Genomic DNA, 57,671 nt, shown 5'->3' on the forward strand with positions numbered 1-57,671 from the left:
AAACAGGTGAAGGTTGTTGAAAGCAACTGTATAAATAAATTTGTCTCGGTGTAGAATTTAAAATATCTGCTCCTCGCACCACATGATTAACGCCTTGTGCAATATCATCAACCACTACCGCTAGTTGGTAAGCAAAAATTTTATCCCGCCGTTTTATCACAAAATCTTGAGTATCTGCTGGACTGGCAAAGTGGCATTTCCCTCTAATTTCATCATAAAACGACTCAAAACCCGATTCAAATTTTATGCGAACAGCAAAACCATTGCTATTAGGATTATCTATCGAGAGAATACGATTTCGGCAATAACCATCATAAAATCCCCGATTACGTCGCTTAATTTGTTGACGACTGCATCGGCAGCAGAAAAGTCGCTGCTGCCGCATTAACTGAGTTAAAGCTTGCTGATAAAGTTGGGTGCGCTGACTTTGATAAACAATCTCACTATCCCATTCAAACCCAAACATTTCGAGAGTGTGGATAATCTGCTGAGTTGCACCACCAACTACTCTAGGCGTATCAAGATCTTCGATACGAAGTAGCCATTGGCCATTTTGTGAACGGGTTATTAAATAACTACCTAAAGCAGCAACTAAAGAACCGAAATGTAGCGGTCCCGATGGTGTTGGAGCGAACCGACCGACCCAGTTTGAACTTTTCATTTATCAAAAAATAAGGCAAGTTATGCATCCATAACCTGCCTTTGAATTGATCAATCAGATTGTCTGTTCAGTGTTCGGATCGGACTTAGCGATTAACATGCTTTTCTTTGATTTCATCCAAAGTTTTGCAGTCAATGCATAACGTCGCAGTGGGTCTTGCTTCAAGTCGTCGAATACCAATTTCAACACCGCAAGACTCACAATATCCATAATCTTCTTCATCAATTGCAGTAATTGATTTACCGATTTTTTTGAGCAATTTGCGCTCTCTATCGCGCGTTCTGAGCTCAATGCTAAACTCTTCTTCCTGACTAGCACGGTCAACCGGATCGGGAAAATTGGCGGCTTCATCTTTCATATGAGTCACCGTTCGATCGACCTCTTCCATTAACTGCTTTTTCCAAGCCTCTAAAATTGCCCGAAAGTGAGCAACTTGAGACTCATTCATATATTCTTCACCATCCTCTTCCTTGTAAGGAGCAATTCCCAAGGCTCCTAGCGTAGTGGCGGTAGCTACTTTTGCCGTTTCTTTATTTGGCATTCAATTCTCCGAAGATTAACTGCTTGAAAACTAAACAGTTTTCCAAAACTCACGTATAAACCCGAGCCAATCTAACGACTAAATATAGATAGACTTTTTATTTAGGCGCGGATATATATCACATAGCATTGTCAAAAACAATAATATTTTTAAGTTTTTAACTATTTTTTATAATTGATTCATTTGCTCAAATGGCAATGAATTTCTTAAAGCTTGCTGGATTTTGACAACTTCTGATTGTTGATATTCCTGCATGGGATATTTACCCCAAATCGGCGCTGGCCAGCAAATATCCGTTGTATATCTTACAACATGGTGTATATGGAGTTGGGGAACCACATTTCCAAGTGCTGCAATATTTAATTTATCACCTTGAAATAACTGCATTATTGCGAGTGATAAAAGATTTGATTCTTGCCAGCATAACTGTTGGATATCGGCTGGTAATTGATAAACTTCACTAATTTCTGTGATACGTGGCACTAAAACAAACCAGGGAAACTGGGTATCATTCATCAGTAACAAACGACATAATTTTAAGTCACCCAACCAATAACTATCGTCTTGTAACTGAAGATGTAACTTAAATGTTTGTTGGCCTTGAGACATATCATTCACAAATTTTAATTCCTTCAGGTAAGTGTTCTGGAAAAAATGGCAGTAACTTCTTATTTTTACAACTGGTGAACCGAGAGAAAAAACCTTCGGGCCGATAGCCCCACACCAATCCGTCAGGTAAAGTCAGGTCAACCGCAGGCTCGTTTAATCCAATAAATAAATCTCGCCATATTCTCAGCGCACCAGTCGCTCCGGTCAATTGAGTCGGCTGATTATCATCTCGTCCAACCCAAACCACTGCGAGCTTATTTCCACCAAATCCAGCATACCAGCTATCACGCAAATCATTCGTTGTGCCTGTTTTACCGGCAAATTGTGTACTGCCGAAAGTTTGGCCAATTGTTTTTGCAGTTCCACGATTAACCACCTCGGTTAACAAATACTTCACCAAGAAGATACTTTCTGGTTCAAATTTTGATGAAATCTGTCGTGGATAACGCTGTAATAAACGCCCTTGATGGTCTTGTACTGCAATTAAACCTGCGCTGCGAATACTGCGTCCCTCATTGGCTAATACTTGATACAGCCGCAATACTTCGAGCGGAGACATCTCTTTTGCACCTAATGTAATTGAAGGGTATGCGGGCAACTCACGCTCAAATCCAGCATTAGTAATAGTATCGGCGACATACTCAACACCTATCGACAGCGCCAGCCTGGCGGTGGCCAAATTGTAAGAATTAATCAACCCTTCTTTTAAAGCAATCTGCCCATGAGTTTCATTATTGTAATTTTTAGGTGTCCAAACACTGCCATCACTTCCATCAAGAGAAAAGGGTTCATCCAGTAATGGGGTTAACATATGATACCGGGCTTGTCGCTCGAATGCGGTAAGATAGACAAAAGGTTTAATAACAGAGCCCGTTTGTCGATAAGCATCTATTGCCCGATTAAATCCGTTATATTCCGGATTACGGTCACCGACCATAGCCAGAATATCACCACTTTGAATATCGCTAATAATGACCGCGCCTTGCAAGTCCGTGGGTGGTGTCTTACCCGACTTTTCAATTTGCAATAAACGTTTACTCAATGCTTTTTCTGCACGCTGCTGAACGAGTGGATCAAGACTAGTAAATAAACGTAGTCCTTGACTGTTGAGGTCAGCCGCAGAATATTCACGATGCAATTCACGTTTAATAAATCCCATAAAAGCAGGTACTTTACCTGTTTTGGCTTTAGGTTTGGCAACGACCATTAGTTGTCGAGATTGCGCATCTTGATAATCTTCATCTGTAATCAGACCATGCTCACGCATTTGTGACAACACCAAATCTCTGCGTTGACGCGCAACTTCAGGATTACGCCTTGGATTATAGTAAGAGGGACCTTTTACCATGCCGACTAATAAAGCAACCTGTGCCAAATGAAGTTTTTCGAGTGGTTTATCAAAATAAAATTCACTCGCCCGACCAAATCCATAAATCCCGGTATTATCATCTTGTCCCAGATAAACTTCATTCAAATAAGCCTGTAAAATAACATCTTTTGAATAGTGCACTTCAGTAAGTACCGCCATAATGGCTTCACGAAATTTTCGCCATAAAGTTCGCTCATTACTCAAAAAGTGATTTTTCATTAACTGTTGCGTTAGCGTACTTCCTCCCTGACTCACTTTGCCTTGCGATAGGTTACTCCACAGAGCTCGAGCAATACCTTTCATCGATAGCCCCCAATGTTGATAAAACTCTCGATCTTCCATGACCAATAGCGACGCTATCAGATTGTCGGGTAATTGCGCCAGAGTGACCAACTGTCGATCTTCGGTATTGCCCGTTTGAATACTACCCAGAGACAAAGGATCCAGTCGTAAAAAGCTCACATCTTTTTGGGAAGCAAAGTCTTTAAGCTGTGTAATCCGATTATTTTCAATTGTTATTTCAAGCGTCTGCTCGGGTTGAACGCCATCCCAAAACTGAAAACGCCGAGTATTAATAACCAGTGAATTATCATATTGTTCATATTCTCCTTGGTTGATTGCCTTAATTTTTGGGCGATAACCAAGCAATTGCAGTTCTTGTTTGAGATCTTTAAGCGACAGTAATTGTCCCAGTGAAAAAGACAACGGGCGGGCAAAGACTTTGGCCGGAATACTCCAGGCTCGCTGATTAAACTCATCTTTAACCATCGAATCGAGATAGATTCCCATAAATAAAACGAACAAAAAGGCAATGAGAAATAAGCGTAAAACAATACGTTTACTTCGTTGCCAAATAGAAACTCGACTCATAAAGTAGACAACTAAATTTATTTAACTTAAATTAATTCAACGGAATTTTGACTAAATAGGAATGATATTCAACGACAATATGTTGTTTGGAAATATCTCGTAATATCAGGTTAGGTGCAATGACCTGGTTCACTTTATAAAAAGCCCCATCGAGAATAACAAAGCTATCTTTCACATTTTCGGCAACCACATATGAATTGATTTGGATATTGGGAAATTCACTTTGTAGTGAGTCTGGCAACTCATTTTTTGTAACAACCGCAGTGCCAGGCTTGGGCGCAGGTGTCGCAGTCTGGCTATTGGCCAAACTTGAATTATTCAAACTTTTTGCAGTCACATCAGATTGTCGTTCAACTTCAGGCTGCATTTGATTATCGGCAACACGACTACTTCGATTTTCGGGCTTAACGGCTGGCTTAGTGTGCTTTTTGGGTTTATAAACTGAACGACCGGCTTCACTTTCGTCACTTAACTCAGGTTGCACTGATGTGATTTGTTGTGTCGAAGCAGCTTGATTTTGTACAGGCTCAGTTTGCTGTGTGGGATTAATTGCCTGACTTAGTATTGCCTTGTTTGGTAGTATAGAAGTCTGTTCTGGTACTTGCACCGTCGACTGTTGCAAAGGTGAAGGGGTTATTGAACCACTCAAATAAATCCAACACCAACTGGCAACCAACATAATCCCTAATGTATAAGTTAATAATTGCCAGATTTTTAAACGCTTTAATAAACGTTCATCACCAAGTAACTCATCATCAAAATGGGTCGAATGGATATCAGGAATTTTATCGTTATCCAATCCATTTTGCGCATCATTTTTCTGAGTAAGTGATTCTAATAAAATCGACAAAATAAATAACCTATTGAGTTGCGGCCAATTGCGGACTATTCACTAAAAGAGGAATACCGATTAACAATTCAGCATTAATTTTTAATATGGTTTGCATACCGGCAATGCCATCAGCGTTAATACCCCGTTGCTTTTGAAATTCTATTAATTGGAGTCTCAGTTCTGAACCAAAGCGATTTTGCGGAGAATTATCACTTTGATTAATCCGATTAAGCATTTGCGATAACCAAGCAACAACATCACCGCTATCCCCCATTTTTATATCGCCATAATATCCTTCTGGCGCTTGCCATAAAAATAAATACTCACCGGTCCAGATACTCGAAATTTCTTCAAGTTTTAAACGACTTTCTTTATCGCCAAGAACAATGGTTGCTTCAAGCCCTTGAATAGACTTGATGACTCCCCAAAAATTCCCTTGAAGCCCAGCATTAAATTTAAGCAACGCGGGTCGATTAAAGTTACGTAAATCCTGCCAGTTACCTTTGCCTCGATGGCATTTCAATCCATATGAAGCAGCATATGAACAACCATCGCCATCTTTAAGTGGAGAATACTCTAATTGCCAAAATGCCAGTAGATTCTTAAATGACAAGCGACCATTATAATCCCATCGCTCCGCCCCCATAATCCGTTCTAATAAATTGTTATTAAACTCATCCGTTGCCGTTTGGGTCACCTGAACATCGTCACTGGTTGCTACGGGCAGATTAATTTGCTCTGGCAGGTTGTCTGATTTGCCGCGTCCACCAAGCCAGAATGAAATTGCTGCAACAATTAAAAAGGCAGTAGCGGCGATGGCCGGTTTCACCCATCTGGGTAGATTTTTTTGTGGCGTATCAATGGTTGCTTGTTTTTCACCCAAAACTTCTTTAACCGCCTGCATCATGATTGGTTTATCAACACGCGCTTTACGTCTTGCAGCCGCGGCAAATAGTGCACGATCACAAATGGTATTAATCAAGCGAGGAATACCATGTGTTTTTGCATGCAAATATTCAACGGAGTTCAACGAAAATAATGAACGATTGCAGCCCGCAATTCGCATGCGATGAATGATATAAGCGATAGTTTCTTTTAGCTTTAATGGCTGTAAATGATATCTTGCCGTCACTCGCTGAGCGAGTTGACGTAATTCACGTTTTGCCAGTTTTTCCTGTAGCTCAGGTTGTCCTACCAGTATAATTTGCAGTAGTTTTTTTTGATTAGTTTCAAGGTTAGTCAATAATCGAATTTGCTCTAGCACATCGGTTTGCAGATTTTGAGCCTCATCAATCATCACAACAACATGCAAACCTTTTTTATAACAGTCAAGCAAGTGCTCACTTAGTTTATCAGTCAATATTTTCAAACTATCACAGTTTTCTGGATAGCTGACTTTTAACTCATCACAGATAGTGGCCAGTAGCTCAAGACTGCTCAATTTAGGATTTAATACAAATGCCAGGCAAGTATTTTCAGGCAACTGCTGCAACAGACAACGGCATACGGTAGTTTTTCCTGTGCCGACTTCACCGGTTAGCAATACAAACCCGCCACCATCTTGAACACCATAGGTTAAATGTGCCAAAGCCTCCCGATAACGACTGCTCATAAAGAGAAATCGAGGGTCGGGTGAAATGGAAAAAGGTCGCTCTTTTAGCGAAAACTGTTCTAGATACATATTAAAATCAGTGGATCTTGCCTGGGCAAACTCATGAATATTCCATGAAATCAAACGTTAAACAAGTGAAAATTACTACTTTAAGTTTGGTCAATCGTAACAAAAAAGGTTATATTGGCCTTTCATTATTAGCGACATTTTAATGAGGATTTATGATGAGTGACAACCCATATTCAAGTCAAGAAGAAACCTCTTTGAACGGAGATCAAAAACACTCATTGAGTAGCGATGAAAAAAACATGGCTATGTTTTGCCATTTAGGCGCTTTTGCTGGGTTTATTTTCCCGTTTGGCGGTATTATTGTGCCTTTCGTTATTTGGATAATGAAGCGAGATGATTCGGAATTTGTTAATTACCATGGCAAAGAATCGCTGAATTTTCAGATAACCATGGCTATCGCATTTATAATTAGTTTGATACTGACAGTCATTTTAATTGGATTTGTGTTACTCGCTGGATTAGCTATTTTTGAACTAGTAGTAGTTATTGTAGCTTCTATTAAAGCCAGTGAAGGCAACACATATATTTATCCATTCAGTATCCGTTTTATCAAATAAGCCGTAAAACCCTCAAAAGTTAACACGTTGTCATTCATTTAATTATGCAAATATATTTAGTTGGAGGCGCTGTCAGAGACAAACTGCTGGGCCGCCCAATCATCGAAAAAGACTGGGTTGTAGTCGGAGCAACACCTGCAGACTTACAAGCTAAAGGCTTCAAGCAGGTTGGCAAAGACTTTCCGGTATTTTTACATCCTGAAACAGGCGAAGAATATGCACTGGCCCGAACCGAACGAAAAACCGGTTTGGGCTATCATGGCTTTGCTGTTCACAGTTCATCTGATGTTACTCTCGAAGAAGATCTTATTCGGCGAGATTTAACGGTCAATGCTATGGCAATGGATGAAAGTGGTCATATTTACGATCCGTTTAATGGACAAAGTGACCTTAAAGCACGCCAACTGCGGCATATCTCACCTGCCTTTGCGGAAGATCCTTTAAGGGTATTAAGAGTTGCCCGATTCGCAGCGCGTTATGCTCATCTGGGTTTTTCTATTGCCGGCGATACTTTTAAACTCATGAAGCAAATTACCGAGTCTGGTGAGTTAAAAACACTTTCGGCTGAACGGGTGTGGAAAGAAACCTATCGGGCCCTAGAGGAAAATTCACCACATATATATTTTGAAGTGCTTAAGGCCTGTGGTGGTCTATCTGACTGGTTTCCTGAACTTGAAGTATTATGGGGTGTTCCCAATCCTCCCAAATGGCACCCTGAAGTTGATACGGGAATTCACACCATGATGGTGCTGGAACAAGCGGCGATAATGACTAACGCTCCTGTCACTCGGTTTGCCGCACTTTGCCACGATTTAGGCAAAGGCATTACCCCCGAGGAAAATTTACCAGGTCATCCCGGTCATGAAAAGTCTGGCGTACCACTGGTCAAGCAGTTCTGTCGTCGCTTGAAAACCCCAACCCAATATGAAGATTTGGCCAAAATCGCTTGTGAATTTCATTTGCACTTACATCGGGTAGAAACGCTTACACCCAATACGATGGTGAAATTATTAGAAAAAACTGACGCTTTTAGAAAACCAGAGCGATTTGAGCAATTTTTACTAGTTTGCGAATCCGACTTTAAAGGTCGTATTGGTTTTGAAAATAAGCAATATCCACAAGGCCAAATTATGCGCAACGCACTCAATGAGTGCCTCAATGTTGATGTTCAAGCACTCATTGCAAAAGGATTTCAAGGAAAAAAATTAGGTGATATGATTCATCAAGCCCGTGTCACTAAATTACGCGAATTATTAAATACTGACGGTTAATTGGCAAACCTACTGACCTAGTCGGAGAATTACAGACTGGCGCGAATAACTTGTAGTTTTTCTTTGAGAACCTCTGTATCGCGCATCGCTTTATATTCAGGCAATTGATCATCGCATAATGCATGAAAACGATTAAGCTGCTCATCCAACTCTCTGAGATTGACTTTTAATCGCTTGAATAACTCTAAATCTAATTGCTCAATTTTTTGTAAAGCATCTTGCGCTTTGACCAACAGTTCAGGCATGACAGTTAAAACTGTTTGCTCTTCACTCTCATCGCTTAATTGTTCTGACAAAGCTTTTCTCTCTTTAAACCAAAGTTGCAGTTGTTTGTTTTCTAACTGTGTCAAACAAGCACGAACATGCGGTGGTATGACACTGGCAGTCGCATCAAAACGCACAATAACTTGCTCACGCACCGATTGTCCTTTATTAATGACGATACGTCGTACACACTCTATTTGATTTTCATTGGTTCTAAATTCCATGACAAACCTCCGGTTGGTTGTAAATTTATCGAGACTATCAACAACCAGTGACAAGCATAAAAGATGCCAGATAAGTATTTTTAATCAAATAGGCTTGGCAAAATACTTATTGCAGGAGCATTTTTTAATGTCGCGAAATGGCGTATTTTTTTATTCGATAGCGCAAGGTTTGTCGAGTTGTTTTAAGTAGCCTTGCCGCTTCACTGACATTAAAACCCGTTTTATCTAATACCTCTTCGATAATAAATTTTTCGAGATCGGCTAACCCTACACTGCCATCTAAAGGAAAAGAAACATAATCACTGGCGCGCACTAATGATGATTCATTAATGGTCGCGGCAATACGTTCCTTTAACTGTAACCATTCACCAGGCAACTCTTTATCTTTTGAAAATAATACACAGCGTTCAAGCACATTGCGCAACTCTCTTACATTTCCGGGCCAGTCATAACCCAATAACTGTTGCCAGATTTCATCACTGATAAAGTTAACATTTTTATTCGCTTTTACATTGTATTCAGCAATTATTTTTGGAGCCAGTTCATATAAGTCTTCTTTACGATCTCTGAGTGGTGGAAGTTCAATACTAAATGTGCTGAGTCGATGAAATAAATCATCTCTAAAATTTCCTTCTACCACCGCTTGCTGTAAATCAATTCCTGTTGCAGCAATAATTTGGACATCAACCGAAATAACTTTTTCACTACCAAGCCGTCTGATCTTTTGCTCTTCTATTGCCTTTAATAATTTAGCCTGTAATTCAATATCCATATCACCAATTTCATCTAAAAATAAAGTACCACCATCGGCTTGTTCAAATAACCCCTTTAGCCTGGTACTCGCGCCGGTAAAAGCGCCAGCCTCGTGCCCAAAAAGCTGTGACTCAAGTAAATCTTTAGGTAACGCAGCACAGTTTAACTCAATAAACGGTGCACCTTTCCGCTGCCCTGTATGATGAATAATGCCTGCGGTTAATCCTTTCCCAGTGCCCGTTTCTCCGGTGATAGTCAAACTGGTAAATGGTACACCACTTAATTCTTGTAGCATTTTTTTTAACTGCACAACCGCCGGACTTTTTCCGGTATAGGAATCAATATTAAAGCGATTAAAATCGACTTGAGAGTAATATTCAAGTCGGCGTTTAATTTGAGTACTTCGCGCAGCTTTTGATATCAACCGCTTTAACTTATCATCATCGACAGGCCAATTAACACTATCGAAAAGCCAAGGTTCTATGTCTTTAAAACCCGTTGGATTTTTTCCAGTTAACACCCAAACCCATTCTATTGGTGGCAGTGATTGAATTAATTTGACCCAAAACGTAGACGCTATCACTTTTCCAATATCAAAATAAATAATGACCTCGGGTTCAAAATCTTCAGTATTAATATAGTCTGCTATTTTTTCAATATTATCGATTTGTTGAATTTGCCAATCACCCGTTAACTCAGCCATTAACTGTTTTAATTGCAACTGGCTGGCACCAGCTACCAAAATATTTTTTGCCATATTAAAAACCTTCCATATTTGTTGTATGACTATTTCGCGCGCTAGTCACTTAATTTATCTGTCTGCTCTCTTTCAATCGTTAAATTTACTATACGCAAAAATGGCTTAATTGGTTCATTTAACCCAAGACGATGGTTTAAATCGACCAGATGAATTGAGTCAAATCGCAAATTTTCCTTATTTTTCTGCTTTTACGAGTTGGCATCAGGTTTGCTTGATTAGATATGAAATTCAATCAAACAAGTAGGAGACATTATGCCAAGCGTTATGAGAACCATATTGAATTCACAAACCGAAGAGTCATCTTTAAATAATGGCGTTGTCAGAAATGATAGAAAGGCTTTGTCAGTAAAATTATCGGAGGCATTAGCCGATAGTTACAAGCTGCATTTGAAAACGCTCAATGTTCACTGGAATATTTCAGGTCCATTATTTTACGCCGTACACCAAATTACCGAACAGCAATATGAAAGTATTGCCCTAGCGGTAGATGAAATTGCAGAGCGAATACGAGCCATTGGGTTTTCAGCGCCTGGTACTCAACAAGAGCTAAATCACTATTGCTCACTTAAAGATATTGCTCCCAATATGGGTGCCATTGACATGGTACGTGATTTAATCGCAGCTAATGAAACCTGTGCCAAAAATATGCGCAATGTTGTTGAAGAAGCAGAAAATTGTCGGGATGTGAAATCGGCTGATTTAATTACCAGTCAAATTGGATTGTATGAAAAAAATGCGTGGATGCTACGCGCTTTAATTTCTTAGGTCTTGTCCTTAACTTACTGGCAGTCCATATCGGCTGCCAGTATAGTCAGTATAAATAATCACCCTTGTTTGATTATCCAGATGAGTACAACACCAAGTAATAAACGATAATAGATAAATGGCTTAAAACCGACTCTATCAAGCAAAATTAAAAAATAGTGGATACAGGTTAATGCCGCAATTGCAGATACACCGGCGCCTAAAGCTATCAATCCCCAATCCACAGGCATGCCGCTAGTTGCCAATTCATAAGATTTCAATCCGCCAGGCAGGACAATCGCAGGAATTGACAATAGAAATGAAAAACGCGCTGCCGCTGTTCGGGTCAATCCCATCATCAGCGCTGCGGTCATAGTAATTCCCGAACGCGAAGTCCCGGGAATTAAAGCCAGTGCCTGCGCGCAGCCGATAAATATAATGTCCTTCACTTTTATACTATGCTCATCACGCTGCTGTTTAGCCTGACTATCAGCCCACCAAAGTACCAACGCAAATAGTATTGTGGTCGCAGCAATGACTTCAGTTGTTCTTAGGTAATTATCAACAATTTTAAAGTAGCTAAAAACTATACCAACCAATCCAACAGGAATCGTTCCCCAGAGTACCGCCCAGGCCAATCGGCCATTGGCTGACTTTTCACCTTTAAATACCCAACTAAACCAAGCAGCAATCATATCGGCAACTTCGCGTCGAAAATATATCAAAACCGCAGCCAGCGACCCAACATGAACCGCGACATCAAACGCCAGCCCTTGTTCAACCCAGCCTAATATTTGCGAGGGCAAAATGAGATGTGCAGAACTTGAAATCGGTAAAAACTCTGTCAGCCCTTGTAAAATGGCTAAGAGTACAGCTTGTAACCAATCCATCTTTTGTTATTTTCCTACTATTTTGTAAAGTAATAAATTATTGCTAGCACTGTTACTTGCGCAAAAGTGAACACCCAAAAATATAATCCAATCAGTAACAACCTGGGCACTAACGCCTCTACTTTTTTATTACGATAAGTCAACGCAATACCGGCCACCAGCGCAACCCCCATCATAATCAATAAATAACTGATCCATGGGGTGTCGTCTGCCGCCAAGGCGTAAGGACTTGCCAGAATTAATCCACCACCTAAAAGCCACTGTTTTAAATATCGATTCATTGTAATCCAGCCTGTTAGTCTCCGTTTGGCAGAGTATTGTAAAGCAGTCAAAGAAAAAGTCTATTTACAATCGACCTAATTGATCTTGAAACACAAACCCTTTATGACTTAAGGGATTTGACTCATGGTGGTATTGATTGATATTTTTGTCGAGTCGAATAACCTTAACAATTTCGCCCATTTGTCCTGGAGCGATCAGCTTTTGAATTTGTTGGCTCATTTGAATATCTTCAACGCGACGACCGCCAGAATGCCACTCCAGAATCCCGGACTCCAGTAAAAAGCCGCTTTGTGTGGTAAATCCGCTAACGTCAAACCCGACACTCACGGCATCAAATGCCAACTGAGAAAAGTCCACATGCGCGGTAATATCTTGCAACCCAGCCAAAGCCAGTAAGTTGTTATGTTCCTGATGTCGCGAAAAACATTTTGCCGTCCCATTAATCCGTTGAGGATGATAATACTCAGTTGCCGGATAGCCATAATCGAACAAATAAACACTCCCTTGTTGCATACCGGCATATAATCCAGCCAACCACCCTTTGACAGTAGGCCGAATTTCGGTTGTGTACCCATTGGGGAATTGCTGTGTATCACGCAAGATATCCGGTAAAAGACGTAATTCGACCGGTTCGCCAAGTGTCCAATCAAATAGCGCACGCGCCGCCTCGGTATGCAGGGAACAACTTGTGTTTTTTTGCGATACCTGAGTGACTAGCCAATAATGCCAAACACCATCAACCAAGCAAATGCGCTCAAACGGCATTGCATCAACTACTTCATTAGCCAGTATCACTCCACTAAATTCCGTTGGAAATCGCTCTAGCCAATGTACCTGAGTAGCTATTGCCGTTGTCGATTCATCTTGTTGACTTAACCGCTCTAAACGATGCGCTTGCAAACTTTGTAAACTCGGACTGGTTTCCAAAATATAATAATCAGCCAGTGGCACATGTAAATCTGTTAAATGAGTCATTAAATCTGCCGCCAACTTGCCACTTCCTGCACCCAACTCAAAAATAGCAGGTGATACATTGCTTAGAGTTTTCGTGAGATTAAAATTATCAGCCAATACTGTCGAAATACATCGTGCAAACAGATTTCCCATTTCAGGTGCAGTAATAAAGTCACCTTTGTCACCTAATTTGAAAAGTGAGTTTTGATAATAACCAAGTGCTGGTGTATATAACGCTAACTGCATAAATTCAGAAAAGCGTATTCCTGACTGAGAAGATTCAATCTTTTGTTCAATCAACTGACTTATCTGTTGATGAATAGACATCGCTTGCGCCGATACCTTAACAGTATGACGGGCAGTATTTTCTGGAAGGATCGTTTGGCTTGACACGGTCTGGTTCACTATTTTATTAATTTTTATTTTATCTGCGCTATTTTTTTACTATTGATGTGTTATTTGCAATCCAATATTGCAAAACAGTCTATCTTTTCAATCCATTTGTCTTTTAAACCCATTTGTTTTTTAAACTGATTTGTCTTTTAAATGATACGATGCTAACACTTCTCAATCCTGACTGAACAGTTTACTGGCGTATATTTACAATGGATAAGGCTCACAGCCCCCCACTTAAAGCCTTGCAAAGACGCCTATTCATTAATAACGATTATGATATAAACAAGTATCACTATCTAATTAAATTTAAGTTACACTAGCACAATTCAGGTAAACCTACCCTAAAGATGACAACAACGATATTAATTACCGGCACTGCAAAACGAATTGGCAAAGCCATCGCACACACATTTGCCCGTCACGGATGCAATATCGCTATTCACTATCTTCATTCAAAACGAGAAGCTTTAAGTTTGCAACAAGAAGTTCAGCAAAACTACACCGTAGAGAGTGAGATTTTTTCTGCTGATTTACTGCAATTATCAGATATTAATCACTTAGTCGACGATACGCTCTATCGTTTTGGTCGGCTTGACCATTTAGTCAATAATGCCTCTATTTTTTATCCAACCCCCATTGAACAACTTAGCGAAAATGACTTACAAAATTTTTTAATGGTAAATTATCGCGCCCCGCAAAACCTGATGCGTCAGGCAGCCCCTCATTTAGCCAGACACAAAGGCTCAATTATTAATCTGATCGATATTTATGCCAACGCAGGACTTTCCGAACACACTGCCTATGTCAGCTCAAAAGCGGCCCTTTTTGCACAAACACAAGCCATGGCCAGAGAGCTCGCTCCAAGCGTCAGAGTCAATGGTATTTCACCCGGCGCTATTTTATGGCCAGATCTCTCCGATACTCAACCAACAACAGCTCAATCAGCAATCGAGAATACTGAGCAAGATGCGAAAGCAAAAGAAAAGCGTGAACAGATTATCCAAAACAGTGCTTTAAAAAAATTAGGTAGTGCAGAAAATATTGCTGCAACAGCATTGTTTTTAGCATTTGATGCCGATTATATTACCGGACAAACAATCCGAGTTGATGGTGGTCGTCGAGATTATATTTGAAGTTTTATTCCACAAGACGGATCAATTTTTGGCGAGATTGATCGAAAGTATCCCACAGTTGAGCATAAGTTAAGCTTCCGCCGGGTTCTACCAAATCTGGCGCCAGCTCAGCTAAAGGACATAGCACATAAGCATTTTCATGGATTTCAGGTCGCGGTAACACGATAGGTTCTTCACTGACTAGCTCCCCATACAACAAAATATCAATATCGATATGTCGCGAAGAAAACTTTTTTCCTCCACGCACCCGTCCCAATTGATCTTCAATTTGTTTCAATCTGGTAGATAGCGCTTCCAGTGACAGTTGGGTCTCAATTTTGGCAACTAGATTGTGGAAATCATCTCCCGCAAATCCAACCGCCTGACTGATATAGGTTGCTGAAAAACAAACCGCTTGAAAACTATTTTCAAGCACCGATTTTGCCTGTGATATTTTTAATGCGGGTTCAATATTACTGCCAATCCCCAAGTACACTATCAAAGTCGATTTCCCCGTTCAATTTTAACTCCCACACTGCGTGCCACACTAACTGCACCAGGCTTATCAAGCCGTAAAGATAACCAGCTAACCGGAAAATCCCGTAAAATCATTTCTGCAACTTTTTCTGCGACCGTTTCAACCAGCTGGTACTCGCTTTGTTCAACAAAATCATATACAGCATGGGATACGGCTTTATAATCCAGCGTGTCATCCAACTGATCCGTTTTTGCAGACTGCTGGATATCAGTGCCCAATTCAAGATTAAAAATCAGTTTTTGCTTGATTTCACGTTCCCAGTCAAACACGCCAATCACGGTACACACTTCCAAATCGTTAATAAAGACGATATCCATTAAATAATTTTCCCACAGAATATGAATAGTTGGATTTTATTTGTATATCTAATCATTTACAATCAACTCACGACAAGATTACTCAAATAATCACGGTCAATGGATTTAACCTACATCTCATTATTCACATTTGCTTATCTGAGTGGTTCTATCTCAACAGCCATTGTTGTCTGTCGTATTCTCACTTTACCGGATCCAAGAATAGTGGGCTCTCATAATCCTGGTGCTACCAACGTTCATCGAATTGGTGGGACAAAGGCCGCCATTCTCACTTTATTTGGCGACATGCTAAAGACAGTATTTCCTTTAGTGGCTGCTATTTATCTGGGGTACAGCACTGCTTTCGAATTAATCTGGCTAGGAGTGAGTGGATTATTAGGACACTGTTTCCCCGTATTTTTTCGCTTTAAAGGCGGTAAAGGTGTCGCTAGTTTGTTTGCCATATTAATTATAACCGTTCCTGATTTATCACTCATTGCATTAACCTGCTGGCTAATCATTGTCTGGTCATTTAGACGCTCATCAATAGCTTCAATTGCAACGGCAATAATTATTCCCATATTTGCCTATCAGTTTCATTCAGTTTTATTTATACCGTTATTATTTTTATCTGCCGTTGTTGTTTTACGCCACAAACGTAACATTGCCAATATAATTCAAGGAAAAGAGCCAATAGTTGGTCATAAATCTTAAGTAAACTGTTATGATGCTAGTCGGCTATATCAGGCTCAAATGCTTGAAATTACCGTTTATTTTTTATTATTCAGTTTAAGTATTGTTGAATTTAAATCATGCTTGAGCCTACTTCCTCTGGAAATTACCAATGAGCAAAAACTCAATTTTCGCCAATTCAATTACCGTCATCATATTTTTAACATTATTTGCTAACAGTTCATACTCATCTGCACAAACCTCAGTATGGCAGGTCAGCAAAAATAATCAGCAAATTTATCTTGGTGGGACCATTCATGTTTTACGTCCACAAGATTACCCACTACCCAAGGCATTTAAAACCGCTTTTAAGCAATCTCAGATATTAACTTTTGAAACAGATATTAATGCATTTAGTCGGCCTGAATTTATTAAACTCATGCTGCAATCTTTAAGCTATCAAGATGAACGTACGGTTGAGTCTGTCATTAGTAAACCAACATACCAAAAGCTTAAAAATTATGCTGAAAAAAAAGGACTCTCGCTCAATTTTTACCGCAAAGCCAAGCCAGGTATGTTGATGTCTGCACTGCTAATGACCGAGCTTAAACAATTGGGAATTTCTGAGGAAGGGATTGATTTACATTACCTCAAACAAGCCAAAAAATATAACAAGGCTACACAGTTTTTTGAAACACCTGCCGAACAACTGAGCTTTTTGGCCAATATGGGAGAGGGAAATGAAGATAACTTTTATTTAAATTTGCTGACAGACCTCACAAATACTGAGCAAGAATTTGCCCAAATTATCCAGTATTGGCGCACTGGAGACAGTGAAAAATTAGCTCAATTGATGAATGAAAGCATGCAAACTCAATACCCCAAAATGTATCAATACCTGTTGCTTGATAGAAATAACAACTGGCTTCCCAAAATAGAAGATTATTTCAAGACAAGCGAAGTTGAATTTATACTCGTCGGCGCGGCTCACCTAGTGGGTGAAGATGGCATCATTAATCAACTCAAGCGAAAAGGATACCAGGTCAAACAATTGTAATCATGTTTTGAAAGATATCTTTTATACGGTCAGTATCTGCGAATTCAGTGCTGCAATTGCGGCATCAGATAATCACCCAATACAAAAACTATATATCACTGAGCGGCCAACGAGGATAGACTTCAATACTGCTGTCGGCATCAACACCATGCGGGTAATGACAGTAACCCGCATAGGCAATCATCGCGCCATTATCAGTGCAATACTCATGTCTTGGATAGAAAACTTCACCATTTAACTTTTTCATTAATAGCGCCAGTTGATTTCGTAAATGAGTATTAGCGCTGACACCACCGGCAACTACCAGACGTGTATAGCCAGTTTGCTTGAGCGCACGCTTACATTTAATTAATAAGGTATCCACGACCGCATCTTGAAATGCCTGCGCAATATTAGCGCGAACCTGTTGTTTTGCTGCATCAGGCAAATCATCACAAGCATAAATCCGATTCGCCGCAAAAGTTTTAAGGCCGCTAAAACTGAAATCCAAACCGGGCCGGTCAGTCATTGGCCGGGGAAAAGGCTGCTCAGAGCCGTCGCCGTGTTCGGCTAATCTTGCCAATAAAGGGCCCCCAGGATACGCCAATCCCATGATTTTAGCTGTTTTATCAAATGCTTCACCAGCAGCATCATCAATTGACTCACCAATAATCTGATATTCACCCAGACCACTAACACTGACTAACATCGTATGGCCACCAGACACTAGCAGAGCCAAAAAAGGAAATTCTGGTTGTTTGTCTTCCAGCATAGGTGCCAATAGATGTCCTTCGAGATGATGTATACCTATTGCAGGCTTATTCCAGGCCACAGCGAGACTTTTTGCAATTGAGGCACCAACTAATAGTGCCCCAATTAAACCAGGCCCTTGAGTGTATGCGATAGCGTTCAAGCTCTCTGGTTGACAGTTGGCCTGTTTTAATGAAGCTTTAATCAACGGAATAATCTTACGGACATGATCGCGCGATGCCAGTTCGGGCACCACTCCACCATATTCTTGATGCAATTTAACCTGCGAATATAACTGGTGGGCAATAATCCCTTTTTCGCTATCATAAACCGCGATTCCACTCTCATCACAAGAGCTTTCGATACCTAAAATTCTTATATTTGTAGACATTGGCAATTAATAGGCCGCTAATTTCAATTAAGTTACAATGAATATCCTTTGTACAAAGAGCTGTTGTCCATCGACACGAAGAATATCATCAAAAATGACAGTTTGCGCGATCATACCGAAGATTTGATTTAGTTCCAAAAAATATCCGTTTGGCTTTGCAATCCTTACAAAAAAACAGTAGAATTTGCGCCCTCGTCGTTATTGACGAATTTTTAACCGTATTCATTTATTAATTTTTTTGAAAAGATGCCTGTTAGAGGCCAAGCTAGGAACTGATTAAATGCCAGCAGTTAAACTGAAAGAAAACGAACCTTTTGATATTGCTTTACGTCGCTTCAAACGTGCTTGTGAAAAAGCCGGGATTTTATCTGAAGTTCGCCGTAGAGAGCATTATGAAAAGCCAACTTCAGTACGTAAGCGTAAAAAAGCCGCTGCAGTGAAGCGTTCGTTAAAAAAGAACTCTCGCGACCAATTAAAGCGTAAGCGTTTATACTAATTCTAAAGCTAAGTACTATATTATCAAGCACTTAGCTAGTTTCTTAATTGTTAAGTCTTATTAACTATTAGGTTACCCTAATTGTTAAGTCACAACTTAGCTGCATTAGAAGAGTGACATATAAGTTGTCATATACCAGCGGTATATATTACTAAAAAGATGCTGTTTCAGATGTGTCTATCAGACCAAATCAATTAAGCGCACTCACTCTAGAATATTTGACGGAATCAAGTTATGTCTGCATTGCTCGCACAAATAAAAGATGGTATGAAAGATGCCATGCGCGCAAAAGAAAAAGAGCGTTTAACCGCGATTCGTATGCTGCTTGCTCAAATTAAGCAAGTAGAAGTCGACTCAAAGATAGAAGTTCAAGATGCTGATATTATTGCTATTTTAGATAAAATGATTAAACAGCGCCGTGACTCTATCACACAATTTGAGGCTGCTGACCGTCAAGAACTGGCAGATGCAGAAAAACTGGAAATCGAAGCGCTCCAGGTTTTCTTGCCAAAAGCACTAGATGACAATGAAATCGCCCAGTTAATTGACGCCGCAGTTACTGAATCGGGTGCAGAGTCAATGAAAGACATGGGCAAAGTCATGGGTATTTTAAAGCCCCAAATGCAAGGCCGCGCTGATATGGGTAAAGTCAGTGGACTTATCAAAGCCCGCCTTTCTTGATCGGACACTATCAGGTCACTGATTTTTTTAACATTTTCCCTTTGAGTTATATAAGCGGGTAAGTGAGCGACCATTAATTATTGGCAATTGCATTAATTAACGATAAACACTTTTAGATGCCCCTGCTGGTCGTCTCAAACTGACGATTAAAGTACAAATTTCATTGGGCCATATTTCTTTAGAATATATTTTTTAAGACATACTTCTCAAGAACAAAAAACTTCGTTGGCTCATAAGTAATCCTTAAGTGCTATTCACTTTACTCTGCCCTTTGGGCACAATAATGGTACAGATGTAATTAATTCATCAAAGCATGGCAGGTAGAATCCCACAATCATTTATTAACGAGCTGCTCAGTCGAGTGGACCTGGTCGAGATTATTGACAGAAGAGTTAATTTGAAAAAAGCAGGCCGTAATTTTACAGCCTGCTGCCCATTTCATAATGAAAAAACTCCCTCTTTCTCCGTCAATCCAGACAAACAGTTTTATTATTGCTTTGGTTGTGGCGCTACTGGCAATGCGCTGACATTTTTAATGGAATACGAAGGGCAGGAGTTTGTTGCTGCAATTGAAGATCTGGCATCTCAACTGGGCCTGCAAGTTCCTCAAGAGAGCTACTCTCAGGAGCAAAGTCACCAGCACAAAGACTTATTTCCAGTTATGGAAAAAGTATCACAATTTTATCAGCAACAGTTAAGAGTCAATCCTCAAGCTAAACGAGCCATTCAGTATTTAAAAGATCGTGGCCTTAGCGGTGAAATTGCCAAGCAATATGCAATAGGCTATGCCCCTGAACAATGGCATGCATTAATCAAACTGGCAGATCAACCCCATCAGCAAAAACTGGAAAAAGATCTGGTTGAAACCGGCATGCTAATTGAAAAAGAAAATGGACAGACTTACGACCGTTTTCGCGACAGAATTATGTTTCCCATTCGTAATCGGCGTGGACAAGTCATTGGCTTTGGCGGGCGAATTATTGACAAGGGTGAACCTAAATATCTCAATTCACCTGAAACCCCGCTATTCCATAAAAGCAAAGAACTTTATGGTTTGTATGAAATGCGCCATCAACTGCGCAGCATTGACCAGATTATTATTGTCGAAGGCTATATGGATGTGGTCGCACTCGCTCAGTTTGGTATATTTAATGCGGTTGCAACTTTAGGAACAGCGACAACCAGTGACCATTTGCAAACCTTATTTCGGCTGTGCCCTAAAATTATCTTTTGTTTTGATGGTGATCGGGCTGGAAAAGCGGCCGCTCTTCGTGCCCTTAATCATGCCCTTCCACTTATAAAGGACACCCGCGAAATTCGTCTGATGTTTCTACCAGATGGCGAAGATCCGGATAGTCTGGTACGGAAGATCGGTGCAGCAGAGTTTATTCAAAGAAGTGACCAGGCAAAAACCTTATTTGATTACTTGATCGAATATCTTCAATCTCAAGTAGATATGAATACATTTGAAGGACCGGCGCAATTGGTCCATCTGGCGAAACCTTATTTGCAATCAATTCACGATCAAGTACTGAAAGTTCGCTTTGAAGCAAGCCTGGCTAAACTTTCAGGATTAGATCCCGCCCAGCTCAAGCAAATCCTTCAATCGGAGGTAACAGCGACGCCAAGTGCGGCACCTCAGACCGATTTAACTAACAATAGCAGTCGACAACCGGAACCAGTGAGTAGCCAGGTACAAACAACATCCAGGCAATCAACACCGTCACCACAAAAACGCAATTCTCCAAACCAACCTGTGTATCGACGTGCCATCAGCTTGTTACTGCAATATCCGGGAGCAGTTCCTTCCGTTGATGTTGGCTGGTTACAGTCAATGGGAGAGCCTGGTGCCGAACTATTGTTTGAGTTAACCCAACTTATTCAACTTCACAGTGGTATGACCACAGCAATGCTCATTGAAAATTGGCGTGATCGCCCCGAGTTTCCACACTTAGGGAAACTGGCAAATATAGAACTCCATTCCAATGCACAGAATGCACCAGAGGAACTCATTGAAATTTATCAACGTTTAGAAAAACTGTATTTCAGTCAGCAATACGATGCTTTGGTGGCAAAAGGACACTTATCCAATACCGAAAAACAGCAATTAAGCGAGATTCTCAACCGTATTAAGGAGCGTTAAGCAATATTTTTAACGAGGAATATTAATAAATGATAGCTACTTGGCAAAAATTAAATTTCTTTAATTTTTAGATAAATAATCAAAACGAGGCAATTAGTATTCTTGCTGATTAGGGTCTAGACTGTGTATAATTGGCGGTTTCGTGTGCACAGTGTTAGATTTTTACGTGTTCTACCAACGACTGTCCTATTCCAGTCTGATTTAAGGTTAAAATTTAATGGCAGATAATTCTCATTCGACGACTGTATCACAGCAATCTCAGCTGAAATTGTTGATCACTCGAGGTAAAGAACAAGGCTATCTTACCTATGCTGAAGTAAATGATCACTTACCGCCGGACATTGTTGAACCGGACCAGGTAGAAGATATCATAAGTATGATTAACGACATGGGTATTCAGGTATATGAATCAGCACCTGAAGCCGATGCCTTATTAATGAACGAAAATTCCGCTACTGATGAAGATGCAGCGGAAGAAGCAGCAGCGGCACTCGCTAGTGTAGACAGCGAATTTGGCAGAACCACTGACCCAGTGCGTATGTATATGCGTGAAATGGGAACTGTAGAACTGTTGACCCGTGAAGGTGAAATTGAAATCGCCCGGCGCATTGAAGATGGTATTCGTCAGGTATTAGCTTCAATTGCCGAATATCCTGAGACTATTTCGACCTTACTCGATGAGTATGATCGTTTTCAAGCAGGTGAAATTCGTTTAACCGATATTATTACTGGCTTTGCAGACAGTGAAGATGAAGCCGCAATGGCTGCCAGTCATGTTGGCTCAGAAGTCCCCAAAGAAGAGTTGGCCGATGAAGATGCTGATGTCGATATGGTTAGTGGTGACGACGAAGAAGACAGTGCCGGCCCCGATCCTGAAATTGCTGCAGAGTACTTTGGTGAATTACGCAGCCAATATGAGCGCTCAATCAACGCTATTTCAAAGTATGGACGTAACCATAAAACGGCGATTCAACACATTGAGGAAATGAAAGAGTCTTTCCTTAAGTTCCGCTTATTACCAAAAATGTTTGATCGTCTATCAGAGCGTATGCGTCGCCGTATGGCAACACTACGGACTCAAGAACGCTTGATAATGAAGTTAGCAACAGAAACGGCCAAAATGCCGCGTAAAGAGTTTATTCGCAGCTTTCCCGGTAACGAAACCAATACGAAGTGGATTGACTCTATTCTAGCAAGAGACACCGAATATAAAGAGAGACTTGAAGAAGTCGCTGAAGACATTATTCGTAGCCAAAATAAAATTCGCAAAGTTGAGAAAGACAGCAATCTGACAATTGTCGAAGTGAAAGAAACTAACCGTCGAATGTCAATTGGTGAAGCGAAAGCACGCCGTGCCAAAAAAGAAATGGTCGAGGCGAACTTGCGACTGGTTATTTCGATTGCCAAAAAGTACACCAACCGTGGTCTCCAGTTTCTGGACTTAATTCAGGAAGGAAACATCGGATTGATGAAAGCTGTCGACAAATTTGAGTATCGTCGTGGTTATAAATTTTCAACTTATGCCACTTGGTGGATTCGCCAAGCAATTACGCGCTCTATTGCCGATCAGGCAAGAACCATTCGAATTCCAGTTCATATGATTGAGACAATCAACAAATTGAATAGAATTTCACGACAGATGCTTCAGGAAATGGGGCGCGAGCCTCAGCCGGAAGAACTGGCAGAAAGAATGGAAATGCCAGAAGATAAAATTCGTAAAGTGTTAAAAATTGCGAAAGAGCCTATTTCAATGGAAACGCCCATTGGTGATGATGAAGATTCGCATTTAGGTGATTTTATTGAAGATTCCAACCAGGACTCTCCGATTGATTCAGCAACATCGGAAAGTTTACGCGAAGCAACAAAAACCGTACTCGCCGGTTTAACCGCTCGCGAAGCTAAAGTTTTAAGAATGCGATTTGGTATTGATATGAATACTGACCATACATTAGAAGAAGTTGGTAAACAATTTGATGTTACGCGTGAGCGAATTCGTCAAATTGAAGCGAAAGCGTTACGAAAATTAAGACATCCTACACGCTCTGATCGATTACGCAGCTTTTTAGACGAGTAGTTCACAAAAAGAGCCTACGGGCTCTTTTTTTTAATCCTTCCCTGATACAAAATCACGCTACACGCCAAATTGTTCTATACTCTAAAACCAGGCAGCTTCAATCAGGGAGGAAGCTTTGAGTAAATTATCAAGGGCCTATCAAAAGTCGTCATCCAAAGAGGCCATTTGCCCCTCAATATTTGAGAAGCAGCAGTCGCTAGAGGCATTATTAGATTTTGTTATATACATTAATGGACTCGATTGCGTCGAAGATATTATCTGGCACTTAGCCTTACACACAATCAAAGCCCTCAATTTTGAAGACTGCATCATTTATCTGCTCAAAGACGACAAACAAACCCTTTATCAAGCCGCCGCCTATGGCCCAAAAAGTCTTAAGCGTAAAAAGATTAAAGATCCTATTACGATAAAGCTAGGCCAAGGGATTGTTGGCAAAGCAGCGTTAAAAGGAAAAACAATCCTTTTAAACAATACGAGAGAAGATCCAGATTATATTATTGATGATAAATCTCGGCTTTCTGAACTCACTGTTCCAATAATTTTTAAAAAGAAATTGTTAGGTGTCATAGACTCAGAGCATTCACGACTCAACTTTTTTTCTAAAGATCATCAGCGCTATTTAGAAATTCTGGCATCAGTGCTCGCATCAAAATTATCTTTTGAATCTAATATAATTGCACTTGAACAAACAATTCTTGCACTGGAAGAATCGAATAAGTTGACTGAGCTCTATCTTGAAATATCTAACTTAACCTATCATTCTCAATCAGAAAAAGAACTTTACCAACATTTACAGAAAATTATTTCAGAACATATAAAAATTCAGAGTTTTTATGTTGCCATGTATGATTGCCGTAATCAAAATTACACTTTCCCCTATTTTCAAAATCGTGATGGAGAGAGCCAGTTTAATATTTTTTGCCATCAGGAAAAGGTAAAAAACTCTTTAATTGCTCAAGTTATTCAAAGTCAATGTTCAAAAATAGCCAATAAAAAAGAATTAAATACTTTACAAAAAATCAAATTATTAACAGGCTCTAAAAACACACTTTACTCTTGGCTAGCAACACCATTTAAAATTAGTGAAAATATTGCCGGTGCTATCGCATTGCAAAGCTTTAATCCTGCTCGTGAGTTCAATAATCAAGATCGAACATTTCTTCAGTTTTTAAGTCAGCATGTAAGTACAGCTCTAGAGAGAAAATTTAAAGACAGAAAACTACAATTTCAAGCATTACATGATCAGGTTACTGGGCTTGCCAATCGCAATTTATTTTTAGATCGTATTGAACATGCATTCTCGCTTTCAAAGCGTAACTCACTGACCGAACTAGCCGTTCTGTTTATTGATTTTGATGACTTTAAACTGGTAAACGATCATTATGGACATCATGCTGGCGATAAACTACTCCAATTTTCTGCACAACTGATCCAATCTCAACTAAGAGACAGTGATACCTTGGCACGCCTTGGAGGCGATGAATTTGCCGTTTTACTGGAATCATTAGAAAACACACATCAAGCCGAACAAATTGCCAAGCGTATCTTACAAGCATTGCGAAAACCAATGTTAATCGATGGCCAACCCATCAATATTTCCATTAGTATTGGCATCAGCTTTAAAGACAAAAATACGAATAACTCCGAAGATTTACTGCGTAATGCAGATCATGCAATGTATCATGCCAAAAGCCAAGGTAAAAATAATATACAGGTTTATGAAAATACCTTACATCAGGCACTTATTTACGAAAGACAAATTCAAAAAGATTTGGTCGTTGCAATAAAAAATCATCAGTTAAAATTTCATTATCAACCCATTATTGATTTAAAAAGCAAAAATATTATTGGCTTTGAAGCACTAACCCGGTGGCATCACCCTACCAAAGGATTAATTTCACCAAGCGAATTCATTCCAATAGCCGAACAAACTGACGCCATTAAATTATTAGATGAGCAATTACTTGATACCGTCGGCGCGCAGTTGCAACAATGGCATCAATACACCGATAAACCCTACTATATCAGTATAAATATTTCTGCCCATCGCTTTGTTGATTCTAAATTAATTGATGATATTAATCAGGTTATTGAAAAATATCACTTGGAGAAAGGACAAATTGTTGTAGAAGTCACTGAGCACATCTTAATGGAAAATAAAGCCAAAGCTCGACACTTGTTTCATCGTCTTAAACTAGCAGGCATTCGTATTTCTTTAGATGACTTTGGAACAGGATACTCATCATTGAGCTATTTGCATCAATTACCATTTGATATTTTAAAAATTGATCGTTCATTTGTAACCAATATTACCGAACACAACCAGGAAAACCCAATCATTAACATGATTGTCGCATTAGCTAATACCATGAAAATAGACTTGGTTGCCGAAGGCGTAGAAACGCCTCTACAGCTTGAAACGCTTTCTAAAATGCAATGTCAATTTGGACAAGGCTATCATTTTTCAAAACCTTTATCGGCAGAAGACACGTTAAAACTGGTCAAAAACGGTCATTAATAAAATAATCATTAATATACAGCCTTAAACGTGCTTGACAAATTTGACCATTGACAATGTTATATCAATGACACATATTTAAAGGAACCAAAGAAACGATTTCACTCTTACCATTAATTTTTTCCATCAAATAACATTTTCCATCTTTACCTGACTGATACCAACGGCGATATTCATCACTGAGCTCATCAGTTGGAGAATGTGAATTATCATCGTCATATCGGTCATCATCATCTGGCATTGATTCAATACGCGTATAGTGAGATGATGAGTTGTGAGGTGGAGAGTTGTGAGAAGATGAATGCTGTTCTCTTTGATGACTTGCCTCTGTTAGTACATGTCCGATAACACCACCAACAATTAGCGCACCCAACACATCAGAACCTCGCACATGGTGACGACTATGTACCGACACATGTCCATGACCGTGACGATGTCCATGATAACCATGATGACTAGAAACAGAATAGTGGCTAGAACAAGCACTTAAAAAAATGATGATTGGCACAGCAATCAAACTATAAGCAAATTTCATATTAACCTCATCAACCCCAACCGGACACTTACAATGGAATATTGACAGATTAAAGGTTTCAAGATTAACTGAAGCTGAATAGTATAAAAAACTAAAACACGTTCAACCAATAGTAAAATACTCAATATTGATAAATACTACACTTTACCTTGCAATATAGCTGGATCAATATAATTTGACATAATCGACGTGCTCAGTAAATAGCTCATCAATACTACAGCGTTCTTTTCGCCTGATAGATTTAACTTGTGATCATTTTTGTTCAATGGGGTTTAAGTCAGGGCTGTAAGGAGGCAAAAACGCCACCAAGCATTCATGCGCCTGTATTGCTTCAATCATGTCTGTGCGTTTATGAAAACTGGCATTGTCCATTACAATCACAGAGTGAGGTGAAACTTTCGGTAATAAATCTTGCGTCAACCATGCATGAAAAACATCTGAATTAACACTCCCATTGAATAGACTCAGCGTCAAAAAACTCATTCCAATGATTGCACCAATAACATTGAGACGCTCTTTGGCATGCCAATCGTGGTAACCATAGCATCGTGCACCTTTTAAAGTATAACCATGTGTGCGTGGCATAGACTGAGCAAAACCACTTTCATCAAGGTACACAATCGTTTTTCCTTCTTTTTGATAGCCTTCAATTCTCTCAACAAAATCATGGTGAGCTTGTTCGTCAGCTTTCGGATGCTTTAGTATTTTTTTTATAGGTGAAATTCAGTCTTTTCAAGGCGTAATGGATTGCTGGCTGCCCAATGTTTAGTCTTTTCGCACGTTCCCACTGGTAGCCATCAGGAAACTTCTCGATATCTTTCAGTAACTCATCCATATCGACTTTGGTCGCAGGTTTATTACGATTCAGACAAGGTGTAATATTGTTGCTCCAACGAAAGAGAGTTCGAATGCCAATACCAAAATGCTCACTCGTTTGTTGAAAAGTGAGTTGGTGTTTTTCTTTGTAAACCAAAACCCGTTGGCGAAAATCGAGACTATATGACATGGACTGTATTATGCCATATTATTGTGATTCGGCTATATTTATATTTTGCAGATAAAGATTACGATTGGCCAACACAACTTAGCGCATTTGACCCATGTGTTATTCAAAAGCCAATTAAGATTTTTTTGAAGTTAAATGATTAGCAACATTTACAAAATCATTCAAAGAGAGTTCTTCTGGGCGTCGCTCAGGGGCAATCGCTAGCTGCTCGAAGTCTTCTGGTGACAGTCTTTTTTTCCAACCGTTACGAATAGTTTTACGTCGCTGATTAAAAACTTCTGAAACTAAAGTGGAAAACAGTTTAAAATCAGATAGTGGCAATGGATTTTCTCGTGGCACTAGGCGCACAATAGCCGAATCAACTTGTGGCGGCGGATAAAAAGCCTCTGGCGGCACGATAAACTGCATCTGTGGCTCACAGGCATATTGTGTCATGATGCTTAAGCGACCATAAGTTTTACTGCCAGGTATAGCCACCATTCTCTCAACAACCTCTTTTTGCAGCATAAAATGCATATCTTCAATTACATCTAAATACTCATATAAATGAAATAAAATAGGCGTCGAGATGTTATAAGGTAAGTTACCAACAATCCGAATTTTGCTGATTTCTTTAAATTGAGAAAAATCAGTTTTTAACGCATCTTGCTGAAAAATATTGAGTGTACCTAAACCATCGCAATTAAATTTAAGTTTCGGAATGACATCGCGATCTAATTCTATTACTGAGATCTGTTTGGTTTTAGCGAGTAAGTGCTTGGTTAGTGCCCCCAATCCAGGACCAATTTCAACCATCGTTTGACCGACTTGCGGTTGAATACATTTAATAATTCGCTCGATGATTAAATCGTCTTGCAAAAAATTTTGTCCAAATCGCTTTTTAGCTTGATGACGGTCAGGATTAAACGGCTTCATGATGGCAAAACACCTGTTGCTAATTTGCCAGCATAATTAATGGCATAAAGTAAACTGTCGGCACTGGCACAATAATCGGCAGCAATTTCCAGCGCAGTGCCATGATCGACCGAAGTGCGAATATAAGGCAATCCCAGAGTTATATTGGCACATTCACCAAAACCGAAAGCTTTAATTACTGGTAATCCTTGATCGTGATACATGGCGAGAAAAACATCGTAAGCTTTGCGTTTTTGCGGTGTAAATAAAGTATCAGCAGGAAATGGACCAAACACCGCGTGCCCCTGTTGAGCAAAACGCTGAATAACTGGTTGAATCGTCTGCTGATCTTCATGTCCTAGTAAACCCTCTTCACCAGCATGAGGATTAAGCCCGCATACTGCCAGTTTGGGTTGTTTCAAATTAAATTGATCAAATGCCTGTAAAATCACTTGAATGGTTTCACTAAGCGAGGCTTGGGTAATTGCTTCTGGTACTTTCGCTAATGGCAAATGCGTCGTTGCCAATGTGACTCGCAGCTCGTTACCTGCCAGCATCATTACGACCTTATTAACGCCGGCCAAATTAGCAAAATACTCTGTATGACCTAAAAATGATGGATCAACAGTATTTAAATTGGCTTTATGAACAGGAGCGGTAACAATGGCATCTACCTTGCTTTGCAATGCCAAATCACTGGCTATTTTCAAGGTTTGTAAGGTTGCGGTGGCATTACGCTTATTCAACTTGCCGGCTTCAACCTTTTCAGGTAGCTCGATAGGAATAATAGCTAAATGGCCTGGGCGGTGCACCTGAGCTGGTTGCTGCCAATTAATTTGCTGTAAGGTTAAGTCTAAGTTAAGTGCTCGGGCGGTACTAATTAGCAATTTTTCGTCCGCAACCACAATGATTTGCGCAGCAATTTGCTGCTGCGCGATTTTCACAATCAGTTCCGGACCAATACCGGCGGGTTCTCCCATTGTAACGAGAATACGTGGTATTTTGTCTGTTCTCATATTTTACTCAAAAATCAGCTAAATAATTATTTCTCATCAACAATTCGAATATAAGCCTGATCTTTCAGCTCGCGCAGCCAAAGTTGCGCCTCTTCTTCAAATTTACGCTTTTGTAGGATTCGGTAGGCAGTCTCACGCTTTTTCTCTTCAGTTTGATCTTTATCACGACGCCCTAGCACTTCTATAATGTGCCAGCCAAATTCAGTTTTCACCGGCTGACTCAACTCATTTATTGCTAACGAATTCATGACCTCGTTAAACTCGGGAACAAACGTCCCAGGGTCACTCCACTTTAAGTCACCACCTAAAGCGGCTGTTCCTTTGTCATCTGAAAATTCAATGGCCAAATCCTCAAATTTTTCACCATCCAAAATACGCTGACGAACTAGATTAATTTTATCTAATGCCGCTTTTTCATCGGTAATTAAATCAGGCGTAATGAGAATATGACGTACATGAGTTTGCATAACAGAGTGAGACTCAAAGCCTCCTTTGGTTTCAAAAAGTTTAAGGATGTGTAAACCACTCCCACTGCGCAGTGGATCCGTAACATCACCAGTTTTTAAACTTCTGACGCTGTCAGCAAATAAACTGGGTAACTGAGACAAGCTTCGCCAGCCAAGACTTCCGCCAGAAAGCGCATTTTCACCAGCCGAATAGGTAATAGCATATTCCTGAAAATTAGCACCTCCACGTAAATCCATCACCAGATTTTCGGCAGTTGCACGAACTTTTGCTATTTCTTCAGGTGTCGCACTTTCAGCCAGAGGCAATAAAATATGACCTAGCGAATATTGAGTACGACTTTCACCTTCTTGATTAATCTGCACCAGCAAATTATCGATTTCTTTGTCACTAATTTGTATACGCCGCGAAACAACACCATTTCTTACTCGACTAATCATAATTTCATTGCGTAAGTCTTCACGAAACAACGGCCAAGTATTACCTTCAGCGATTACCTGTTTTCTAAATTCATCCAGGCTCAACTGATTTTCGCCTGCAATTCGGGTCAAGGTTGCATCAAGTTCCGTGTCACTAATTCTGACACCAACACGCTTAGCCATTTGTAGTTGTAATGATTCAACAATTAATCGTTCGAGCACCTGCTCTTTTAGTTTTTCCAATTCAGGTACATTTTGTTTACGCTCTTTTATCTGCTGAATAATCGAATTAGTGCGTCTTACCAATTCACTGGCTAAAACCACATCAGAATCCACCAATGCCACAACTCGATCAACAATCTTTAAATTGGCTTGAGCAAAAACGGTATAAAAAGTCATTACCGTAACCAACCCAAGTTTAACTAATTTTTTCATCATAAAACCATCAACTGCCTATTAAACAATATTGAATATTAATCGCTAAAGCTATTTATTGAGTAAAATTCTATATACATAAACTACGACGATATTTGTTGTACTAATCAAATGTTGTCTAATTATCCAACAGATTAATCACGACAATAACCTATCGACTTAAAAAAGGATCCTGATAACCAGGAATGCTGTCGGCAATAACCTCTTGTAGACCCGACTGTCCTGTACTACCTAAACCTTTAAATACAAATTGTAAATGAATACCATCATTATAACGGGCCCGATCTACCAGCGTGGGAGTTCCCATCGCATCAAGCTGAGTATTCAAATACTTTTGTGAAACCAGACGAATTGCCCAGCAACAAGAGCTATATTCTACCCCAAAAAGGCGTTCAATCGTCTGATCTTGCTCTAAATCACTATACCAGCGCCCAAGAATACGCCATTTATCGTTAATTGGCCAAGCAAAAGAAAGATCAAGTTCTTCATTAGTTTTGCCGTCAACATCACGATATCTGTGGGTTAAATTGACAATTTGATTGTCTTTGGGTTCAAAATTTATTTGTATTTGTGCCCGTTGAGTCTGATTTGTTGTGTCGTCCCATTGTACCTGACTGCGCAAAGATAGAGTCGCGCCTATCTGATATTCTAACTCAGCCAACCAGGGTGACTGTTGTTCCGTTTGAATAAATCCATTGGCGAGTTGAGCCTTTCTATCCGCTAGATAATATATTCGCCCAAGAGTAAGACGAGCAATTTCAGCCCCATGACTGTTATTTAAAATTCGGTTGCCTAATGCTACGCTGAGCTGTTCCGTATCTCCGATTCGGTCAATACCACTGTAACGGTTCTCCTGCCAGAGCTGATATAGCGTAAAATCGGGCAAAGTTGTATCAAATACATTAATTGCCTGCTGATTACGATAGGGTATATAAGTATATTTCAGCCGGGGTTCCAACGCGTAGGTGTAATGACTTTCCCCCATCGTGTAATGACGATCCAGATAAATTCCGCTATCGAGACTGACCACAGGTAAATGGCGCGAAAGCGTCTGTTTGTCGTCAGTCAGCTGATCTTGCTGCTCATATCGGCTCGCTTGAAATGCAACTTTGGGAATCAAATAGCCCCAACTTTGTTGCATTGGATAGCTGATTGTTGGTGACAAATGGGCTCTTATTCCTTCAATCTGCTTCACGTCTTTATGTGAAAATTGCGTTATCTCAGAATCCAATTGCCAACGAATTCCGTTATCACTTAAATGATCGGCACTTATCTGCCAACTGGGCAGATAGCGATAGCTTTCATCTCCTATCAGTGACTGGTGAGTCAACAAAAACCAGTTCATTTGCCAGATTTCATCTTGATAAGCTAAATTAAGCTGACTGGTTAAACGTGTTTGGTTAGCTAGTCCCAAACCAGAAGAAAAATCTCGCAAATAATCATCATCACTAACGCGTTTGGCACTCATTTGTAATGACCAGTTGCTATTAAAACGCGCTTTGCTATTTATTCGACCTAGCCAGCGTTCTTCAGATTTTGTGATGCTGGCAGTATCATATAATCGATCTTGCTCCATCCACTCTAGATAAAGATCAGACTCAAATCGCTGAGTTAACCAGCGAACTTCTGTTCCGAGCTGCTCTCCACGCTTTTCTATGTAACGCGGTAAAAAAGTGGCATCAATCCAAGGAGCAATATTCCAATAAATAGGTTGAGCATAGTCTAAACCGTCATCATCACTCATTTTAAATCGAGGTGACAATAATCCGGACTTGCGACGATCATCGATAGGAAAGCTGACGTAAGGAAAATAGAACACCGGAAAATCTTCAATTTTTAATACAGAATGCCAAGCCTGACCTCGACCTTCTTCCTGATTGATTACCATTTCACCTGTCGATAATTGCCAACTTTGATTATTTACCGGACAGGTGCTAAATGTTAGCTCCTTTAATTCAATGGTTTCGCCGGGTACGGCATAAATTGTGTCAGCCTGGCCATTTGCTTGATTAGAAAACAGGTAAAAACGCGCATCATTGATCGTAATTGACTGATTTTTATCGGATTTAATCAACGAATCTGCGACAAATAAGGTATTAAACGACTCTAGAGAGACCCCACTTTTAGCTATCGTTTGCTGACGCTGATGATCAATTTGGATTTCTTGTGTGCGAATCAAATAGTCGGCATTAATTATTTTTAAGTTACCCTTAAATACAGATTGTCCATTACCCATTTGCGGTACGCTGTCAGCCAAAATTTTAGTAAACCGCTGGATATTTTTATTGTCATCTTGCAACAACAAACTATTAGGAATTTCACGCCGAGGTTGTGGTTTAGGCATCGAAGAATCGAATATGACGGACGAATTGACAGAATTATTCGACTGGCACTGACCAAATGATGAAAAGTCAGCAGGTAACTCAACAAAACGCGATTGAAAATAAGGAAAATCAGTGTCATTTAAGTTAACTTCAGCTGTCGCGTCACTAGATTTAGCTGAAGACTCTGTCGCATTTATGGCGGCGCCAGGATGTAAAATTCCGCAATAGAGCAACATTCCAACAAGCAACTTTGCATGGACTTGTTTAATATGGATTTGTTTGCTGTAAACTTGACGGAAGATCAGTTTAATTATTTTTTTCAAAATCACAGATGCCAGCTGAAAATCAGATTAAAAATTGCGCCTAAACAGGTTGGTAATCATACTTGAATTAGGCATTAACCGAAATAGCAATAGCCCGCTTATTTCGAGCTGTAAAGTTTCACTTGTGCCGCCAACTGATATCTTGTGGTTAACCAAAATTGCAGGCATTATGCAATTTTCTGTACCATTTAAATTAAACTCATTTAAGTTGAACATATTTACATCAACAAAAACGAAAAATACTTCCTATGAGCGAATTACAACTCCAACAACAGCAACGCCAACAACAACTGGCAATTTGGGCATCTCAATCGCTCGGCATTTCCCCCCCAACACTCACTAGTGTTTCTGGCGATGCCAGTTTTCGCCGATATTTTCGCTTTCAGACGGTCATTGAGGGCAAACCTTGCTCGATTATTGCCGTAGATTCGCCACCAGCAACAGAAAAAAATACCGAGTTCTGCGCTATTAGGGCGTTGTTTGCGAATCACCAATTACATGTCCCTGATTTAATTGATTGCGACATGCAACAAGGATTTTTTCTACTCAGCGATTTAGGCGATACGCTTTATTTATCTCAATTAACAACGCAAACCGCCGAGGCGCTTTACCAACATGCGATGCAAGCATTGCTGAAAATTCAGCAAATTCCTCTAAATGATGTACAACTGCCAGCCTATAATCGTGAATTATTAGCATTTGAATTATCTTTATTTAATGACTGGTTTTTGCAGAAACATCTGCAACTGGCGCTAACACCTTACGAAAAACAGATGTTAGCGCAAACTTTTGAGCAACTGATTAATAACGCACTAAATCAGACTCAGGTGGTTGTTCATCGTGACTATCATTCAAGAAACTTGATGATCTGTGCGCAGCAAACCCCAGGAATTATCGATTTTCAGGATGCCGTCACAGGCCCAGTTACTTATGATCTGGTATCGTTAATGAAAGATTGCTACATCGAATGGCCGGAGCATCAAGTTAAGAAGTGGTCTGAAAATTATTGTCAGCAATTGCATCAGGCAGCGATTAGTTCGCAACCCTTTACTGATTTTTACCGCGACTTTGAATGGATGGGAATGCAACGTCATATTAAGGTGTTAGGTATTTTTTGCCGATTAAATTATCGCGACAATAAACCACAATACCTGAACGATTTACCACTCACATTCCGCTATTTAATTAATGCCGCCAACCAATACGCGGAATTTAGCGAATTTAGTGCGTTTTTAGCACAAAAAATAGCCCCACACATCAAGATGGACAATTAATAGACTGCAAAGGACATTTGATGAAGAGGACACAGGACAACCCGATATGAAAGCTATGATTTTAGCCGCTGGACGTGGTGAAAGAATGATGCCATTAACTGAGTACACCCCCAAACCTTTACTCCAGGTTAACGGCAAACCATTACTTGAGTATCATATAATTCGTCTGAAAAATGCCGGCTTTAGTGACATTGTCATCAATCATTGTTACTTGGGAGAGCAAATAGAAGCCTATTTTGGTGATGGCTCTCGTTGGCATGTCAATATATCCTGGTCGCCTGAATCGAAAGCTTTAGAAACGGCCGGGGGTATTCGTCAAGCACTTGATTTACTGGGAGATCAGCCATTTCTGGTGGTCAATGGTGATATTTGGACTGATTATCCCTTCCACAGCCTACCAGCCTCGGAGTTTGTCGACTCACTTAAACATCAGCAAACTTTGGCACATTTAATACTTATCAATAACCCGATACAAAATTCGGCCGGAGACTTTGGATTAATTGCCAATAAAGTCACTAATCACGCAAAATCAATGTGGACTTTTTCAGGCATTGCGTTATACCATCCAGCCTTTATCAAATCATGTCAGCCGTTGATTCCCCAAAGTTTAACACCGATGTTGCGTGAAGCCGCAACCCTGGGTTTGTTAACAGGAGAAGTTTACTCTGGAGAATGGCGTGATATCGGCACTCCCGAACGACTTTCAACATTAGAGCAGGATTTAAAAAACCAATCAGACCTGTGCGGAAAAAGGTTTTGAATTAAATAACTATGAAGATTTTTGGAAAAGTGATTTGTGGTGCGTTGGGTTTCAGTATCGGAGGCCCCATTGGTCTATTGATAGGCTTATGGATTGGTCACTCCTTCGACAAAGGAATCAGTCAGGATTTTGGCCATTTTTTCGATAGCGCCAACCACGATGGTGATCCCAGTAAAATCCGTGAAATTTATTTTGAAACGACCTTTGCTGTACTTGGCCATTTAGCCAAAGCCGATGGCGTCGTTAAACAATCCGAAATTGATGCCGCCGAACAAATTATGCTAAAGCTAGGGCTAACAGGAGAAAAACGTCAGCGAGCCATTAACTCATTTAATTTTGGAAAGTCAGCCGAATTTGACTTAGAAGCACAACTAAAAGGGTTACTAGTCAACTTTGCTCGCAAACCCAGTTTAATCCAAATGTTTCTTGAAATTCAGATTTTTTGCGCAACAGCAGACGGCCGAGTTTCAGAAAAAGAACTGCAAATTTTATATGAAATTGGCAGTGCCTTTAAAATCCCCCCTAGACAAATTGATCAACTGATTAATATGGTCATTGCACAGCAATCATTTTATCAGCATAGTCGAAATCAACAAAACACCTCGTCAAAAGCCCCATCAATTGAGCAAGCCTATGCCGTTTTGGGCATAAAAAATAATGCCTCAACTCAAGAAGTCAAACAAGCCTACCGAAAATTAATGTCACAACACCACCCAGATAAGCTAGTCTCTAAAGGTATGCCAGAAGAAATGGTTAAAATGGCAACCGAAAAATCGCAAGAAATCCAATCTGCCTATGAAATGATTAAAAAACACAAGGGGTTTTGATGAATTTACTGATTCGTGCACTGATATTTACCGGATTTTTGGTGAGCTTTTCTGCGCATGCGATTGATGGATTTATACTCAGCTTTGGAAAAGGAATAGACGACACACTCGTTCAATCTCGAAGCACGAATGGCGCTAATCAAATAAGTGCAGGATTAACTTTTGACAGTGAGCTTAGCTTTGCTCATCCATTAGTAGGCTTTGCGCAAAATCATTATGAATTTTACTTAAGCCAAATATCACATCAACAGACTATCAATATTGTTGCACTCAGACCAACTTTTACTTTTTGGCCTACGCCAGAGAAAAAAAGCCGTTGGTTCTGGCAAGCAGGACTCGGGCTTGCAATGTTTAATGAACGCAATTTTGGCGAGATTGAGCTATCGACTAACTGGCAATTTAATACCATGTTGGGTATTGGTAGAATGATAGATAAAAACCACCAACATTCACTAACTTTGCGTTATAATCATTATTCTAACGCTTATATTAAAACCCCAAATCCAGGCATCGACACCATCAGCCTCGACTGGGTGAGCCGACTTTGATTAATCGGCTATAATTTAGCAAGAACGGTTTTAATAAAACCGAGTCAAGTGCTGGACGAAATGAAAAGTTTAAGTTTTTAGTTTCGTTGAATACACTTTAAAATTTTAACTTTTGGTTTTAAACTTTCACAAGAAAACTCAGCTTCTTGTGTGATTACATAGGTAAATTATGAGTCAGTCAATTCGTCAACAGCAACTTGTCACCATGTTAACCATGCAAGATAGCATGAATCAAAAAGTTCATCCTAAATGGCTCAAACAAAATTTTCAGTGGTATCGAGCGATTTGGATCGAATGTGCTGAAATGCTCGACCATTATGGCTGGAAATGGTGGAAACATCAGTCTCCCGATATGGAACAGGTAAAGCTTGAATTAGTCGACATATTTCACTTTGGATTAAGTTGTCGGTTAAGCGACAGTGACGACTACCAGCAGATTGCAGAAACATTAGACTATGAATTTTCCGATATTCGACATGCCGACGAATTTCGTACAACGCTTGAAGATCTTGCATTAAATACGCTACAAACCAAATCGTTTAATGCTCAAATTTTTGCAGGCTGTATGCAACAAATTAATATGCCATTCGACGAATTGTTTACCAGCTATATTGGAAAAAACATTTTAAACCGATTTAGACAAGATCATGGTTACAAAGAAGGCCACTATCAAAAAGTTTGGGACAATAAAGAAGATAATGAACATTTGATTGACGTGATTCAGTCTCTTGACAGTAGCAGCACAGATTTTGCCGATAATGTTTATCAGGCACTCTCTCAGCGTTATCCGGCTTCATGAGCTTCCCAAATTAATTCATAATAAAGAGATTCTATTAAAAAATAGTAGTCTGAAATCTGCCTTTTTAATTATCTATCGATATTGCTGATATGTTCAGAGATTATTACTCATTTGCAAAAACTAACAGTCACTTTTTACTGTTTGGTTTATTAACCGCGTTTTTCGGCAATTTTGGCCAAACATTTTTTATCGCCTGGTTTGGTCAATCGATTCAGCAAACCTTTCAACTCAGTGCGGTTGAATACGGCCTAGTATATTCAGCAGCGACACTCGCCAGTGGCTTTATTATTTTATTTGTCGGTGCACTACTCGATAAAACACCGTTAAAGCAATTTACTTTTTTTACCAGCAGCGGTCTCTTTATTGCCTGTTTGCTCATTTATTTTTGCGATTCTATCTGGCAACTGGCTGTCGCATTGTTTTTATTACGCTTTTGCGGACAAGGCCTAATGTTTCATATTGCTTACACTTCAATGGCCCGTTATTTCGATAAAAACAGAGGAAAAGCACTTGGGATTGTTAGTATGGGAATGCCTATCGGCGAAGCCATTTTGCCAATTATTGCAGTAGTGTTAATTGCATCAGTCGGCTGGCAAACCAGCTGGTTGATTTTAGGTATAACCGTAGCAATTATTTATTGGCCATTAATGCATTATTTTTTAGAGAAATCTTCCGAGCGCATTCAGTTATTTCAAGACGCAATTAATAATCAAACATCAGACAGTCAACACTGGAACCGTAGTCAGGTGGTAAAAGATCCTTGTTTTTGGTCTTTAATCCCTTTAGTCATGGCTCCGGCATTTATCGTCACAGGAATATTTATTCATCAAAGTGAACTGCTTAAATTTAAAAGCTGGAGTGAAGAGTGGTTTGCAGTTTGCTTTACTATTTATGCATTTGCGCACTTTAAATCATCTGTTGTTGTAGGTTCACTGGTAGATAAATACGGTAGTAAACAACTCATTCAGTACTTTTTACTGCCAATGTTTGCTGCCGTTGCGCTACTCACCGCACCGATAAACTATCCATTTATGACAGTCATTTTTATGTTTTTACTTGGCGTCACAATTGGTTCAGCTAGCCCAATTGTCGGCTCACTGTGGGTAGAAATTTATGGTAATAAAAATATTGGCGCTATTCGTTCAATGGTTACTTCGATTATGGTTGTCTCTACCGCAATCTCTCCCGCATTAATGGGGTGGTTATTCGATATAGGACAGAGTTATCAACAAGTTTTAATTTATTTATTAATATATCAAGCGACAGCCTGGATATTGGTGAAATTTTATGTGTTAACCAAAGTCAGCCAAAGATCACTTAACGACAAGAAATAAGCAAAAAAATACCAATAGCAACGCTTAAAAATTAAAGTACAAGTTAAGTTACTCAAATCTCAAGATTTCTTAATCGAGATTATCCTTAATTAAACCACTCGATTTTCACTTTGCTGATTTAAAAATGCTTTAATATTTTGAGCAACACCATTAATAAGTCGCTGCTGCGCCTGCTGACTGCCCCAAGCGATATGATGAGTTAACGTTAAATTGTTATGTTGCGCAGTTGATAATAGATGAGTTACTGGCGGCGGTTCTTGTTCTAATACATCGATAATCGCATGTTGGATATGGCCAGATTGCAATGCCTCTAACAATGCAGCCGAATCAACGAGTCCGCCCCTGGCAGTGTTAATAAAAATACAACCCGGCTTTAATAATGCCAATCTTTCTCGATTAAATAATTGTTCTGTTTGCTGAGTCAAAGGACAATGAATAGTATAAATATCTGACTCAGCTAAAACCGTATTAAAGTCTTTTCTTCCTGCTCTAATTTGTTGGGCACCAAAATGTTCAGAAATCAGTACACGCATACCAAAAGCTTCAGCAATTCGGGCAACGCCCCGACCTAATTCACCATAACCTAAAATCCCCAAGGTTTTACCTGCAAGTTCAGCAATAGCAAAATCGATCTGGCAAAAATGAGTACTTTCATGCCAAGGTTTATGACTATTATTAGCGAGATATTCAGGTACACGATTAACATAGCTCAAAAGAAAAGCAAACACATATTGAGTGACAGATTGTGTCGAATAACCACTGACATTGGTGACTGCAATTTGCTTTTGTTGAGCACTTTGCAAGTCAATATTATTTGTACCTGTTGCGGTAACACAAATTAATTTTAACTCAGGTAACTGTTCAATTATTTCAGTTGTAATGCTAACTTTATTGGTAATAATAATTTGCGCATTCTGACAACGCTCGACCACTTGATCAGATGAAGTCGCATCAAAAATAGTAAGTTCACTGACTAGATGATTAATATTTGTCAGGTCTACTTGAGAATCAATTGTTGCTCTATCTAAAAAAACGGCCTTCATTATTTTCTATTTAATCCCTAACAACTAATCTTTTAGGTGCTAACATTAATTCTTCATTAATTTCAGCAACCCCCATGAACTCACCAGACTCATTATAGACACGAATCAACTCACCAGGCTCGAACTCATTAAAGCTGACGGGATTACCATTGGAAAAATAATGCGCACTATCATCATCCAGTATGGCTTCATTTAAATGTAGCAATGCACTATCCATTGGCAATAAAAATCCATCAAGACTTTCATTTCTCTCACGACAATCTTCCAGCTCACCGAGTGTGACCATTTGCTCCAAAGGATAATCAGCAACAAAGGTTCGTCTTAATTCAATGACATGAGCGCCGCACGCTAACAGTTGTCCAAGATCATCAACAATGTTACGGATGTATGTCCCTTTACTACATTCGATTTCTAACTGAACCTGATCATTGGAAAAATCTAATAACGCTAAATGATAGATGTGAATATCTCGCGCTTCACGCTCAACTTCAATTCCTTGGCGAGCCAACTTATAAAGAGGCTGTCCCTGATGCTTTAAAGCTGAAAACATCGAAGGAATCTGCTTGATATCGCCTTTGAATTGCTCCAATGCTTTTAACAATTGACGGCGGCTAACTTCTACTGGTTTTGTTTCAGTAATTTCGCCAGTTGAATCGCAAGAGTCAGTGCGAACACCTAATTGTGCGGTGACACGATAGCCTTTGTCTGAATTTAATAAATACTGAGAAAACTTGGTGGCCTCACCAAAACATATTGGCAACATACCAGTTGCTAATGGGTCAAGTGCGCCGGTATGCCCCGCTTTTGCAGCAAAAAACAATCGCTTAACTTTTTGCAGCGCTTCATTAGAACTCAAACCTTGTGGTTTATCCAAGAGTAATATGCCACTAATACTTCGGCCTTTTTTGCCTCGTCTACCCATCCGAGTTAATACCTATACCAGTTACTATTAATAATTTTTACTATCGATAAATTTTACGATTTATAACGACACTTTTTATAAAAACGCTTTCAATGCTCATTATTATATCTGGTCAAAATCACGATGCCGATAAACGTCTGGATGAATAAGCGGGTGAGTGAAATTTTCTGTAACAAACTATCACTCAATGCGGCTAAAACTTATTCTGAATCTTCCTGAGTATTCCCATCTTTATCACGCGCTTTTTTAATCAGTGCAGACAGTTCGCTGCCTCGAGCAATCGACTGATCAAAGGCAAACTTAATTTCCGGTACAACACGCATTTGCATTCTTTTACCCACCAGACTACGAATAAAGCCCACAGCCTGATTTAATACATCAACAGCGCTATCAATTGACTTTTTATCTTCGGGTATCCCTAAAAAAGTAACATAGGCGGTCACATAATAAAGATCGCGAGAGATATCAATTCCTGAAACAGTGACCATTCCAACTCTGGGATCTTTAATTTCCATTTGAATAATTTGTGCTAATTCACGCTGTAATTGCTCAGCAACCCGATCTGTTCGATTAAATTCTCTTGCCATGACTCAGTATCCGCTTGTTTAGCTTAATGCTTGTTTAGCTTAATGCTTGTTTAGCTTAATGGTTTAGATGAATGAAAGTACCTAAACCACAAAGACAGGCAATCGCCTGTCTTGTGTTAATAATTTACCGCCAGATAACGGTAGTGTTTGCTATAAGGTGCGAGCCACTTCAATGATTTCAAATACTTCAATCTGATCACCAGTTTTGACATCATTATAATTTTTAACACCAATACCACATTCCATGCCATTGCGCACTTCACCAACGTCATCTTTAAAGCGACGCAGTGATTCTAGCTCACCTTCATAAATAACCACGTTATCACGTAATACACGAATTGGATTATTACGTTTAACAATTCCTTCTATAACCATACAACCGGCAATTGCACCAAGTTTTGGTGACTTAAACACATCTCGCACTTCGGCAAGACCAATGATCTGCTGTTTCTTCTCAGGAGAAAGCATTCCCGACATGGCCGCTTTAACTTCATCAATCAAGTCGTAAATAACGCTATAGTAGCGTAGGTCAACACCTTCTTTATCAACCACTTTTCGCGCACTTGAATCAGCACGAACATTAAAGCCAATTACAATGGCGTTTGATGCTGCGGCAAGCGTAACATCAGTTTCTGCGATAGCACCTACAGCAGCAGACAGTACATTTACCTGAACTTCATCGGTAGAAAGTTCCATCAGTGAACTCTGAATGGCTTCAGCCGAGCCTTGTACGTCTGCTTTTACAACAACATTAATCGATAGAACTTCACCACTGCCCATATTGGCAAACATATTTTCCAATTTGGCTTTTTGTTGTTTGGCCATTTGAATTTCTTTGTACTTTCCTTGACGGAAATTAGCCACTTCACGTGCTTTTCGCTCATCAGGAACAACAGATATTTCATCTCCTGCCTCCGGTACACCAGAAAGCCCCAGAACCTCGACGGGAATAGAAGGGCCCGCACTTTGCACTGGTTTACCATTTTCATCATTTAATGCTCGTACCCGGCCGTAATGAAAGCCAGCCAATAAAATATCACCAACGCGCAGTTCACCAGATTGAACCAGTACGCTTGCGACAGTACCGCGACCTTTATCAAGGCGCGCTTCAATAACGATCCCTTTTGCCGGACCACTATTTACCGCCGTCAGCTCCTGTAATTCAGCCAAAATTGAAATGTTTTCCAGTAACTCCGCAACGCCTTGGCCAGTTTTCGCTGAGACATGGATAAACGGTATATCACCGCCCCAATCTTCAGGAATTACATCATGTTGTGATAATTCATTTTTGACTCGATCAGGATCAGCCTGTTCTTTATCAATTTTGTTGACTGCTACCAACAATTGAACATTAGCTGCTTTCGCATGCTTAATTGCTTCAATCGTTTGCGGCATCACGCCATCATCCGCAGCGACCACCAACACAACAATATCAGTTGCGTTTGCACCACGCGCACGCATCGCTGTAAAAGCAGCATGGCCAGGTGTATCTAAAAATGTAATCATGCCACGATCGGTATCGACATGGTATGCACCAATGTGCTGTGTAATTCCGCCGGCTTCGCCATCAGCAACTTGTGACTGGCGGATATAATCCAGTAATGATGTTTTACCATGGTCAACATGGCCCATGATGGTAACAACGGGCGCTCTTGAAACAGCTTGACCGTCATTGACAACAGCTTCCATTAATTCGATTTCAGCAGCATTATCAGCTAATAAAATAACTTCGTAACCCATTTCTTCAGCGACTAGCTGGGCTGTTTCCTGATCAATCGTTTGATTGATCGTTGCCATTGTGCCAAGCCCCATCATGGTCTTAATGACTTCGTTTGCTTTAACCGTCATCCTTTGCGCCAAATCCCCTACAGTAATTGACTCAGGAATCTGAACAGGTTGTTTTGCTACAGCGGTTGTCGGCTTCTTAAATCCATGCTTCATTGACTTAGGTGCAACCATTGGTTTTCTTTCATCAGATAATTTCTTTTCATCCCTGAAACTACGGTGAATTGGCCGTCTGAATTCTGTCAACATATCTGTTGGATTATCCATTTCAGAACGGGTCTTCTTTTTCTTCTTGCGCTTTTTACGTCTATCTTTATCGTTCAGTCTTTCCGAATCGAAATCTGAATCGTTCTCGCGCCAGCCAGGCTTATTAAATACAATTGGCTCATCTTTCTGTTTAGTTGCTGCGTCACCTTGCGATCTAGCTTTTGCTTCAGCCGCTTTCTTTTTCGCTATTTCAGCAGCAGCTTGGGCCTCAGCAGCAACTTTTTCAGTAGCCAAACGAGTCGCTTCGGCTTCAGCAATGGCTTTTGCTTCATTCTCGGCCTGCATACGCATTTCTTGCATTTTTTGCTCTTCCGCAATTTTGCGTGCTTCTTCGGCAGCGAGCTCTTCAGCTTGTTTGGCAGCTTGTTCATCGACTTGTACTTCAGCGCCAGTATCAACAGTACTGTCAGCGCTTTCACTTTCAGATGTGGCTGTTGTCTCATCGTCATCAGTTTCTTTAGCAACGACTTGTTCAGCTACTTCATTTGATTCTGTAATTTCGACGGTATCTTCAGTTTCAACCACATCATTATCATTAATTATGCTTTCAACTTCAAGTGCAGGCTCTGCAACAGGAAGTTCAGTATTCACTGGTAATTCAGTAGCATCAGTTAATTCGGCTTCTTCAGGCTCGGTGCGCTTAACATAAGTACGTCGTTTACGCACTTCAACATTAACGGTTTTCGACTTTCCACCTGCACCCGACATTTTCAGTGAGCTTTTTGTGGTGCGTTTAAGCGTTATCTTTTTGGGGGCTGACGAAGCACCTTCTGATTCACCATGGCTTTTCTTGAGGTGAGCCAATAACTTTTTTTTCTGTTCTTCGGATACAACATCGTCAGCACCAGACAATTCAACGCCCGCACTTCGCATTTGCTCGAGCAGCTTGTCGACTGGCGTTCCAACAATTTTGGCTAATTTCTCTACTGTCACTTGCGACATATAAACCCCCGTACTTAGACGATTATTCAGTAAACCAAGGTGCGCGTGCGGTCATTATCAGTTTTGCGGCACGGGTTTCATCTAACTCATCAATATCGAGTAAATCATCAACAGATTGTTCGGCCAGATCTTCCATTGTTATGATACCCTTGCTTGCTAACACAAATGCAAGGTGACGATCCATTCCTTCCATAGTCAATAAATCTTCTGCAGGCTCATTACCTTCCAGTTTTTCTTCAGATGCAATCGCTTTGGTTAGCAATACATCTTTAGCGCGTTGCTTTAACGCGTCAATTAGTTCTTCTTCGAAACCTTCAATTTCCAGCATTTCTGACTGAGGTACATAAGCGACTTCTTCGATGGAAGTGAAACCTTCCTGTACCAGTACTTCTGCTAATTCATCATCAACATCAAGTTCTTTGACAAATAACTCAATTAATCCCTGATTTTCTTCTTTACTTTTTGACTCAGCATCTTCAACAGTCATTACATTCAGGGTCCAACCAGTCAACTGACTGGCTAAGCGAACGTTTTGACCATTTCGACCAATTGCCTGTGCTAACTGATCTTCAGCAACAGCAATGTCCATTGTATGTTTATCTTCTTCAACAATAATTGAAGCGACTTCTGCGGGAGCCATAGCATTAATAACAAATTGTGCGGGATTATCATCAAACAGCACAATATCAATTCTCTCCCCCGCCAATTCACCAGATACGGCCTGTACTCGAGAACCTCTCATACCAACACAAGCCCCAACAGGGTCAATACGTCGATCATTGGTTTTAACCGCAATTTTGGCACGCGACCCAGGATCACGAGCAGCCCCTTTGAGTTCAATTACCTCTTCAGCAATTTCAGGCACTTCAATTCGAAACAACTCTACCAACATTTCGGGTTTTGCTCGGCTAACAAATAATTGAGGGCCGCGAACTTCTGGATTAATGGCATATAGCAGACCACGAATTCTGTCGCCGGCTCTGACCGCTTCTCGCGGCATCATTTCTTCTTTTGGAATAATTGCTTCGGCATTATTACCCAAATCAAGGATAATTGAGTCTCGATTGGTTTTCTTAACAACACCAGTAACCAGCTCACCCACTTTTGACTCAAAAGCTTCAAGTACTTTCGCTCTTTCAGCTTCTCGAACTTTTTGGACAATAACCTGTTTCGCCGTTTGTGCCGCGATACGACCAAAAGCAATCGATTCAATTTGCTCTTCGATATACTCACCAGCTTGAATCTCAGGACTATCCAGACGAGCTGCCTCTAAAGTAATTTCTGATAAAGGATTTTCTAGTATTCCATCTTGAGAATCGACAATTAACCAACGTCGGAAAGTATCATAATGACCAGTATCGCGATCAATAGATACGCGAACATCAATATCAATTCCTTGTTTTTTCTTGGTTGCAGTAGCAATTGCTGCTTCAATCGCTTGAAATATAACATCACGACCAACATCTTTTTCGTTGGAAACCGCATCAACTACTAACAAAATCTCTTTATTGTTCATAACAATATCAGCCTCAATAAAAAACCGAATATAAAACTGTAGAATAAATCACTCAGCGTTCCAAATTTTAGCTAAAATCTGCAACCAAATTCGCTCTATCAATATCTCCAAATTCTAGTAAAAATTCTTGATTATCAACCAGTATTTTAAGTTGTTCTCCATGAACTGATTCCAGCTTTCCCTTAAATTTGCGTCGTCCTTGTACACCGACATGACAACGAACTTGCATCTCATGACCAATAAATTGTTGGAAATGCGCTAGGGTAAAAAGTGGTCTGTCTAATCCAGGTGAAGAAACCTCTAAATTGAACTGACTCGAAATTGGATCTTCTACTTCTAAAATACCACTGACCTGATGACTGACACTGGCACAATCATCAACCGTAATTCCATTTTCATGATCGATATAAATTCTCAAAACAGAATGCTTACCTTGACTAATATATTCGATACCTAAAAACTCATATCCCAATGCTTCAGCCGCAGGGCGAAGCATTTCGGTTAATTCATCGACTTTTGCCATGTCAAGCACCTTTAAATTCGTTGCAATAACCCTTCAGGTAAATCGCACAAACAAAAAATGGGCACATAAGGCCCATTTCGACATACATAACTGTCCTGAACTTGTTACTGATTTTATTTTAAACATTCCCAGCATCATCATCAATGATGCCAGTAAATATAAATCAGATTACAAAATTTTCAGGAAGAACCTTACTCTGTCATAGTCAAATACCATTATACCCGACTTATTAAAAAGCCCCAATTAGTGGGGCTTTTTAACGTATAAAATTGGTAGCGGGGGCCGGATTTGAACCAACGACCTTCGGGTTATGAGCCCGACGAGCTACCAGACTGCTCCACCCCGCATCAACGTGGACGGAATTCTAACGAAAGCCTCGGCTAATAACAAGTAATATTATCATTTCATTTAGATATTTTATTGTAGTTGATCAAATTAACCGCAATTTTCTTTTATCTGGCAGTAATTTGGCGCTAAATAAGGTATTCTATTTCAAACGAGATTTTAAACGTGCGGAGAACACGGTTTTGAAACTTGGTTTATTCAAGTATTTAATTTGGCTTTTAGTGACGACTTTCTCTCTTACTATAAAAGCAGAAACTAGTCGCTTATCCACCAGCCTGCTAAAACAGACAAGTCTTAAACACTATTCAACGGAACAAGGACTCAGTCAAAATACCGTAAAATCATTTTACCAGGACCAACGTGGGTATATTTGGATTGCTACCGATTCAGGCTTAAATCGGCTTGATGGTAATCAAATTACCATTTTTGATGGTCCTGATAATCTGTTAATCGGTGATGCGATTACCTTTGTCAGAGAAGATTCAGAGGGTGCGTTATGGATTTCTACGCTTGATGAACTCTTATACTTCAGTAAAGACTATCAGCAAGTAGAGCATTTTTATTTTCCTGATTATTTTAATTCGTTACCACAACATAATCAGGTTATTGAAATAATTGAACACTCCACAAACCATTTTTGGGTGGTTACTCAAAACGGACTTTTTATTCTCTCGCCCCAAGGAAAAGAAATTGTTCCAATAAAGTCTGCTCAAATTCTAATCGATAATCGTCTTCATATTTTTAAGGTGGTTAATCAAGACCATGCTATTTGGCTAGCAACCAATAAAGGACTCTTTTATTTTGATAAAAATACAGAATCTATCATTCAGGTTGAGTCACCAATATTATTAGAACAGATAAAAATTAACGATCTGATTCATTTAAATCAACAGAAGCTTTTTATAGCTACCGATAATGGTGGATTTATTATTGATGCCCAATCCAAAACAGCCCCTCAAATAAAGCAAATTCATCAAAACCGGATTGAATCTGCGGCGGTTTATGAAAACACTTTACTAATGGCAACAGGAGACAAACTTTACCAATATAATTTGTTAACAGAAAAACTTATCCACCTGTTTTCTTTATCTGAATTGCTGCCTCGTTACACCTATAATGAAATCACCCGCCTCTTTTTAGATAAACAACAAAAGCTTTGGCTTGGTACCTCAACCCAAGGTGCATATGTTTGGGATCCTAAAAGTTTAAACTATCTATCAATCCAAAGTATCACTCAAAATCCGGCAACCCAACTTAGCAATAATACCGTTTGGGGGTTTGCAGCAACAACGCCAGATGATATCTGGATTGCGACAGATAATGGATTGAACCATCTTAACCTTAAACAAAAACAACTTAATACTTATTTAAGCTCAGCTTCAACCGCTACCGGATCCGCCTCATCGAAACATCTTAGTTCAGCAATAACTTTTATTTTAAATGATGCTCCTTATTTGTGGCTGGCAAGCAAAGATGGACTCATTAAGTTTGATACGCAAACCAAACATACAATCCATTATCGACAACAATTTAAATTGAATAAAGAACCACTTATTTATTCAATGACCAAGACACCCAATGGGATATTATGGCTTGCCAGTGAGAATGGCCCACTTATATTTAATATTGAAACAGAAAAATTTCTACCGATGAAAGGCATCCCTAAGTCTACAGAAAATAGTATTAATACTTATGTTAGTTATTTTAACGAGCAGCTTTGGATTGGCTACTCAGACAAAATTATTACCTATGATATAGACAATAAGTCGAGCAAAACCATTATTCAATTTCCTGAACATAAAAAACACTATGATTCACATTTAACCGATATATTATTTGATAATGATCGCTTGTGGGTCTCATTTAATACTGCTGGTATCTATATACTAGATCTAAAGGATGAGTTTGCTACCGTTACCCATCATTTCAATCGTAAAAATGGTTTTATCGATAATACGGTTCACTCACTTACTCAGCTCGACCATCAGATTATTGCAACAACTCATAGTGGTCTGGCAGTCATCGATGCCAATAATCTGTCATTTTTAAGTTATAACTCAAATCATGGTTTACCCGTTAATGAGTTTAACGAAGGCGCGCACTATAAGTTAAATAACAATTCGATTTTATTTGGTGGCGCCAATGGTATATTACTATTACCACCCAAAAAGCTGCCAACACCAGATAATCAAGTAACCCCAACTATCTCAACCATTAAAATACAAGACAAAGCTCTGATTCACAATGGTATTAACTGGGATGATCGTCAGCTGAAAATCAAAGAAAAAGAAAGCTTACTCACTGTAGGACTGACAACATTAGATTATCTCTCTTCCAATCAATGGGAATTTGAATATTGGCTAAGCGGAGACAAATCAACTACGCCAAAAATCAGTAAAAATCATGAAATTACCATCGCCAACTTGCCGGTAGGTAACTATAAATTAAATATTAAAGCGGTTATTCCTAATTATAAAAAATTTGACTCAGTAACCACACTCAGCTTTACCATATTACCAACACCATGGAATGAAAATAAAATGGAGAAAATTATTTTTCTCATATTATTTTTAGGTCTTGCAGGTTATTTATTTAACCGACACTTAAAAAACCAAAAACTCATACAAGCTAACCGCAAGCTTGAAGATAAGCAGCAAAAGCTGGAGTTGGCAGTATTAGATAACACACGAGGTGTTTGGGAGTGGAACAAGCATAAAAAAGGCATCAATAACTCCACGTTAAGTATTATTTTAGCCAATAATGAGACCATTGTTGCAACACTAGAGCAATATAAATCTTATGTTCATCCTGATAATCAAAAAATATTTAAACAGGCATGGAAAGAGTTTTTAATTCAGAACAAACCTGAAATCGACATAACATTTAAAATCTACTTTTTTGATCGCTGGATATGGTGCCGCTTCAATGGTAAAGCAAGTGATTTTGACAGTACGAATAATCCAACCAAAGCGATTGGAACCTGGCTTGATGTAAGTCAGGAAAAAACGGTAGAAGAAAATCTAAAACTATTTGAACAGGCACTGCAAAGCACGCGTGATATGATTTTTATTTTGGACGCGGAGCTAAATATTGTTGCCATTAATGAAGCTTATCACTTACATACCGGATATGATGCAGAAGATTTAATTGGTAAAAACATTATTTCAATTGTCAAAAAGCGCATTGGCAATGAGCTTGCGATGGAAATTGAAAGTAAAGTACTTAACACTAAGTCATGGCAAGGTGAAGTTGCCATGCCAATTAACAATGGTCCAAGTTTTCCTATTGATGTCAGAGTTGATGCAATTAACTTTGATGGACAAACTACGCATTTTATTATGTTAATGACGGATATCAGTTCACTGAATGATCGCATGGAGAATCAAAAACTCAGCTCCTATTATGATAGTTTAACCGGATTGCCTAACCGAGTATTATCAAAAGATCGTTTATCCCATGCCATGTCTCATGCTAAAGCTTATCATAAGCATATTGTATTAATTCATCTTGAGCTTGATAACTTTGAATTTCATACTCGAACACTTGGCAAAACGGCAGCTAGAGAAATCATCGTTAAAGCCAGCAAGCGAATTTCAAATGCGTTAAATAAGGACGATACACTCGCCCGAATTGATAAAAATCAATTTCACATTATTCTAGAAAATGAAGATAAGGTAGAAAATGTTTCATTCAAAATTAACACTATTTTATCAGCACTCAATGCACCACAAACAATTAATCATTCTAATATTCAGCCAAGCGCTTGTATCGGTGTGGCATATTATCCACACGATGCAACCTCACCAAGTCGCCTGATACAGCGTGCTCAAGAAGCGAAACAACATGCGCTCATGGCCGGAAGTAATCAGATTTATTATTATCATAAAGCCTTGAACAAAAAGGTTACAGAAAGACTCGCGATTAAATCATCTCTCAAAAATGCCATTAAAAACAATCAGTTTTATCTGGTATTCCAACCTAAATATCATTTATTAACAAAAAGCGTCTATGGTTTTGAAGTATTTTTACGCTGGCGTATGGGACAGGACAACATCATTTATCCTTCTCAGTTTATTAAGGTTGCAGAAGAAATTGGTATGATGGAAGAACTGACTCAGTGGTTGATTAATCAATCATTAAGGACTCTGGCACAATGGCGACAAGATGGTATAAACACTATTTTTTCTATTCATTTAAACCCAGAACATTGCAAACAAATTAGTCCAACAGATTATTTAGCCAAACGACTAAATGATCATCAGCTTTCAGTCTCCAATATTCATATCGAAATTAATGAAAAACACTTTTCAGCCAATCTGGAAAGTAACCTAAAGTTCGTCAATGAACTTCACTCACTTGGTTTTAGTGTGATTTTAGATGACTTTGGAAATGGTAATACACCGATAACTTTTTTGAAAAATCTGCCTTTCAATGCGATAAAAATGGATCGGCAATTTATAAGAAACATTGGTAAAGATAAAAACAATGATATTTTACTGCAGACACTGATTACCATGACTAATAATCTTGGACAAATTCCAACAGCAAAAGGGATTGAATATGAGGAACAACTTGACTATTTAATAAAAGCAGGTTGTCAATTTGGTCAAGGTTATTTCTTTTCTGACCCTTTATCAGAAAATAGTGCAAGAAATCTGATTCTAAATTTGAAGAAAAATATGTCTTTTAACTAATTTGTTAACATATTTAGGATTCCCCTTTTAAGGGGAATCATCTTATTAATACTACAACTATCAAACTTATTACTTATTACTTATTACTTATTACTTATTACTTATTACTTATCAACATGATGCAAATAGACATCTTGTTGAGGAAATGGAATTTGAATATTTTGTCTATTAAATTCGTTATAAACGGCTTCATTCAATAAATCACTAACGGCGCCACGCAATACAGGCTCTCTAACCCAACATAGCAATTCAAAGTTAAGGCTCGAATCACCAAAGGTTCTAAATCTAACTCTTGGTGCAGGCGTCGTTTCAACATTATCAACCTGCATCACCGCGGCTAATAATGCCGCTCGGACCTTTGGTATATCGCTGCCATAAGCGACACCAATCTGAATCGCTATTCGAAACTTACTTGATGGTCCGGCAGTTTCGTTAGTAATTTTGGTATTACCGATAATCGCGTTTGGTATTGTAATTTCAACATCTGCACGCGTAAGTATACGTGTACTCCGAATTCCAATATGAGTCACCATGCCTCTTTCACCACTATCGAGAACAATAAAATCACCAATCTTATAAGGTGCATCTGCTAAAATAAAAACACCTGCAAATAAGTTTGCCAGTGTATCTTTTGCGGCAAAACTAAGTGCCAAACCTAAAATTCCAGCCGAAGCAATCCAGGCTGAAACATTAATATCCCAAGCAACAAAAATAAAATAGACTGCTGCTCCATATAATAAAATAACAGCCAGATTTTCAAATAACGGCAAAGTGTGCTGTTGTACAACCTTTACTTTGGTTTCATTTGTACTTAATGAGCGTAATACAAACTTTGCGCCATTTAACACACATGACAGCCAGAAAAACACAGCAATTGTAATTAAGATAGACTCAACAATATCCAATTGTTCAGGTAGCAATTGAGAGCGTACAATCGCCATATAAATACCAATCAATAGAATCGATAAACTGACTGGACGAATTAAAATACCAAATAAATAGTCATCAAAAGTGTTTGCAGTTCTACCGGCAGCATGTACTTGTAGCCTGTGAATAATAATTTTTGCAATTTTAGAAAATATAACGGCAACAAAAAAGATTAACGATGCCTGTATCAAATGATTCTCTGAAACAAATGGCAGGTAGCTTTGAAATTGTTGTTGGATCCACTGCATATGTATTTATCTAATTAATTTGTTGGTTGATTTTGATTATTATTGATAGCGTAACTTTAAATAGCCTGTTAACTCAATACATTAAATGCACTAATACAATACTGATAAATGCTATCGGGCATTAGGCCAAAAACAATTAATAACAGACAGTTGATACTAATTGCTATTTTGAGTGACCGACTGGAGGATATAGCCGGACTTTCCACCACATCGGTAAAAAAGATTTCCTTAATCACTTTTAGATAATAGTAAAGTCCTACAATAGAAAAAGCGATCGCAACAATAGCTTCAGTGATAAATCCAGAAATAATCAACTGTCTAAAAATTTCAAGCTTCGGCCAAAAACCAATAAACGGAGGAATCCCAGCCATTGAAATCATCACCACGGCAAACATATAACCATACCAAGGATAGTAACGGCCAAGTCCTTGCAAGTCTGTCACCTGCTGATATTCTTTTTCATCGGTGCTCATAAAAATCAGCATTCCAAATCCTGCCAGTGTCATTAGCGCATAAACAATAATATAAAACATTGCAGCTGAATATGCAGCCGTAGTTCCCGGCACAAATCCCAGTAAAAAATATCCAATATGCGCAATTGCCGAATAAGCTAATAAGCGCTTTAAATTACTTTGTACAACCGCGATGACATTGCCAAGAATAATTGATAACAAGGCCAAAATAATCAACATATGTGTCCACTCTGCATTCAAGTCATTCATCGCTTCAACCAGCATACGTATTGCCATACCAAAAGCAGCTATTTTGGGCACACTGGCAATATAAGCAGTAATTGAACTTGGCGAGCCATGATAAATATCCGGTAACCACATATGAAAAGGTACCGCCCCAAATTTAAAAGCAATACCAATCACAATAAATACCAAACCAAACTGGCCAATCAATTCAACCTGGTTTGTGGCATAGTACTGAGCAACTTTGGCGATAATAATGCTGCCGGTGTCCCCATAAATGAGCGAGATACCATAAAGTAAAAATCCAGAAGCAAGTCCCCCCATAACAAAATATTTAACAGCAGACTCCGATGCCAGTTTAGAATCTCGTTGCAAAGCAACCATGGCATAGAGCGAGAGTGACAGCAATTCGAGTCCTAAATACACCAATAAAAAGCTGTTTGCCGAAACCATCACCATCATGCCAAGAACAGAAAACAGCGTGAGCAAATAATATTCACCGCGCATCAAATTACGATGACTGATAAATGAGCGAGCGTAAAGCAAAGCAATACAGGTTAATATGTATATGGATAGTTTCAAAATAACCGCAAGCTGGTCGACTACCCAATGTTCATAAAAAGCCACTTGTCTGACAATATTTAAATCGCCAATTGCTATTGCCATCAGGGTAATTAAACAAAGCTGAGTCAAAGTAAATGTCAGTTTACGTTCTTTATCGCGTTGAAATAAATCAACAACCATAATGATACAAATGGCACTTAATAAAAATATTTCGGCAGTCAGTAAATTAAAATTAATAGACTCATTCATTAGGAACACATTCCTTCAGGCGAAAGCTTAGAAATCAGATTGCAATCGATTAAATAATCAACACTTGGTTGCATTACTTCAATAAGTGGTGTGGGATAAACACCGAAAAAAATAACTAAAACAGCCAAGATAACCAATACAATGATTTCTCGTAAATTAAGATCTTTTAATCCAGCCACTTTATCATTAGCAATCTCGCCCCAAATAACCCGCTTGTACATCCATAAAGTATATGCTGCTGCTAAAATTAAGGTTGTACCCGCAATCGCAGCAATCCAAAAGTTTACTTTTAAGCTGGCAATTATTACCAAAAACTCTCCAACAAATCCGGAAGTTCCTGGTAATCCCGCATTTGCCATAGCAAATAGCATTAACAAAGTTGCAAACTTAGGCATGGTATTAACGACCCCGCCATAATCCGCAATATTTCGACTGTGTACGCGGTCATACAGTACGCCAATACAAAGAAATAAAGCGCCCGAAACAAACCCATGAGAAATGGTCTGCACTAAAGCCCCTTGTATGCCCATAATAGCAGCATCAGTTTGCTTAGCAGTAATCAGCGAAAAGCTAATAAACAGTCCTAAACTCACAAACCCCATATGGGCGATTGAAGAATAAGCAATTAGCTTTTTCATATCACTTTGCGCAAGTGCAACCAATCCGATATAAGCAATTGCCACCAAGGATAAAATAATCATCAGATCAGCCATTGCCATTGAAGCATCAGGTACAATTGGCAGCATAAAACGAATAAATCCATAAGTTCCCATTTTCAGCATGATTGCAGCCAAAATAACCGACCCACCTGTCGGCGCCTGAACATGCGCATCAGGTAACCAAGTATGAACGGGCCACATAGGAATTTTTACCGCAAAGGCAATCAAAAATGCATAAAAAATCAGTTTTTGGGTTTCCAGATCAATGACCATATGATGCATCGCATAGATATCAAAACTTTTCGCCTGCAACCCTAAATAAATAAGTGCAATGAGCAAGAAGACCGAGCCGAAGAAGGTATAGATAAAAAATTTAAGCGTTGCGTATATGCGATCAGGCCCGCCCCAAATACCTATGATTATAAACATAGGAACTAACATCGCTTCCCAAAAAACATAAAATAAAATTGAATCCGTTGCCGCAAACACTCCATTCATCAAACCACACATGACTAAAAAGCCTGATAAATAATGTGAAACTCTAACTTGAATATTTTTCCAACTGGCAATTATTACAATTAAGGTCATTAGCGAAGTTAAAACAATAAGTGGTAGGGAAATTCCGTCAATTCCCAGGGAATAACGAATACCTAATGATTCAAACCAAGGCTTGTCTTCGATAAACTGAATAAAATACTTACTACTATCAAACTCAGATAGTAACCACAGACTTAATAAAAAAGTCACTAAAGCCGTCACCAGAGCAAGCCAGTGAGACAATAGTTTATGTCGCTGTCCCGTCCCCAAAACAATTAACAACCCGCCGAATACGGGAATCCAGATTAACAAACTTAAGACAGGGAGTTGTTCAATCATTATTATAATAAGACCTTTAACAAGTAATTATCTGGGCTAGTCAAACTAACGAACCAGTTGATGCCAATACACCCACCCCAAAAATGCCAGTAACCCTAGCACCATCACCAAAACATAGTGGAATAAATAACCACTTTGTATTTTGCGCAGTTGTCCTGAAATTGCTGCAATAGTTTTAGCACTGCCATTAACCAACCAGCCATCAATAACGCCCATATCAATCCAACGCCAAAATCGCTTTCCAAGACCAACACCTCCGGCAGTAACGTAATTGATATAAAATCGATCAAAATAATAGTTATTTCGCAGCACCAGATTGAGTCCACTTAATCGTTGGTTTAGCCATTCACGCCATTCAGGTTTTAGGACAGTAAAAATATAGGCTGTAATAACGCCACCTATTGCTAACCAAAAAGGTAATGTCGCAACGGCATGGAACCCCAGCCCAACAACATCCTGATAGGCCTCGACGATTGGTTTTAATGTATCATGTACCGGCGTGACCGCTATTGCCTCGCCCAAAAAACGACCTGAAATTATTGGCCCAGCCATCCACCAGCTAATACAAACAGAAGGAATCGCCAGTAACACCAAAGGACCCCAAACAACAATAGAAGGATCTTTCAAATGATCCTTGGTATGATTATCCATTCGTTCTTGAGTATGAAAAACTAAAAAGAACATTCGAAATGAATAAAGCGCAGTAAAAAATACGCCTAGCAACACGCAAACATATGCATAAGATGCGGCTTTTAACGTCGAATGCTCCACCGCCAGAATAATCGCTTCTTTTGAATAAAAACCAGAGAAAAAAGGCATACCAATTAATGCCAAAGAACCAATCAAACAAGTAAAATAAGTAATCGGCAAGTACTTACGTAAATTGCCCATTTTTCGAATATCTTGTTCATGATGCATAGCAATGATTACGGAGCCTGCGGCTAAAAAAAGCAGCGCCTTAAAAAAAGCATGAGTTACCAGGTGAAAAATAGCAACCGAGTAAGCCGATGCACCTAGCGCAACTACCATATAACCTAATTGAGATAAGGTAGAGTAAGCAACAACACGTTTAATATCATTTTGTACAACCCCTAAAAACCCCATAAACAGAGCGGTAGTTGCACCAATAATCAAAATCAAATTGAGAGTAACTTCAGAAAGTTCGAATATTGGTGACATTCTCGCTACCATAAAAACACCAGCGGTTACCATGGTAGCCGCATGTATTAATGCGGAAATTGGCGTTGGCCCTTCCATCGAATCAGGCAACCAGACATGCAGTGGAACCTGCGCACTTTTTCCCATTGCACCAATAAATAATCCAATACATATAAAAGTTATCACCGACCAACTGACTGAGTCGCTAATCACAAGCATTTGATCAGAAACCCCTGCTTTTATTTGTGCAAATACTGGCGCATAGTCTAATGTGCCAAATAACCAGTAAATACCGGCAATACCGAGTAAAAATCCCAGATCACCAACTCGGTTAACTAAAAAAGCTT

The 57,671-nt window shown here is 39.4% G+C and carries 49 protein-coding genes and 1 tRNA gene (2 of these 50 cut by a window edge); 18 read left to right on the forward strand and 32 right to left on the reverse strand.

What is annotated here, in order from left to right; translation table 11 throughout:
• The 6 genes from gluQRS to ABVT42_RS06970 form a co-directional block, all read right to left on the reverse strand.
• Window positions 1-661 carry the 5' portion of a tRNA glutamyl-Q(34) synthetase GluQRS gene (gene gluQRS, locus ABVT42_RS06945; protein ID WP_353874146.1) on the reverse strand. The gene continues 236 nt to the left of window position 1, outside the view, so 661 of the gene's 897 nt are visible here — the first part of the coding sequence; the start codon lies at window positions 659-661; the stop codon falls past the left edge of the window.
• Between the two features lie 85 nt (window positions 662-746).
• A complete protein-coding gene (gene dksA, locus ABVT42_RS06950; protein ID WP_353874145.1) occupies window positions 747-1,202 on the reverse strand; it encodes an RNA polymerase-binding protein DksA in 456 nt (151 codons plus the stop codon).
• A 168-nt stretch (window positions 1,203-1,370) separates the two neighbouring features.
• A complete protein-coding gene (locus tag ABVT42_RS06955) occupies window positions 1,371-1,811 on the reverse strand; it encodes an HIT domain-containing protein (RefSeq protein WP_353874203.1) in 441 nt (146 codons plus the stop codon).
• Between the two features lies 1 nt (window position 1,812).
• Window positions 1,813-4,050, reverse strand: a complete 2,238-nt coding sequence (gene mrcB / locus ABVT42_RS06960; protein ID WP_353874144.1) for a penicillin-binding protein 1B — start codon at window positions 4,048-4,050, stop codon at window positions 1,813-1,815.
• Window positions 4,051-4,081: 31 nt separating this feature from the next.
• Window positions 4,082-4,900, reverse strand: a complete 819-nt coding sequence (locus ABVT42_RS06965; protein WP_353874143.1) for a hypothetical protein — start codon at window positions 4,898-4,900, stop codon at window positions 4,082-4,084.
• A gap of 10 nt (window positions 4,901-4,910) precedes the next feature.
• Window positions 4,911-6,563: an AAA family ATPase gene (locus ABVT42_RS06970; protein WP_353874141.1), complete on the reverse strand. Its 1,653-nt coding sequence runs from the start codon at window positions 6,561-6,563 to the stop codon at window positions 4,911-4,913.
• Window positions 6,564-6,718: 155 nt separating this feature from the next.
• Between ABVT42_RS06970 and ABVT42_RS06975 the strand changes: the two genes are divergently transcribed.
• Window positions 6,719-7,120, forward strand: a complete 402-nt coding sequence (locus ABVT42_RS06975) for a DUF4870 domain-containing protein (protein WP_353874140.1) — start codon at window positions 6,719-6,721, stop codon at window positions 7,118-7,120.
• 44 nt (window positions 7,121-7,164) lie between these two features.
• The gene (locus ABVT42_RS06980; protein WP_353874138.1) at window positions 7,165-8,391 is read left to right on the forward strand and encodes a multifunctional CCA addition/repair protein; all 1,227 of its coding nucleotides are present in this window, start codon (window positions 7,165-7,167) and stop codon (window positions 8,389-8,391) included.
• A 29-nt stretch (window positions 8,392-8,420) separates the two neighbouring features.
• Here the strand turns inward: ABVT42_RS06980 and ABVT42_RS06985 are convergent, their stop codons facing one another.
• The gene (locus tag ABVT42_RS06985; protein WP_353874137.1) at window positions 8,421-8,879 is read right to left on the reverse strand and encodes a hypothetical protein; all 459 of its coding nucleotides are present in this window, start codon (window positions 8,877-8,879) and stop codon (window positions 8,421-8,423) included.
• A gap of 124 nt (window positions 8,880-9,003) precedes the next feature.
• Window positions 9,004-10,389 carry a sigma-54 interaction domain-containing protein gene (locus tag ABVT42_RS06990; RefSeq protein ID WP_353874135.1) on the reverse strand — a complete coding sequence of 462 codons (1,386 nt, stop codon included), beginning with the start codon at window positions 10,387-10,389 and terminating at the stop codon, window positions 9,004-9,006.
• Window positions 10,390-10,644: 255 nt separating this feature from the next.
• On the opposite strand from ABVT42_RS06990, the gene ABVT42_RS06995 reads away from it, so the two are divergent.
• Window positions 10,645-11,157, forward strand: a complete 513-nt coding sequence (locus ABVT42_RS06995) for a Dps family protein (RefSeq protein WP_353874134.1) — start codon at window positions 10,645-10,647, stop codon at window positions 11,155-11,157.
• Between the two features lie 59 nt (window positions 11,158-11,216).
• Here ABVT42_RS06995 and ABVT42_RS07000 read toward each other — a convergent pair whose 3' ends face one another.
• The 3 genes from ABVT42_RS07000 to ABVT42_RS07010 all read right to left on the reverse strand — a co-directional run bounded on the left by ABVT42_RS07000 (window position 11,217) and on the right by ABVT42_RS07010 (window position 13,655).
• Window positions 11,217-12,026: an undecaprenyl-diphosphate phosphatase gene (locus ABVT42_RS07000; RefSeq protein ID WP_353874133.1), complete on the reverse strand. Its 810-nt coding sequence runs from the start codon at window positions 12,024-12,026 to the stop codon at window positions 11,217-11,219.
• 17 nt (window positions 12,027-12,043) lie between these two features.
• Window positions 12,044-12,307 carry a hypothetical protein gene (locus ABVT42_RS07005; protein ID WP_353874132.1) on the reverse strand — a complete coding sequence of 88 codons (264 nt, stop codon included), beginning with the start codon at window positions 12,305-12,307 and terminating at the stop codon, window positions 12,044-12,046.
• Between the two features lie 64 nt (window positions 12,308-12,371).
• The gene (locus ABVT42_RS07010) at window positions 12,372-13,655 is read right to left on the reverse strand and encodes a class I SAM-dependent methyltransferase (RefSeq protein WP_353874131.1); all 1,284 of its coding nucleotides are present in this window, start codon (window positions 13,653-13,655) and stop codon (window positions 12,372-12,374) included.
• Window positions 13,656-14,005: 350 nt separating this feature from the next.
• On the opposite strand from ABVT42_RS07010, the gene ABVT42_RS07015 reads away from it, so the two are divergent.
• Window positions 14,006-14,791 carry an SDR family oxidoreductase gene (locus ABVT42_RS07015; protein WP_353874130.1) on the forward strand — a complete coding sequence of 262 codons (786 nt, stop codon included), beginning with the start codon at window positions 14,006-14,008 and terminating at the stop codon, window positions 14,789-14,791.
• Between the two features lie 4 nt (window positions 14,792-14,795).
• Here the strand turns inward: ABVT42_RS07015 and folK are convergent, their stop codons facing one another.
• Window positions 14,796-15,266, reverse strand: coding sequence for a 2-amino-4-hydroxy-6-hydroxymethyldihydropteridine diphosphokinase (gene folK / locus ABVT42_RS07020; protein WP_353874202.1), 471 nt, complete (start codon window positions 15,264-15,266; stop codon window positions 14,796-14,798).
• 2 nt (window positions 15,267-15,268) lie between these two features.
• A complete protein-coding gene (gene folB, locus ABVT42_RS07025) occupies window positions 15,269-15,625 on the reverse strand; it encodes a dihydroneopterin aldolase (RefSeq protein ID WP_353874129.1) in 357 nt (118 codons plus the stop codon).
• Between the two features lie 99 nt (window positions 15,626-15,724).
• On the opposite strand from folB, the gene plsY reads away from it, so the two are divergent.
• Window positions 15,725-16,318, forward strand: coding sequence for a glycerol-3-phosphate 1-O-acyltransferase PlsY (gene plsY / locus ABVT42_RS07030; protein WP_353874128.1), 594 nt, complete (start codon window positions 15,725-15,727; stop codon window positions 16,316-16,318).
• 130 nt (window positions 16,319-16,448) lie between these two features.
• Window positions 16,449-17,333, forward strand: a complete 885-nt coding sequence (locus ABVT42_RS07035; protein WP_353874127.1) for a TraB/GumN family protein — start codon at window positions 16,449-16,451, stop codon at window positions 17,331-17,333.
• 88 nt (window positions 17,334-17,421) lie between these two features.
• Here ABVT42_RS07035 and tsaD read toward each other — a convergent pair whose 3' ends face one another.
• Window positions 17,422-18,441, reverse strand: coding sequence for a tRNA (adenosine(37)-N6)-threonylcarbamoyltransferase complex transferase subunit TsaD (gene tsaD / locus ABVT42_RS07040; RefSeq protein WP_353874201.1), 1,020 nt, complete (start codon window positions 18,439-18,441; stop codon window positions 17,422-17,424).
• Window positions 18,442-18,733: 292 nt separating this feature from the next.
• Between tsaD and rpsU the strand changes: the two genes are divergently transcribed.
• The 5 genes from rpsU (at window position 18,734) to ABVT42_RS07065 (ending at window position 26,365) form a co-directional block, all read left to right on the forward strand.
• A complete protein-coding gene (gene rpsU, locus ABVT42_RS07045; protein WP_353874126.1) occupies window positions 18,734-18,949 on the forward strand; it encodes a 30S ribosomal protein S21 in 216 nt (71 codons plus the stop codon).
• A gap of 234 nt (window positions 18,950-19,183) precedes the next feature.
• Window positions 19,184-19,630 (forward strand): GatB/YqeY domain-containing protein, encoded by a 447-nt coding sequence (locus ABVT42_RS07050; protein WP_353874125.1) that lies wholly within the window; start codon window positions 19,184-19,186, stop codon window positions 19,628-19,630.
• A 313-nt stretch (window positions 19,631-19,943) separates the two neighbouring features.
• Complete coding sequence (dnaG, locus tag ABVT42_RS07055; protein WP_353874124.1) at window positions 19,944-21,773, forward strand: DNA primase; 1,830 nt, start codon at window positions 19,944-19,946, stop codon at window positions 21,771-21,773.
• Between the two features lie 217 nt (window positions 21,774-21,990).
• A complete protein-coding gene (gene rpoD / locus ABVT42_RS07060; RefSeq protein ID WP_353874123.1) occupies window positions 21,991-23,847 on the forward strand; it encodes an RNA polymerase sigma factor RpoD in 1,857 nt (618 codons plus the stop codon).
• 115 nt (window positions 23,848-23,962) lie between these two features.
• A complete protein-coding gene (locus tag ABVT42_RS07065; protein WP_353874122.1) occupies window positions 23,963-26,365 on the forward strand; it encodes an EAL domain-containing protein in 2,403 nt (800 codons plus the stop codon).
• Window positions 26,366-26,429: 64 nt separating this feature from the next.
• On the opposite strand, the gene ABVT42_RS07070 is transcribed toward ABVT42_RS07065, so the two are convergent.
• The 7 genes from ABVT42_RS07070 to ABVT42_RS07100 form a co-directional block, all read right to left on the reverse strand.
• Window positions 26,430-26,900, reverse strand: coding sequence for a hypothetical protein (locus ABVT42_RS07070; protein ID WP_353874121.1), 471 nt, complete (start codon window positions 26,898-26,900; stop codon window positions 26,430-26,432).
• 252 nt (window positions 26,901-27,152) lie between these two features.
• Window positions 27,153-27,623 carry an IS630 family transposase gene (locus tag ABVT42_RS07075; RefSeq protein WP_367023617.1) on the reverse strand — a complete coding sequence of 157 codons (471 nt, stop codon included), beginning with the start codon at window positions 27,621-27,623 and terminating at the stop codon, window positions 27,153-27,155.
• A complete protein-coding gene (locus ABVT42_RS07080) occupies window positions 27,583-27,906 on the reverse strand; it encodes an IS630 transposase-related protein (protein ID WP_353874120.1) in 324 nt (107 codons plus the stop codon). Before ABVT42_RS07080 ends, ABVT42_RS07075 begins: the two co-directional genes overlap by 41 nt.
• A gap of 114 nt (window positions 27,907-28,020) precedes the next feature.
• Entirely contained in the window at window positions 28,021-28,821 is an 801-nt protein-coding gene (gene rsmA, locus ABVT42_RS07085; protein ID WP_353874119.1) for a 16S rRNA (adenine(1518)-N(6)/adenine(1519)-N(6))-dimethyltransferase RsmA, read from the reverse strand.
• Window positions 28,818-29,816 carry a 4-hydroxythreonine-4-phosphate dehydrogenase PdxA gene (pdxA, locus tag ABVT42_RS07090; RefSeq protein WP_353874118.1) on the reverse strand — a complete coding sequence of 333 codons (999 nt, stop codon included), beginning with the start codon at window positions 29,814-29,816 and terminating at the stop codon, window positions 28,818-28,820. Before pdxA ends, rsmA begins: the two co-directional genes overlap by 4 nt.
• Window positions 29,817-29,842: 26 nt before the next feature.
• Entirely contained in the window at window positions 29,843-31,138 is a 1,296-nt protein-coding gene (locus ABVT42_RS07095) for a peptidylprolyl isomerase (protein WP_353874117.1), read from the reverse strand.
• A gap of 148 nt (window positions 31,139-31,286) precedes the next feature.
• The gene (locus ABVT42_RS07100) at window positions 31,287-33,782 is read right to left on the reverse strand and encodes an LPS-assembly protein LptD (protein ID WP_353874116.1); all 2,496 of its coding nucleotides are present in this window, start codon (window positions 33,780-33,782) and stop codon (window positions 31,287-31,289) included.
• A gap of 248 nt (window positions 33,783-34,030) precedes the next feature.
• On the opposite strand from ABVT42_RS07100, the gene ABVT42_RS07105 reads away from it, so the two are divergent.
• From ABVT42_RS07105 to ABVT42_RS07130, 6 genes are all read left to right on the forward strand, one after another.
• Window positions 34,031-35,056, forward strand: coding sequence for an aminoglycoside phosphotransferase family protein (locus ABVT42_RS07105; RefSeq protein WP_353874115.1), 1,026 nt, complete (start codon window positions 34,031-34,033; stop codon window positions 35,054-35,056).
• A 46-nt stretch (window positions 35,057-35,102) separates the two neighbouring features.
• Entirely contained in the window at window positions 35,103-35,816 is a 714-nt protein-coding gene (murU, locus tag ABVT42_RS07110; RefSeq protein WP_353874114.1) for an N-acetylmuramate alpha-1-phosphate uridylyltransferase MurU, read from the forward strand.
• A gap of 11 nt (window positions 35,817-35,827) precedes the next feature.
• Window positions 35,828-36,643, forward strand: a complete 816-nt coding sequence (djlA, locus tag ABVT42_RS07115; RefSeq protein WP_353874113.1) for a co-chaperone DjlA — start codon at window positions 35,828-35,830, stop codon at window positions 36,641-36,643.
• Window positions 36,643-37,191 carry an acyloxyacyl hydrolase gene (locus tag ABVT42_RS07120; RefSeq protein ID WP_353874111.1) on the forward strand — a complete coding sequence of 183 codons (549 nt, stop codon included), beginning with the start codon at window positions 36,643-36,645 and terminating at the stop codon, window positions 37,189-37,191. Before djlA ends, ABVT42_RS07120 begins: the two co-directional genes overlap by 1 nt.
• A gap of 169 nt (window positions 37,192-37,360) precedes the next feature.
• A complete protein-coding gene (locus ABVT42_RS07125) occupies window positions 37,361-37,990 on the forward strand; it encodes a dUTP diphosphatase (protein ID WP_353874110.1) in 630 nt (209 codons plus the stop codon).
• Between the two features lie 89 nt (window positions 37,991-38,079).
• Entirely contained in the window at window positions 38,080-39,324 is a 1,245-nt protein-coding gene (locus ABVT42_RS07130; RefSeq protein WP_353874109.1) for an MFS transporter, read from the forward strand.
• 89 nt (window positions 39,325-39,413) lie between these two features.
• On the opposite strand, the gene ABVT42_RS07135 is transcribed toward ABVT42_RS07130, so the two are convergent.
• The 7 genes from ABVT42_RS07135 to ABVT42_RS07165 all read right to left on the reverse strand — a co-directional run bounded on the left by ABVT42_RS07135 (window position 39,414) and on the right by ABVT42_RS07165 (window position 47,256).
• Window positions 39,414-40,367, reverse strand: a complete 954-nt coding sequence (locus ABVT42_RS07135; protein WP_353874108.1) for a D-2-hydroxyacid dehydrogenase — start codon at window positions 40,365-40,367, stop codon at window positions 39,414-39,416.
• Between the two features lie 10 nt (window positions 40,368-40,377).
• Entirely contained in the window at window positions 40,378-41,289 is a 912-nt protein-coding gene (truB, locus tag ABVT42_RS07140) for a tRNA pseudouridine(55) synthase TruB (protein WP_353874107.1), read from the reverse strand.
• Between the two features lie 200 nt (window positions 41,290-41,489).
• Window positions 41,490-41,876, reverse strand: coding sequence for a 30S ribosome-binding factor RbfA (gene rbfA / locus ABVT42_RS07145; RefSeq protein ID WP_353874106.1), 387 nt, complete (start codon window positions 41,874-41,876; stop codon window positions 41,490-41,492).
• 150 nt (window positions 41,877-42,026) lie between these two features.
• Window positions 42,027-44,870 (reverse strand): translation initiation factor IF-2, encoded by a 2,844-nt coding sequence (gene infB / locus ABVT42_RS07150; RefSeq protein ID WP_353874105.1) that lies wholly within the window; start codon window positions 44,868-44,870, stop codon window positions 42,027-42,029.
• Window positions 44,871-44,892: 22 nt separating this feature from the next.
• Window positions 44,893-46,386 carry a transcription termination factor NusA gene (gene nusA, locus ABVT42_RS07155; RefSeq protein WP_353874104.1) on the reverse strand — a complete coding sequence of 498 codons (1,494 nt, stop codon included), beginning with the start codon at window positions 46,384-46,386 and terminating at the stop codon, window positions 44,893-44,895.
• Window positions 46,387-46,453: 67 nt separating this feature from the next.
• The gene (rimP, locus tag ABVT42_RS07160; protein WP_353874103.1) at window positions 46,454-46,909 is read right to left on the reverse strand and encodes a ribosome maturation factor RimP; all 456 of its coding nucleotides are present in this window, start codon (window positions 46,907-46,909) and stop codon (window positions 46,454-46,456) included.
• A 270-nt stretch (window positions 46,910-47,179) separates the two neighbouring features.
• Window positions 47,180-47,256: transfer RNA gene (locus ABVT42_RS07165), tRNA-Met, on the reverse strand.
• A gap of 180 nt (window positions 47,257-47,436) precedes the next feature.
• Here ABVT42_RS07165 and ABVT42_RS07170 point away from each other — a divergent pair.
• A complete protein-coding gene (locus ABVT42_RS07170; RefSeq protein WP_353874102.1) occupies window positions 47,437-51,948 on the forward strand; it encodes an EAL domain-containing protein in 4,512 nt (1,503 codons plus the stop codon).
• A 104-nt stretch (window positions 51,949-52,052) separates the two neighbouring features.
• Here the strand turns inward: ABVT42_RS07170 and ABVT42_RS07175 are convergent, their stop codons facing one another.
• The 4 genes from ABVT42_RS07175 to nuoL form a co-directional block, all read right to left on the reverse strand.
• On the reverse strand, window positions 52,053-53,123 hold the full coding sequence (locus tag ABVT42_RS07175; RefSeq protein ID WP_353874101.1) for a mechanosensitive ion channel family protein: 1,071 nt from the start codon (window positions 53,121-53,123) through the stop codon (window positions 52,053-52,055).
• 68 nt (window positions 53,124-53,191) lie between these two features.
• The gene (nuoN, locus tag ABVT42_RS07180) at window positions 53,192-54,631 is read right to left on the reverse strand and encodes an NADH-quinone oxidoreductase subunit NuoN (protein ID WP_353874100.1); all 1,440 of its coding nucleotides are present in this window, start codon (window positions 54,629-54,631) and stop codon (window positions 53,192-53,194) included.
• Window positions 54,631-56,166, reverse strand: coding sequence for an NADH-quinone oxidoreductase subunit M (locus ABVT42_RS07185; protein WP_353874099.1), 1,536 nt, complete (start codon window positions 56,164-56,166; stop codon window positions 54,631-54,633). Before ABVT42_RS07185 ends, nuoN begins: the two co-directional genes overlap by 1 nt.
• Window positions 56,167-56,211: 45 nt before the next feature.
• Window positions 56,212-57,671, reverse strand: the 3' portion of a protein-coding gene (gene nuoL / locus ABVT42_RS07190) for an NADH-quinone oxidoreductase subunit L (RefSeq protein WP_353874098.1). The gene runs 508 nt beyond the window's last position; only the last 1,460 of its 1,968 coding nucleotides appear in the window; the start codon falls outside the window, past its right edge; the stop codon is at window positions 56,212-56,214.

Source organism: Aliikangiella maris, assembly GCF_040719265.1.
Lineage (GTDB): Bacteria > Pseudomonadota > Gammaproteobacteria > Enterobacterales > Kangiellaceae > Aliikangiella > Aliikangiella maris.

Coding starts and splice junctions, on each gene's coding strand:
- truB (WP_353874107.1), bottom strand. CDS start 41,289: ATGGGTAGACGAGGCAAAAAAGGCCGAAGTATTAGTGGCATATTACTC.
- ABVT42_RS07035 (WP_353874127.1), top strand. CDS start 16,449: ATGAGCAAAAACTCAATTTTCGCCAATTCAATTACCGTCATCATATTT.
- ABVT42_RS07000 (WP_353874133.1), bottom strand. CDS start 12,026: ATGGATTGGTTACAAGCTGTACTCTTAGCCATTTTACAAGGGCTGACA.
- ABVT42_RS07175 (WP_353874101.1), bottom strand. CDS start 53,123: ATGCAGTGGATCCAACAACAATTTCAAAGCTACCTGCCATTTGTTTCA.
- nusA (WP_353874104.1), bottom strand. CDS start 46,386: ATGAACAATAAAGAGATTTTGTTAGTAGTTGATGCGGTTTCCAACGAA.
- ABVT42_RS06985 (WP_353874137.1), bottom strand. CDS start 8,879: ATGGAATTTAGAACCAATGAAAATCAAATAGAGTGTGTACGACGTATC.
- ABVT42_RS07185 (WP_353874099.1), bottom strand. CDS start 56,166: ATGATTGAACAACTCCCTGTCTTAAGTTTGTTAATCTGGATTCCCGTA.
- djlA (WP_353874113.1), top strand. CDS start 35,828: ATGAAGATTTTTGGAAAAGTGATTTGTGGTGCGTTGGGTTTCAGTATC.
- rbfA (WP_353874106.1), bottom strand. CDS start 41,876: ATGGCAAGAGAATTTAATCGAACAGATCGGGTTGCTGAGCAATTACAG.
- murU (WP_353874114.1), top strand. CDS start 35,103: ATGAAAGCTATGATTTTAGCCGCTGGACGTGGTGAAAGAATGATGCCA.
- ABVT42_RS07135 (WP_353874108.1), bottom strand. CDS start 40,367: ATGAAGGCCGTTTTTTTAGATAGAGCAACAATTGATTCTCAAGTAGAC.
- ABVT42_RS06970 (WP_353874141.1), bottom strand. CDS start 6,563: ATGTATCTAGAACAGTTTTCGCTAAAAGAGCGACCTTTTTCCATTTCA.
- nuoN (WP_353874100.1), bottom strand. CDS start 54,631: ATGAATGAGTCTATTAATTTTAATTTACTGACTGCCGAAATATTTTTA.
- ABVT42_RS07105 (WP_353874115.1), top strand. CDS start 34,031: ATGAGCGAATTACAACTCCAACAACAGCAACGCCAACAACAACTGGCA.
- dnaG (WP_353874124.1), top strand. CDS start 19,944: ATGGCAGGTAGAATCCCACAATCATTTATTAACGAGCTGCTCAGTCGA.
- folB (WP_353874129.1), bottom strand. CDS start 15,625: ATGGATATCGTCTTTATTAACGATTTGGAAGTGTGTACCGTGATTGGC.
- rpsU (WP_353874126.1), top strand. CDS start 18,734: ATGCCAGCAGTTAAACTGAAAGAAAACGAACCTTTTGATATTGCTTTA.
- ABVT42_RS07125 (WP_353874110.1), top strand. CDS start 37,361: ATGAGTCAGTCAATTCGTCAACAGCAACTTGTCACCATGTTAACCATG.
- dksA (WP_353874145.1), bottom strand. CDS start 1,202: ATGCCAAATAAAGAAACGGCAAAAGTAGCTACCGCCACTACGCTAGGA.
- ABVT42_RS07080 (WP_353874120.1), bottom strand. CDS start 27,906: ATGTCATATAGTCTCGATTTTCGCCAACGGGTTTTGGTTTACAAAGAA.
- ABVT42_RS06980 (WP_353874138.1), top strand. CDS start 7,165: ATGCAAATATATTTAGTTGGAGGCGCTGTCAGAGACAAACTGCTGGGC.
- ABVT42_RS06995 (WP_353874134.1), top strand. CDS start 10,645: ATGCCAAGCGTTATGAGAACCATATTGAATTCACAAACCGAAGAGTCA.
- ABVT42_RS07050 (WP_353874125.1), top strand. CDS start 19,184: ATGTCTGCATTGCTCGCACAAATAAAAGATGGTATGAAAGATGCCATG.
- ABVT42_RS07070 (WP_353874121.1), bottom strand. CDS start 26,900: ATGAAATTTGCTTATAGTTTGATTGCTGTGCCAATCATCATTTTTTTA.
- mrcB (WP_353874144.1), bottom strand. CDS start 4,050: ATGAGTCGAGTTTCTATTTGGCAACGAAGTAAACGTATTGTTTTACGC.
- rpoD (WP_353874123.1), top strand. CDS start 21,991: ATGGCAGATAATTCTCATTCGACGACTGTATCACAGCAATCTCAGCTG.
- ABVT42_RS06975 (WP_353874140.1), top strand. CDS start 6,719: ATGAGTGACAACCCATATTCAAGTCAAGAAGAAACCTCTTTGAACGGA.
- ABVT42_RS07005 (WP_353874132.1), bottom strand. CDS start 12,307: ATGAATCGATATTTAAAACAGTGGCTTTTAGGTGGTGGATTAATTCTG.
- ABVT42_RS06990 (WP_353874135.1), bottom strand. CDS start 10,389: ATGGCAAAAAATATTTTGGTAGCTGGTGCCAGCCAGTTGCAATTAAAA.
- ABVT42_RS07015 (WP_353874130.1), top strand. CDS start 14,006: ATGACAACAACGATATTAATTACCGGCACTGCAAAACGAATTGGCAAA.
- infB (WP_353874105.1), bottom strand. CDS start 44,870: ATGTCGCAAGTGACAGTAGAGAAATTAGCCAAAATTGTTGGAACGCCA.
- ABVT42_RS07130 (WP_353874109.1), top strand. CDS start 38,080: ATGTTCAGAGATTATTACTCATTTGCAAAAACTAACAGTCACTTTTTA.
- ABVT42_RS06955 (WP_353874203.1), bottom strand. CDS start 1,811: ATGTCTCAAGGCCAACAAACATTTAAGTTACATCTTCAGTTACAAGAC.
- rimP (WP_353874103.1), bottom strand. CDS start 46,909: ATGGCAAAAGTCGATGAATTAACCGAAATGCTTCGCCCTGCGGCTGAA.
- ABVT42_RS07120 (WP_353874111.1), top strand. CDS start 36,643: ATGAATTTACTGATTCGTGCACTGATATTTACCGGATTTTTGGTGAGC.
- ABVT42_RS07095 (WP_353874117.1), bottom strand. CDS start 31,138: ATGATGAAAAAATTAGTTAAACTTGGGTTGGTTACGGTAATGACTTTT.
- pdxA (WP_353874118.1), bottom strand. CDS start 29,816: ATGAGAACAGACAAAATACCACGTATTCTCGTTACAATGGGAGAACCC.
- plsY (WP_353874128.1), top strand. CDS start 15,725: ATGGATTTAACCTACATCTCATTATTCACATTTGCTTATCTGAGTGGT.
- rsmA (WP_353874119.1), bottom strand. CDS start 28,821: ATGAAGCCGTTTAATCCTGACCGTCATCAAGCTAAAAAGCGATTTGGA.